This window comes from Nonomuraea thailandensis (assembly GCF_024172165.1).
Classification (GTDB): Bacteria; Actinomycetota; Actinomycetes; order Streptosporangiales; family Streptosporangiaceae; genus Nonomuraea; species Nonomuraea thailandensis.
Genome location: NZ_JAMZEB010000002.1, coordinates 1,309,358 through 1,367,028, shown reverse-complemented (window position 1 = coordinate 1,367,028; position 57,671 = coordinate 1,309,358). Strand labels below are relative to the sequence as shown.

The 57,671-nt window shown below is 71.2% G+C and carries 52 protein-coding genes (2 of these 52 running past the window's edge); 11 read left to right on the top strand and 41 right to left on the bottom strand.

Going from position 1 to position 57,671, the window contains the following annotated elements:
• From mltG (HD597_RS10400) to HD597_RS10355, 11 genes are all read right to left on the bottom strand, one after another.
• Positions 1-972 carry the 5' portion of an endolytic transglycosylase MltG gene (gene mltG, locus HD597_RS10400; RefSeq protein WP_253741798.1) on the bottom strand. It extends 180 nt beyond the left edge of the window, so only the first 972 of its 1,152 coding nucleotides appear in the window; the start codon lies at positions 970-972; its stop codon lies beyond the left edge, outside the window.
• Between the two features lie 211 nt (positions 973-1,183).
• The gene (gene mltG, locus HD597_RS10395) at positions 1,184-2,566 is read right to left on the bottom strand and encodes an endolytic transglycosylase MltG (protein ID WP_253741797.1); all 1,383 of its coding nucleotides are present in this window, start codon (positions 2,564-2,566) and stop codon (positions 1,184-1,186) included.
• A gap of 85 nt (positions 2,567-2,651) precedes the next feature.
• Positions 2,652-3,131, bottom strand: a complete 480-nt coding sequence (gene ruvX, locus HD597_RS10390; RefSeq protein WP_253741796.1) for a Holliday junction resolvase RuvX — start codon at positions 3,129-3,131, stop codon at positions 2,652-2,654.
• Between the two features lies 1 nt (position 3,132).
• On the bottom strand, positions 3,133-5,805 hold the full coding sequence (alaS, locus tag HD597_RS10385) for an alanine--tRNA ligase (RefSeq protein ID WP_253741795.1): 2,673 nt from the start codon (positions 5,803-5,805) through the stop codon (positions 3,133-3,135).
• Positions 5,806-5,967: 162 nt separating this feature from the next.
• Positions 5,968-6,201 carry a hypothetical protein gene (locus HD597_RS10380; protein WP_253741794.1) on the bottom strand — a complete coding sequence of 78 codons (234 nt, stop codon included), beginning with the start codon at positions 6,199-6,201 and terminating at the stop codon, positions 5,968-5,970.
• A complete protein-coding gene (locus HD597_RS10375; RefSeq protein ID WP_253741793.1) occupies positions 6,198-6,599 on the bottom strand; it encodes a DUF948 domain-containing protein in 402 nt (133 codons plus the stop codon). Before HD597_RS10375 ends, HD597_RS10380 begins: the two co-directional genes overlap by 4 nt.
• A gap of 85 nt (positions 6,600-6,684) precedes the next feature.
• A complete protein-coding gene (locus HD597_RS10370; RefSeq protein ID WP_253741792.1) occupies positions 6,685-7,488 on the bottom strand; it encodes an oxygenase MpaB family protein in 804 nt (267 codons plus the stop codon).
• A gap of 214 nt (positions 7,489-7,702) precedes the next feature.
• Positions 7,703-8,458, bottom strand: a complete 756-nt coding sequence (locus HD597_RS10365) for a cyclase family protein (protein WP_253741791.1) — start codon at positions 8,456-8,458, stop codon at positions 7,703-7,705.
• A gap of 51 nt (positions 8,459-8,509) precedes the next feature.
• A complete protein-coding gene (locus HD597_RS10360; protein WP_276083579.1) occupies positions 8,510-9,754 on the bottom strand; it encodes a replication-associated recombination protein A in 1,245 nt (414 codons plus the stop codon).
• A 69-nt stretch (positions 9,755-9,823) separates the two neighbouring features.
• Positions 9,824-9,952: a hypothetical protein gene (locus tag HD597_RS64360; RefSeq protein ID WP_276082875.1), complete on the bottom strand. Its 129-nt coding sequence runs from the start codon at positions 9,950-9,952 to the stop codon at positions 9,824-9,826.
• Positions 9,949-10,428 carry a DUF2231 domain-containing protein gene (locus HD597_RS10355; RefSeq protein WP_253741789.1) on the bottom strand — a complete coding sequence of 160 codons (480 nt, stop codon included), beginning with the start codon at positions 10,426-10,428 and terminating at the stop codon, positions 9,949-9,951. Before HD597_RS10355 ends, HD597_RS64360 begins: the two co-directional genes overlap by 4 nt.
• 169 nt (positions 10,429-10,597) lie before the next feature.
• Here HD597_RS10355 and HD597_RS10350 point away from each other — a divergent pair, with 169 nt between their 5' ends.
• Positions 10,598-11,518 (top strand): peptidylprolyl isomerase, encoded by a 921-nt coding sequence (locus tag HD597_RS10350; RefSeq protein ID WP_253741788.1) that lies wholly within the window; start codon positions 10,598-10,600, stop codon positions 11,516-11,518.
• A 56-nt stretch (positions 11,519-11,574) separates the two neighbouring features.
• On the opposite strand, the gene aspS is transcribed toward HD597_RS10350, so the two are convergent.
• From aspS to HD597_RS10335, 3 genes are read right to left on the bottom strand one after another with little or no spacing between them, the layout of a single operon-like run.
• Positions 11,575-13,311, bottom strand: a complete 1,737-nt coding sequence (gene aspS, locus HD597_RS10345) for an aspartate--tRNA ligase (RefSeq protein ID WP_253741787.1) — start codon at positions 13,309-13,311, stop codon at positions 11,575-11,577.
• Between the two features lie 43 nt (positions 13,312-13,354).
• On the bottom strand, positions 13,355-14,611 hold the full coding sequence (gene hisS, locus HD597_RS10340) for a histidine--tRNA ligase (protein ID WP_253741786.1): 1,257 nt from the start codon (positions 14,609-14,611) through the stop codon (positions 13,355-13,357).
• Positions 14,611-15,291 (bottom strand): MBL fold metallo-hydrolase, encoded by a 681-nt coding sequence (locus HD597_RS10335; RefSeq protein WP_253741785.1) that lies wholly within the window; start codon positions 15,289-15,291, stop codon positions 14,611-14,613. The genes hisS and HD597_RS10335 overlap by 1 nt, the downstream gene beginning before the upstream one ends.
• A gap of 138 nt (positions 15,292-15,429) precedes the next feature.
• On the opposite strand from HD597_RS10335, the gene HD597_RS10330 reads away from it, so the two are divergent.
• From HD597_RS10330 to HD597_RS10320, 3 genes are all read left to right on the top strand, one after another.
• The gene (locus HD597_RS10330; protein WP_308210586.1) at positions 15,430-16,311 is read left to right on the top strand and encodes a peptidylprolyl isomerase; all 882 of its coding nucleotides are present in this window, start codon (positions 15,430-15,432) and stop codon (positions 16,309-16,311) included.
• A 62-nt stretch (positions 16,312-16,373) separates the two neighbouring features.
• Positions 16,374-17,603: a DUF349 domain-containing protein gene (locus HD597_RS10325; RefSeq protein ID WP_253741783.1), complete on the top strand. Its 1,230-nt coding sequence runs from the start codon at positions 16,374-16,376 to the stop codon at positions 17,601-17,603.
• Positions 17,604-17,672: 69 nt separating this feature from the next.
• Positions 17,673-18,764 carry a cupin domain-containing protein gene (locus HD597_RS10320; protein WP_253741782.1) on the top strand — a complete coding sequence of 364 codons (1,092 nt, stop codon included), beginning with the start codon at positions 17,673-17,675 and terminating at the stop codon, positions 18,762-18,764.
• Here HD597_RS10320 and HD597_RS10315 read toward each other — a convergent pair.
• The 22 genes from HD597_RS10315 to pgsA all read right to left on the bottom strand — a co-directional run bounded on the left by HD597_RS10315 (position 18,761) and on the right by pgsA (position 43,404).
• Entirely contained in the window at positions 18,761-20,953 is a 2,193-nt protein-coding gene (locus HD597_RS10315) for a RelA/SpoT family protein (RefSeq protein WP_253741781.1), read from the bottom strand. The genes HD597_RS10320 and HD597_RS10315 overlap by 4 nt on opposite strands.
• 203 nt (positions 20,954-21,156) lie before the next feature.
• The gene (locus tag HD597_RS10310; protein ID WP_253741780.1) at positions 21,157-21,675 is read right to left on the bottom strand and encodes an adenine phosphoribosyltransferase; all 519 of its coding nucleotides are present in this window, start codon (positions 21,673-21,675) and stop codon (positions 21,157-21,159) included.
• 159 nt (positions 21,676-21,834) lie between these two features.
• Positions 21,835-22,833: a protein translocase subunit SecF gene (gene secF / locus HD597_RS10305; RefSeq protein WP_253741779.1), complete on the bottom strand. Its 999-nt coding sequence runs from the start codon at positions 22,831-22,833 to the stop codon at positions 21,835-21,837.
• 1 nt (position 22,834) lies between these two features.
• On the bottom strand, positions 22,835-24,703 hold the full coding sequence (gene secD / locus HD597_RS10300; RefSeq protein WP_253741778.1) for a protein translocase subunit SecD: 1,869 nt from the start codon (positions 24,701-24,703) through the stop codon (positions 22,835-22,837).
• A 91-nt stretch (positions 24,704-24,794) separates the two neighbouring features.
• Positions 24,795-25,181, bottom strand: a complete 387-nt coding sequence (gene yajC / locus HD597_RS10295; RefSeq protein ID WP_253741777.1) for a preprotein translocase subunit YajC — start codon at positions 25,179-25,181, stop codon at positions 24,795-24,797.
• Positions 25,182-25,398: 217 nt separating this feature from the next.
• On the bottom strand, positions 25,399-26,517 hold the full coding sequence (gene ruvB / locus HD597_RS10290) for a Holliday junction branch migration DNA helicase RuvB (RefSeq protein WP_372513364.1): 1,119 nt from the start codon (positions 26,515-26,517) through the stop codon (positions 25,399-25,401).
• A gap of 498 nt (positions 26,518-27,015) precedes the next feature.
• The gene (ruvA, locus tag HD597_RS10285; protein WP_253741775.1) at positions 27,016-27,633 is read right to left on the bottom strand and encodes a Holliday junction branch migration protein RuvA; all 618 of its coding nucleotides are present in this window, start codon (positions 27,631-27,633) and stop codon (positions 27,016-27,018) included.
• A 507-nt stretch (positions 27,634-28,140) separates the two neighbouring features.
• Positions 28,141-28,671, bottom strand: coding sequence for a crossover junction endodeoxyribonuclease RuvC (gene ruvC, locus HD597_RS10280; RefSeq protein WP_253741774.1), 531 nt, complete (start codon positions 28,669-28,671; stop codon positions 28,141-28,143).
• A gap of 82 nt (positions 28,672-28,753) precedes the next feature.
• Positions 28,754-29,896, bottom strand: a complete 1,143-nt coding sequence (locus tag HD597_RS10275) for a GNAT family N-acetyltransferase (protein ID WP_253741773.1) — start codon at positions 29,894-29,896, stop codon at positions 28,754-28,756.
• A gap of 11 nt (positions 29,897-29,907) precedes the next feature.
• Positions 29,908-31,611, bottom strand: a complete 1,704-nt coding sequence (locus HD597_RS10270) for a carbohydrate ABC transporter permease (protein ID WP_253741772.1) — start codon at positions 31,609-31,611, stop codon at positions 29,908-29,910.
• Between the two features lie 261 nt (positions 31,612-31,872).
• The gene (locus HD597_RS10265; protein WP_185103236.1) at positions 31,873-32,625 is read right to left on the bottom strand and encodes a YebC/PmpR family DNA-binding transcriptional regulator; all 753 of its coding nucleotides are present in this window, start codon (positions 32,623-32,625) and stop codon (positions 31,873-31,875) included.
• Between the two features lie 3 nt (positions 32,626-32,628).
• Positions 32,629-33,207 (bottom strand): pyridoxal 5'-phosphate synthase glutaminase subunit PdxT, encoded by a 579-nt coding sequence (gene pdxT, locus HD597_RS10260; RefSeq protein WP_253741771.1) that lies wholly within the window; start codon positions 33,205-33,207, stop codon positions 32,629-32,631.
• A gap of 65 nt (positions 33,208-33,272) precedes the next feature.
• The gene (locus tag HD597_RS10255) at positions 33,273-34,115 is read right to left on the bottom strand and encodes an endonuclease/exonuclease/phosphatase family protein (protein ID WP_253741770.1); all 843 of its coding nucleotides are present in this window, start codon (positions 34,113-34,115) and stop codon (positions 33,273-33,275) included.
• Between the two features lie 14 nt (positions 34,116-34,129).
• Entirely contained in the window at positions 34,130-35,308 is a 1,179-nt protein-coding gene (locus HD597_RS10250) for an MFS transporter (protein WP_253741769.1), read from the bottom strand.
• 58 nt (positions 35,309-35,366) lie between these two features.
• On the bottom strand, positions 35,367-35,789 hold the full coding sequence (locus tag HD597_RS10245) for a MarR family winged helix-turn-helix transcriptional regulator (RefSeq protein WP_253741768.1): 423 nt from the start codon (positions 35,787-35,789) through the stop codon (positions 35,367-35,369).
• A 344-nt stretch (positions 35,790-36,133) separates the two neighbouring features.
• On the bottom strand, positions 36,134-37,825 hold the full coding sequence (locus HD597_RS10240; RefSeq protein WP_253741767.1) for an alkaline phosphatase D family protein: 1,692 nt from the start codon (positions 37,823-37,825) through the stop codon (positions 36,134-36,136).
• Positions 37,826-38,054: 229 nt separating this feature from the next.
• Complete coding sequence (gene pdxS / locus HD597_RS10235; protein ID WP_253759299.1) at positions 38,055-38,969, bottom strand: pyridoxal 5'-phosphate synthase lyase subunit PdxS; 915 nt, start codon at positions 38,967-38,969, stop codon at positions 38,055-38,057.
• A 123-nt stretch (positions 38,970-39,092) separates the two neighbouring features.
• Complete coding sequence (locus HD597_RS10230; RefSeq protein ID WP_253741766.1) at positions 39,093-40,109, bottom strand: DUF3048 domain-containing protein; 1,017 nt, start codon at positions 40,107-40,109, stop codon at positions 39,093-39,095.
• A gap of 62 nt (positions 40,110-40,171) precedes the next feature.
• The gene (locus HD597_RS10225) at positions 40,172-40,714 is read right to left on the bottom strand and encodes a hypothetical protein (protein ID WP_253741764.1); all 543 of its coding nucleotides are present in this window, start codon (positions 40,712-40,714) and stop codon (positions 40,172-40,174) included.
• 31 nt (positions 40,715-40,745) lie between these two features.
• Positions 40,746-41,876, bottom strand: a complete 1,131-nt coding sequence (locus HD597_RS10220) for a glycosyltransferase family 4 protein (RefSeq protein WP_253741762.1) — start codon at positions 41,874-41,876, stop codon at positions 40,746-40,748.
• Positions 41,873-42,784, bottom strand: a complete 912-nt coding sequence (locus HD597_RS10215) for a phosphatidylinositol mannoside acyltransferase (protein ID WP_253741760.1) — start codon at positions 42,782-42,784, stop codon at positions 41,873-41,875. The genes HD597_RS10220 and HD597_RS10215 overlap by 4 nt, the downstream gene beginning before the upstream one ends.
• The gene (gene pgsA, locus HD597_RS10210) at positions 42,781-43,404 is read right to left on the bottom strand and encodes a phosphatidylinositol phosphate synthase (RefSeq protein ID WP_253741758.1); all 624 of its coding nucleotides are present in this window, start codon (positions 43,402-43,404) and stop codon (positions 42,781-42,783) included. Before pgsA ends, HD597_RS10215 begins: the two co-directional genes overlap by 4 nt.
• Before the next feature lie 144 nt (positions 43,405-43,548).
• Here pgsA and HD597_RS10205 point away from each other — a divergent pair, with 144 nt between their 5' ends.
• Both HD597_RS10205 and HD597_RS10200 read left to right on the top strand, forming a co-directional pair.
• Positions 43,549-45,687, top strand: coding sequence for an elongation factor G-like protein EF-G2 (locus HD597_RS10205; RefSeq protein ID WP_253741756.1), 2,139 nt, complete (start codon positions 43,549-43,551; stop codon positions 45,685-45,687).
• Positions 45,688-45,839: 152 nt separating this feature from the next.
• Entirely contained in the window at positions 45,840-47,396 is a 1,557-nt protein-coding gene (locus tag HD597_RS10200) for a glycoside hydrolase family 10-like protein (RefSeq protein ID WP_253741754.1), read from the top strand.
• An 81-nt stretch (positions 47,397-47,477) separates the two neighbouring features.
• Here HD597_RS10200 and HD597_RS10195 read toward each other — a convergent pair whose 3' ends face one another.
• A complete protein-coding gene (locus tag HD597_RS10195; protein WP_253741752.1) occupies positions 47,478-48,806 on the bottom strand; it encodes an aminotransferase-like domain-containing protein in 1,329 nt (442 codons plus the stop codon).
• An 89-nt stretch (positions 48,807-48,895) separates the two neighbouring features.
• Here HD597_RS10195 and HD597_RS10190 point away from each other — a divergent pair, with 89 nt between their 5' ends.
• Both HD597_RS10190 and HD597_RS10185 read left to right on the top strand, forming a co-directional pair.
• Positions 48,896-49,798 carry a branched-chain amino acid transaminase gene (locus HD597_RS10190; RefSeq protein ID WP_253741750.1) on the top strand — a complete coding sequence of 301 codons (903 nt, stop codon included), beginning with the start codon at positions 48,896-48,898 and terminating at the stop codon, positions 49,796-49,798.
• Positions 49,799-49,962: 164 nt separating this feature from the next.
• Positions 49,963-52,047, top strand: a complete 2,085-nt coding sequence (locus HD597_RS10185) for a hypothetical protein (protein WP_253741749.1) — start codon at positions 49,963-49,965, stop codon at positions 52,045-52,047.
• Here HD597_RS10185 and HD597_RS10180 read toward each other — a convergent pair.
• Positions 52,003-52,533 carry an HIT family protein gene (locus HD597_RS10180; RefSeq protein ID WP_253741748.1) on the bottom strand — a complete coding sequence of 177 codons (531 nt, stop codon included), beginning with the start codon at positions 52,531-52,533 and terminating at the stop codon, positions 52,003-52,005. The genes HD597_RS10185 and HD597_RS10180 overlap by 45 nt on opposite strands.
• Positions 52,534-52,610: 77 nt before the next feature.
• On the opposite strand from HD597_RS10180, the gene HD597_RS10175 reads away from it, so the two are divergent.
• Entirely contained in the window at positions 52,611-53,108 is a 498-nt protein-coding gene (locus tag HD597_RS10175) for an Asp23/Gls24 family envelope stress response protein (RefSeq protein ID WP_253741747.1), read from the top strand.
• A gap of 3 nt (positions 53,109-53,111) precedes the next feature.
• Here HD597_RS10175 and HD597_RS10170 read toward each other — a convergent pair whose 3' ends face one another.
• Both HD597_RS10170 and HD597_RS10165 read right to left on the bottom strand, forming a co-directional pair.
• Positions 53,112-53,537, bottom strand: a complete 426-nt coding sequence (locus HD597_RS10170) for a hypothetical protein (RefSeq protein ID WP_253741746.1) — start codon at positions 53,535-53,537, stop codon at positions 53,112-53,114.
• Between the two features lie 88 nt (positions 53,538-53,625).
• Positions 53,626-54,633, bottom strand: a complete 1,008-nt coding sequence (locus HD597_RS10165) for an RNA polymerase subunit sigma-70 (protein WP_253741745.1) — start codon at positions 54,631-54,633, stop codon at positions 53,626-53,628.
• Between the two features lie 375 nt (positions 54,634-55,008).
• On the opposite strand from HD597_RS10165, the gene HD597_RS10160 reads away from it, so the two are divergent.
• Together HD597_RS10160 and HD597_RS10155 are read left to right on the top strand one after the other, a co-directional pair.
• The gene (locus HD597_RS10160) at positions 55,009-55,731 is read left to right on the top strand and encodes a PIG-L deacetylase family protein (RefSeq protein WP_253741744.1); all 723 of its coding nucleotides are present in this window, start codon (positions 55,009-55,011) and stop codon (positions 55,729-55,731) included.
• Between the two features lie 192 nt (positions 55,732-55,923).
• On the top strand, positions 55,924-56,127 hold the full coding sequence (locus HD597_RS10155) for a TM2 domain-containing protein (RefSeq protein WP_253741743.1): 204 nt from the start codon (positions 55,924-55,926) through the stop codon (positions 56,125-56,127).
• 122 nt (positions 56,128-56,249) lie between these two features.
• Here HD597_RS10155 and thrS read toward each other — a convergent pair whose 3' ends face one another.
• Positions 56,250-57,671, bottom strand: the 3' portion of a protein-coding gene (gene thrS / locus HD597_RS10150; protein WP_253741741.1) for a threonine--tRNA ligase. Its footprint extends 543 nt past the window's final position; only the last 1,422 of its 1,965 coding nucleotides appear in the window; its start codon lies beyond the right edge, outside the window; it ends in the stop codon at positions 56,250-56,252.

The following is a 57,671-nucleotide window of genomic DNA, read 5'->3' as shown; positions in this document are numbered from 1 at the left end:
GCCGTCGACGTAGTAGGTGTTGTACGGGTGCTTGGTCTCGGTCTCCGCGTGGGTGGCGGCGGTGCCGAACTTGTTGAGCGCGTACATCGTCGTGCTGTCCATCTGCAGCTTCATCGGCAGCTTGAGCCGGTTGTAGATGACCCGGGCGATCTTCGACATGTCCTCCTGCCGGCCCGCCTCGGCCTGCACGATGCTCGCGATCACGATGATCTCGTGCGGGGTGTACCCGAGGGACTTCGCGCCGGCTTCGAGCTCCGCCTGGTCGGCCGCCTGCTTGAACCGGTCTACCATCGCCGCCAGCATCTCCTTGGGCGTGGTCTTGGGCTGGAACTCGTAGGTGGCCGGGAAGACGTACCCCTCGAGCTTGCCCTTGGCGTACGACGGCAGGTCGAGAGCGTCGACGTCCTTGGCAGCGGCGGCGAAGTCCTTGGCCGGCTTGCCGGTCTGCTTGGCCAGCTCGTTGTAGGTCTGGCTGAGGCGCAGCCCCTCGGGGAGGCGCACCTTGGCCAGCAGCTTGTTGCCCGGGACGAGCAGCGCGGCCGCGCTGGCGGCCGACATCTGCTTGCGCATCTTGTACTCGCCGGGCTGCAGCGAGGCGCTCATGTTGGCGTTGGAGATGGCGTTGGTGAACGCCCTGGCGCTCTTGACCACGCCCTGCTTCTCCAGCTCCTGCGCCACCTCCGACGCGCTCTGGCCCGCCTTGATCTCGATGACGACCTCGCCGGTGCCCTGACCGGTGTAGTCGTCGGGCACGAGGGCGTCACTGAGCCAGAGGTAACCGTAGTAGCCGCCGCCTCCGATGATGCCCGCCAGGACGACGAACGCGAGCAGCGGTGCGATGAATCCGCCCCGGTTGCGGCGGCGGCGCCGCCGGCGGCCGCCGCCGCGCTTGCTGGAATTCCGGGAGCGGCGCCGGGGCGAGCCTTCGTCGTCCTCGGCACCGAGCAGGGTGTTCAGATCGAGATCGTTCATAGGTGCGCTGGCCAATCTCCCGGTACCGCCGGTCGGACGTCAAGCGGAACTGCCCAACCGGACGGTGTCACCGAGCGGAACTGGGGGAGCCGCCGTACGCTCTGCGCCGCGCGGCGGGGGTCACTCTGGGTAGCCATGCTAGGGGACGGAAAGAGGACACACGCCCCACTTTGGGACCTTTGTGCGGGAAGGAAGGGGGTCCCGTCGAACATCAGCTCGCCCCGAGGTTCTTGTTCAACTCTTCCCGGTATCTCACGAACTCGCTCTCTTTGCTGGTGAATTTGGTGATTCTATGCGCTGGATCCGTCGTCACAAACCACCGCCAATCACCTTCGGCAGGGTTCAGGGCCGCCATCAGCGCCTTCTCGCCAGGATTGGCGATGGGTCCGGGAGGCAGGCCTTTGTGGCGATAGGTGTTGTATGGGGAGTTCACCTTGGTGTCACGCTCCGTGACCTTCAGTGTCCTTCTGTTCTGCGCGTACAGGACCGTGCTGTCGATCTCCAGCGGCATGTCCTTCGCCAGGCGGTTGTAGATCACCCGCGAGATCTTCGGATAGTCCGCGTCCGTGCCGCCCTCGGCCTGGATCAGGCTGGCCAGCGTGACGATCTGCAGCGGCGTCAGGTTCACCCGCGGCGCCTGCTCCTCCAGGCCCACGTGCCGCGCCGCGGCGGCGAAGCGCTCGGCCATGGCGGCCAGCACGTCCACGGCCGTGTCGCCGGGCTCGATCTCGTACGTGGCGGGGAACAGGAACCCCTCCAGGCCGTCGGCGTACTCCGGCAGGCCGACCAGGGCCTTGTCCACGCCCTTGAGCGCCTGCAGTGACAGCCCGGCCTGCTTGGACAGGCGGTCCAGCACCTCCGTCAGCCGCATGCCCTCCGGCACGGTCACCCGCCGCACGATCCTGGCGGCCGGGCTGAGCAGCAGGTCTAGCGCCGCCCCGGCCGCCATGCCCTTGCGCAGCCGGTAGTGGCCGGGCCGCAGCCGGTCGCTGACCGCGCGGTCCTCCGTCACGTTCACGAACGAGCGCGCGCTGGCCACCACGCCGGCGTCGGCCAGCGCCGAGCCGATCGCGTGCGCGCTGGAGCCGGGCGCGATCCGCACGGTCACCGCGCCGCTGCCCGGCCCGTCGAAGTCGTCAGGGCTCAGGTACGGCTTGAGCACCGCGATGGCCCCTCCGCCCAGGGCCAGCACCCCCGCCAGCAGGCCCGCGGAGAGCAGGCCCACCTTGCGCACGGCCCGCCTGCGGGACCCCGGCAGCGGGATCACCTCCGCGTCGGCGGCGGCCTGGCCGGGCTCGGGCTGCCCCGGCTCCCCCGCCTGCCCCGGCGCGGGCGGGCGGGCTTCTTCGCCGGCGCCGGCCCTTGACCCGCTCTCCGGCCACCAGCCGTCCGGCGACCGGCCGTCCGAGGAGCGGCCGTCCGAGGAGCGGACCTCTCCAGGCCGGCTCTCCCCCGCCTCTCCCGGCTGATCTTCTCCCGGCCGGCCCTCTCCCGGACTGCTCTCCGAAGCGCGGCCCTCAGAGGAGCGGCCCTCAGAGGAGCGGAACGGGATCACGTCGCCGAGGTCGTCCTCGTCTCCAGGCGTCCCGTTCACGAGATCACCTCGCCGGCGGCGAGCGCACGGCCCGCCTCGCCCGTCCGGTTCGTCCCAGCGGGACGGACCCCCGTCGTCCGCCCGCTCATGAGGCAGGTCCGTCGGCCGCTGTGGGCGGTTCGACGGGCCTGCCTGGTGGTCTTTCCGTGGCGCGCTCGGAGTCGAGCGCGTCCTGCAACAGCACGACGGCCGCCGCCTGGTCGACGACGCCCCGCTGCTTCTTGGCCCGCACGCCGCTGGCCCGCAGCCCCTGCTGCGCCGTGACCGTCGTCAGCCGCTCGTCGAACAGGCGCACGGGCGTGGGCGCCAGCTTCGCCGCCAGCTTGGCGGCGAACTCGCGCGCCAGCCCCGCGGCCTGCCCCTCGCGCCCCGACAGGGAGGTGGGCAGCCCCACCACGACCTCGATCGCCTCGTGCTCCGCGACGATCGCGGCGATGCGGTCGAGGTCGCCCTTGCCCCGCCTGACGGTCTCGACCGGCGTGGCCAGCAGCCCGCTGGGGTCGCTGCGGGCCACGCCGACCCGTACGGAGCCGACGTCCACGCCGATCCGTGAACCGAATCTCATGTCAGCCGAGCTGCCCAGAAATCGCCTCTTCGACCAGGCGCAGCGCGTCGCCGATCGCCTCCGGTCGCGTGCCGCCGCCCTGTGCGACATCGTCCTTGCCGCCACCGCCACCCCCAAGAGCCTTGGCGGCGACGCCGACCAGCTGTCCGGCCTTGAGCCCCCGCTCGCGCCCCGCCTCATTGACCGCGGCAACCACCACCGGCCGGTCGGAGGGGGCACCGGCGATCACGACGACCGCCGGCCTGTCGGCCGGGAACCTGCCACGCACATCAAGCGCGAGCTTACGCAGGTCATCGGCGCCGGTTCCATCAGGCGCGCGGTGTGTCACCACGGAGACACCCTGCGTGTCCCGCGCCTGGGACGCCAGCTCGCCCGCCACCTGGAGCACCTGGGCCGAGCGGAGCTTCTCCAGCTCCTTCTCCGCCGTGCGCAGCCGGGTGACGATGCCGTCGATGCGCTCGGGCAGCTCCTCGCGGCGCGCCTTGAGCTGCTCGGTGAGCTGCGCGACCAGCACGCTCTCGCGCGCCAGGAAGCGGAAGGCGTCGAGGCCGACGAGCGCCTCGACGCGGCGCACGCCCGCGCCGACCGACTGCTCGCCGAGCACCTTGACCAGGCCGAGCTGGCCGGAGCTGTGGACGTGGGTGCCGCCGCACAGCTCGCGCGAGTAGTCGCCGATCTCGACCACGCGGACCTCGTCGCCGTACTTCTCGCCGAACATCGCCAGCGCGCCCATCGCCCTGGCCTCCGCCTGCGAGGTGTAGAACGCGTTGACCTTGAGGTCGTTGACGAGCACGGCGTTGACCTCGTCCTCGACGTCACGCAGGACGCTCGGCGGCACCGCGCCCGCGGAGGTGAAGTCGAAGCGGAAGCGGCCGGGAGAGTTCTCCGAGCCGGCCTGCGCAGCCGTCTCGCCGAGCGCGTTCTTGAAGCCGCGGTGGACGAGGTGGGTGGCGCTGTGGCTGCGCGAGATCGCGCGGCGGCGCTCGATGTCGATCTCCGCCTGCGCCTCGTCGCCGACCTTGAGCTCGCCGCTGCGGATCTTGCCGCGGTGCACGACGAGGCCCGCGAGCGGCGTCTGCACGTCGACCACCTCGACCTCGGCGCCGCTGGTGCGGATCACGCCCTGGTCGGCGAGCTGGCCGCCGCCCTCGGCGTAGAACGGGGTGCGCTGCAGCACGACCTCGACCGTGGTGCCCGCGCCCGCCGCGGGGACGGGCAGGCCGTCCACGAGGATGCCGACCACGCTGGTGTCGGCCTCGGTCTGGTCGTAGCCGAGGAACTCGACCCGGCCCGCCGTCTCCAGGAGCTGACCGAACACCGAGATGTCGGCGTTGCCGGTCTTCTTCGCCGCGGCGTCGGCCTTGGCCATCTGCCGCTGCTCCTTCATGAGGCGGCGGAAGCCCTCCTCGTCGACCTGGAGCCCCTGCTCGGCCGCCATCTCCAGCGTCAGGTCGATCGGGAAGCCGTAGGTGTCGTGCAGCTTGAACGCCTGGTCACCGGAGATCGTGGTGCCGGACTTGCGCTTGGTCTCCTCGACCGCCACGTCGAAGATCGCCGTGCCGGTGCGCAGCGTGCCCAGGAACGACGACTCCTCGGCGTCGATGACCGAGTGGATCTGCGGCGCGTCCGTCACGAGCTCCGGGTACTGCTCGCCCATGACGTTGATCGCGACGTCGGTCAGCTCGTGCATGTAGCGCTCGTCGCCCGAGCCGAGCAGCCGCAGGTTGCGGATCGAGCGGCGCAGGATGCGGCGCAGCACGTAGCCGCGGCCCTCGTTGCTCGGCAGCACGCCGTCGGCCACCAGCATGGTGCCGGTGCGGACGTGGTCGGCGATCACGCGCAGGCTGACGTCGGCGCGGTGGTCGCGGCCGTAGCGGGTCTTGGTGAGCTCGGCCGCCCGGTCGAGGATCTTGTAGGTGGTGTCGATCTCGTAGATGTTGTCGACGCCCTGCAGGATCGCCGCCATGCGCTCCAGGCCCATGCCGGTGTCGATGTTCCGGCTCGGCAGCTCGCCCGCGATGTCGAAGTCGACCTTGGAGCGGACCTGGCTGAGCTGGTACTGCATGAACACGAGGTTCCACACCTCGAGGTAGCGGTCCTCGTCGGCGACGGGGCCGCCCTCCTTGCCGTACTCGGGGCCGCGGTCGTAGTAGATCTCCGAGCAGGGGCCGCCGGGGCCGGGCACGCCCATGTGCCAGTAGTTGTCCTCCAGGCCGCGGCGCTGGATGCGGTGCTCGGGCAGGCCGACCTTGTCACGCCAGATCTCGAACGCCTCGTCGTCCTCGTGGTAGACCGTCGCCCACAGCTTGTCCTCGGGGAAGCCGAAGCCGCCGTCGGACTCGGACTTGGTCAGCAGGTCCCACGCGAACGGGATCACTTCCGCCTTGAAGTAGTCGCCGATCGAGAAGTTGCCCAGCATCTGGAAGAACGTCGCGTGCCTGGTCGTCTTGCCGACCTCGTCGATGTCGGGGGTGCGCACGCACTTCTGCGCGGTGGCCAGCCGTGGCGCCGGAGGCTTTCGCTGCCCCAGGAAGTACGGCTTGAACGGTGCCATACCCGCGTTGACCAGGAGAAGCGTCGGGTCCTCAGCGATCAGGCTGGCCGAGGGCACTACCTTGTGCCCACGCTCCTCGAAGAAGCGCAGGAAGCGGCGCGCGATCTCTGCCGACTCCATGGTGGCCATCCTTTGCTGTAGTCAGTTGTTTTCTAGCGTTGGCGGTCGCCGTCTTCGGCGACGCTGTCGCAGCACTCGCCGGCACCGGCGCCGGCCTCGCGGCAGGCGCCGTCACCTACGGCCGCCGTCAGCGGCGATCACCGGTGCCGGTGGCCGCCGCCTTCAGCGGGTGCTGTCCTCAGCGTTGTCGAGCCCGAAGCGTGCTCGCAACTCCGTTTCGCGCTCCGCGGCCTCGCCGAACGCGTCGGAAGTAAAGTCTCTCACCCTCCGGAGCATCCCCGCCGCACCGTCGGCGGTCCTGCGCGCGACGTGATCGGGGTGCAGCGCCTGCAGCCTGCGCATCACCCAGAAGGCGAGGAACGCGCCGAGCGACAGGTAGAACAGCCTTCTTATCATCGCACTCGCCCCTGCTCGGGCTGTCTCCCGCGGGGCCGGGGCCGGTTGACGCGGCGGGCCTCGATGGCGCGGCGCACGCCGTAGCCGAGCGAGGACACCTTGATCAGCGGACCGGTGAAGATGGTCTGCGTGACCGCGCTCAGCTTGGCCGCGTGGCCGCTGACCTGCTTGACGTCCTTGGCGATGGCCTCCACGGCGACGAGCTGCCTGTTGGTCTCGTTGACCGTGACGCTCATGTCGTCGAGCAGCGGCGCGAGGCGGTTGTTCAGGTCGGAGACCGCCTTGGTGGTCTCGGTGAGCAGCCTCGCGAGCTTGACGAGCACCATGGCCATGACGCAGACCAGGACCACCCAGCCCGTGGCCGCGATCAGCCCGGCTACCTCTCCAGCGGTAAGCATCCGCTCATCTCCCTCGTACGCTGGGCCGGAACGGCAAGACCCTATCGCGTTCGAGTGACAACGTTAGTGGCGAGCGCGACCCTGATCAGGCCGCCACGTCGGCCCCTGGCACTTCCGTGACCGCGCGCATGAGCCCTCGTGCCGCCCTGATCTCCGGCGCCACCAGCCCTTCCGGCAGCGCCATGGCCGCCGAGCGCAGCCCCTTCAGAGCCACGTCCGCCGCGTACCCGGCCGCCCGGTGGCCGCCGCAGCCGTACATCTGCCTGGCCCACGCGGGCAGCGTCGCGAACGCCAGCGCGCCCACGGCGGGCAGCGAGCCGAGCGCCAGCGGCGGCGCGACGAACGCCAGCCTGAGGGAGAGCTGCGGGCTGAGGCTCCGGCGCAGCGCGTCGCGCGCCTCGTCGGTCGCCGACAGGTACGGGCGCATGCCGGCGAGGTAGTCGTCCAGCTCCCCCGTGTCGCGCGGGACGTCGCCGAGGCCGATGAGGCGGGCGCTGCGGCCCTGCTCGGCCACGTACGCGTCGCGCTCGGCCGCGGTGAGCCGCACGCCGGAGCGCCTGGCCACGTCCAGGTGCGAGGAGACCTCCACGCAGTGCACCCAGCGCAGGTTCTCCTCCTCGTCCACCCTGAACAGGGTGCCGGTGTCGGTGTCGAGGCCGATCAGGCGGGCGTGCACCCGGCGCGCCCGCTCGGCCGCGTGCTCGGCCTGCTCGCGGGTGCCGAACGTGCGCACGGCGAGGTAGTCGAGCTGCCGCCGCAGCCGGGCCCGGGCCACCTCGGGGTCGTCGAGCAGGCAGTTCTGGGCGATGCCGCGGATGGTGCGGGGGTGCAGGGACTGGAGCTGGAAGGCGCGTACGGTGGCCGGCCAGCCCGGCGTCTCGGTGTGCACTCGCCAGGTGATCGACCGTGGGCCGAAAAGGCCGCCGCCGGGGGTAACCGTTGCCTTCACATGGTGGTGATTCCCGGTGATCGCCTGTTTAGTACGACTTTGCACGATTCGACGGCGAAGCGTTACGAGGCCGGGACGCATACCGGCCGCGATAGGCGCGCACACTCATGGCCACGCGAGCGGAAGGCAGGCCCGGACGCGGACGGTCGCTCGGCTACGCCAGTGGGAGGCGGGCGTAGGCGCGGACCGGGACGCGGCCGACGCCCAGGAGGCGCGGGGGCGCGGCCGTGAACAGGGCGCCGGTCGGCGGGAGCCGCTCCAGCCCCGTCAGCCGCTCGACGACGGGGACGCCCCCGCCGAGCAGCGACTCGCGGGCGGGGCGGGCCTCGTGGGCGCAGTCGTCGAGCCCGTCGGCGTCGGTGCCGACCAGCACCGCGCCGTTCGCCACCAGCCAGGCGGCCGCGTCGGAGGCCAGGCAGTGGCCCTCGCGCACGCCGGTGTGCAGGAGCACGGCGTGGCCGCGTACGTCGAAGGGGGCCAGCGAGCCGACCCCGATGGGGCTGCGCCGCGCGCCCGTCACCCGCACCACCACGGCGGGCAGGTCCACCGACTTGACCAGCTCGACGGCGCCCAGGTCGCCGCCCGGGGCCTCCAGATACGTGCCGCCCTCCTGCGGGAGGTGGCTGAGCTCGACCAGCCTGCCCCGCCCGTCGCCCGGCTCCGGCTCGCGGTTGTGGCGCGGGTCGGACGGGCCGCCCCTGGTGCCTTTGTGCGGCTCGGGGAAGATCTGTACGTTGGCGAGCTCGACGGTGTCGGTCATCAGCAGGCCCAGCGACGCCACGAACAGCGCCGCGATGTCGGGCTCTGCGGTGTCCGGGCCGGGCAGGTCGACCCGGAAGCCGTGGACGGTGAGGTCTCCGCCGTTGCTGAAGGCGATCGCGGCGTCGAAGGAGGCGCGGTACTCGGTCATGTTCCGATCAACCTACCGCGCCCCTCACCACCGCCCGGAGCGGGTGGTCGGTCAGGGCGTTTTGCGGAGGAAGTCGCGGATCTTCGCCCACCGCTCGGCCACCGGACCCTCGGCCCCGTGCCGGGTCGGCTCGTAGTAGCGCCGCTCCCGCACCTGCTCAGGCGCGTACTCCTGCCGCACCAGCCCGTGCTCGAAGTCGTGCGGATACTTGTACCCGTCCCCGTGCCCGAGCTTGGCCGCCCCCGGGTAGTGGGCGTCGCGCAGATGCCCGGGCACCTGCCCGATGAGCCCCTTGCGCACGTCGCCGATCGCCGCCCCGATGGCCTTGACGACGGCGTTGGACTTGGGCGCCATCGCGCAGTGGATGACGGCGTGCGCGAGGTTGATCTGCCCCTCGGGCAGCCCGATGAGCTGCACCGCCTGTGCCGCGGCGACCGCCGTCTGCAGGCAGGTCGGGTCGGCCATGCCGACGTCCTCGGAGGCGAAGATGACGATGCGGCGGGCGATGAACCGCGGGTCCTCGCCGGCCTCGATCATGCGGGCCAGGTAGTGGAGGGCGGCGTCGGCGTCGGAGCCGCGCATCGACTTGATGAACGCGCTGATCACGTCGTAGTGCTGGTCGCCCTGCCGGTCGTAGCGGACGGCGGCCTTGTCGACGGCCTTCTCCACCACCTCGACCGTGATGTCGTCGGCCAGCAGCGCCGCCGCCTCCAGGTACGTCAGGGAGCGGCGCGCGTCGCCGCCCGCGAGGCGTACGAGATGGTCGAGGGCCTCGGGGGCGAGGGTGGCGCGACCGGCGAGGCCGCGCGGGTCGGTCACGGCGCGCTGGAGGACGGCGCGCACGTCGTCGTCCGACAGGGACTCCAGCGTGAGCAGCAGCGAGCGCGACAGCAGCGGCGAGATGACCGAGAAGAACGGGTTTTCCGTGGTGGCGCCGATGAAGGTGACCCAGCGGTTCTCCACCGCGGGCAGCAGGGCGTCCTGCTGGGCCTTGTTGAAGCGGTGCACCTCGTCCACGAACAGCACCGTCTGCCGCCCCGTCATGCCGAGCTCGCGGCGCGCGTTGTCGATGGCGGCGCGTACGTCCTTGACACCCGCCGACACGGCGGAGATCTCGACGAAGCGGCGCTTGGTGACGTTGGAGACGACGTAGGCGAGCGTGGTCTTGCCGGTGCCCGGCGGCCCCCAGAGGAACAGCGACATGGGAGCCTCGCTCTCGACCAGGCGCCGCAGCGGGGTGCCCGAGCCGAGCAGGTGCCGCTGACCGATCACCTCGTCGAGCGTGCGCGGGCGCATGCGCACCGCGAGAGGCTGCGGGGTGGCCTCCTCAGCCGCCGAGTCGAACAGGCTATCCACAACGCGAGATTACACGCTGCGGCGTACCCGCCGGTCCTCCTCGCGCCCGCACACCGCAGGCGAGCGGGCCGCGTCGCGGTCGCGCGGCCCGCCGCCGGGCGTCACGTCCGCACCCCGCAGGCGAACGATCCGCGTCACGACCACACCGCTCTGGCGCCGGAGTCGCCGGCCTGGAAGACGAAGTAGCCGGAGACCGCCGCCAGCGCCACCGTCAGCACCGAGAGGATCACCGTGACCGCGCGGCCGAAGCGGTCGCGGCCGACGGAGTCGCGGGCGGGGCGGGTGGCGTACACGAGCAGCAGAGCGGCGACGCTCAGCCCCAGCACCGACATCAGCAGCGGGGTGGCGAAGCTCTGGTGGGTGGAGATGCGGGCGGCCATCTCACCCTCCGCCGTGCTGAAGCGGGCCGCCTTGAGGCTCTCGCCGCTCTGCCTGGCCGCGAAGACCGCCGCCGGCACGGCCAGCGCGAGCAGGACCACCGCCCACGCGACGTTCGCCCGCCAGCGCGGCAGCAGCGCGTACGCCACCGCGACCGCGGCGAGCAGCGGGGTCAGCACCACGGCGAAGTGAATGATCAGGGCGTGCGCCGGCAGGCCCAGGATCTGGTCGAACATGGGGCGCCTCCTTAGTGCTCATTTCAACTACGTTTGCGGACACCATAAGGTTCGCGATCACAACCGTCGCAGGTGCGGCTTTCGCCACTTACGTCCGTCACATATCGGAGGCCGGTAGCATTCGCGGAGTTGTTTGGTCATGCGTTGGCAAAGACGAGAGGACATAGCGGTGAGCGGCGACGACCGCCAGAACGAAGAGGACCGCCAGAAAGAGCTGGCGCGGGAGCACAAGGAACGGCAGGCGAAGCGCGCGGCCGAGCAGAGCGCCAAGGCACGGCGGAACACCTTCATCGGCGCGGCCGTGGCCGTCGTCGTGGTCGCGGGCGGCATCTTCGCCGCGACCACCCTGGTGGGCGGCGACGACACGAGCAACGCGGCGGCCGAGAGCACGCCCTCGGCCTCGGCCTCGGCGTCGCCATCGGGATCACCCGTGCTGCCGACGGCGCTCCCGAGCAGCACGCCGAAGGCGGCGAAGGACGTCACGTGCACCTACAAGCGTGACAAATCGGTCCCGCACAAGTACGTCGGGCTTCCTCCGAAGAAGCCCAACCTGAAGCTCTCGACGATGACGGTGAAGACCAACCACGGCGACATCGTCATCGACGTGGACGCGAACGCCACCCCGTGCTCGGTCAACTCGATGGCCTTCCTCGCCAAGAAGGGCTTCTACGAGGGCAACAAGTGCCACCGCCTGGCCAAGCCGGAGACCTCCGGCCTCTTCCTGCTGCAGTGCGGCGACCCCCAGGCCAAGGCCGACGGCAAGAACAAGACCGACGGCCAGGGCAACGCCGGGTACGTCTTCATGGACGAGGCCGTGGACGTCATGCCGTACAGCAAGGGCGTGGTCTTCCTGACCCAGCCGCTGGACGCGGCGGGGCAGAACAGCAGCCAGTTCGCCATCTCGCTGTCGGACGAGAACACCCAGCTGGAGCAGGTGTACTCGGTCCTGGGCGTGGTGAAGTCCGGCCTTGAGATCATCGAGAAGGTCGCCGAGGGCGGCGTCATCGTCAACCCGGACGACATCACGGGCGACGGCGGCTCCACCGCGCCGAAGATCCCGATCGTCATCGAGAAGGTCACCCTGAAGTAGGGGATCTCACGCGAAAGGGCCGGGGCGCTGCCGCCCCGGCCCTTTCCGCGTGAGCGCTACGCCTCGGTCTTGGGCTGGGCGTCCACGCCCGCCTCCTTGCGCTGGTCGGCCGTGATCGGCGTCGGCGCGCCCGTGAGCGGGTCGAAGCCGGAGGCCGTCTTCGGGAACGCGATCACGTCGCGGATCGAGTCACCGCCGGACAGCAGCATGCAGATCCGGTCCCAGCCGTAGGCGATGCCGCCGTGCGGGGGCGGGCCGTACTTGAACGCCTCCAGCAGGAAGCCGAACTTGCTCTCCGCCTCCTCCTTGGAGATGCCGAGCACGTCGAACACGCGCTGCTGCATCTCGGCCCGGTGGATACGGATGGAGCCGCCGCCGATCTCCATGCCGTTGCAGACCATGTCGTAGGCGTAGGCCAGCGCCTCGCCCGGGTGGTCCTGGAAGTTGTCGGCCCACTCCGGCTTCGGGCCGGTGAACGGGTGGTGCACGGCCGTCCAGCCGCCCTCGCCGTCCTCCTCGAACATGGGGGCGTCGACGACCCACAGGAACGACCACAGCGACTCGTCGATGAGGTCGCAGCGGCGGCCGATCTCCAGGCGGGCCGCGCCGAGCAGGTCGCGGGCGGCGTTCCTGGCGCCGGCGGCGAAGAAGATCGCGTCACCCGGCTCGGCGCCCACCTTGGCGGCCAGGCCGGACAGCTCCTCCTCCGACAGGTTCTTGGCGACCGGGCCGCCGAGCGTGCCGTCCTCCTGGACGAGCACGTACGCCAGGCCCTTGGCGCCGCGCGAGCGAGCCCAGTCCTGCCAGCCGTCGAGCTCCTTGCGGGTCTGCGAGGCCCCGCGCGGCATGACGACGGCGCCCACGTAGTCGGCCTGGAACACGCGGAACGAGGTGTTCGCGAAGTACTCGGTCATCTCGACCAGCTCCTGGCCGAAGCGCAGGTCGGGCTTGTCGGAGCCGTAGCGGGCCATGGCGTCGGCGTACGTCATGCGCGGCAGCGGGGTCGGCAGCTCGTAGCCGGCGATCTCCTTCCACAGCCGGCCGACCAGCTTCTCGCCGACCTCGATGACGTCCTCCTGGTCCACGAAGGACATCTCGACGTCGATCTGGGTGAACTCCGGCTGCCTGTCGGCCCGCAGGTCCTCGTCGCGGTAGCACTTGGCGAGCTGGTAGTAGCGCTCGAGCCCGGCCACCTGGAGGAGCTGCTTGAACAGCTGCGGCGACTGCGGCAGCGCGTACCAGTTGCCGGGCTGCAGGCGCACCGGCACCAGGAAGTCGCGCGCGCCCTCGGGCGTGGAGCGGGTCAGCGTGGGCGTCTCGACGTAGACGAAGCCGAGCTCGTGCATCACCTCGTTGGCCAGGTAGGTGGCCTTGGAGCGGGTGCGCATCGCGGCGGCGACCTGCTGGCGGCGGATGTCGAGGTAGCGGTACTTCAGCCGCGCCTCCTCCGACACCCCGACGTTGCCCTCGATCGGGAACGGCAGCGGCGCGGACTCGCTCAGCACCTCGACCCGCTCGGCCACCACCTCGATCGCGCCCGTCGGCAGCTCGGGGTTCTCGTTGCCCTCGGGGCGCACCCTGACCTGGCCGATGACCTGCACGCAGTATTCGGCGCGCAGGTCGTGGGCGTGGTCCTCCTCGCGGAAGACCACCTGCGCCGAGCCGGAGGCGTCGCGCAGGTCGATGAAGACGACGCCGCCGTGGTCACGGCGGCGGGCCACCCATCCTGCGAGCGTCACCTGCTGCCCGGCGTGCTCCTCACGGAGCGACCCGGCGGTATGCGTGCGGATCACTGCACTTTCCCTTCATGCGGATAGGGGGAGGAAGGCGAGCCGATCACTGCACCTTCTCCTTCAAGACGTCGACGACCTGGCCCAGCGGCACCTCGCTCTGCTCGGCGGTGGCCAGGTCCTTCACCTGCACGGCCCCGGCCGCGAGGTCGCGCTCGCCCAGGATCAGCGCGAAGCGGGCGCCGGAACGGTCGGCCCCCTTCATCGCCCCCTTGAGCCCCTTGCCGCCGAAAGCCATGTCGGCGGCGACACCGGCCGCGCGCAGCTCGCTCAGGAGCTTGAACATCGCCCGCGCCGCCTCGTCGCCCAGCGCCACACCGTACACCTCGCAGCGGGCGGGGACGTCGAGACTCACGCCTTCGCGCTCCAGGGCGATGACGGTGCGGTCGAGGCCGAGGCCGAAGCCGATGCCGGGCAGGCGCGGCCCGCCGATGGCCTCCGACAGCCCGTCGTAACGGCCGCCGCCGCCGATGCCCGACTGGGCGCCCAGCAGCGGGTGGTCGAACTCGAACGTGGTGCGGGTGTAGTAGTCGAGGCCGCGTACGAGCCTGGGCTGGTCCTCCCACGGGATGCCGAGGTCGGCCAGGAGCTGCTTGACGCGGTCGTGGTAGGCGTCGCAGCCGGGGCACAGGTGGTCGCCGATGAGGGGCGCGTCCTCGAGCTGCTTGCGCACCTCGGGGCGCCGGTCGTCGAGCACCCGCAGCGGGTTGATCTCGATGCGGGCGCGGGTGGCCTCGTCGAGGTCGAGCCCGCGCAGGAACTCCTGCAGCCTGGCCCGGTAGACCGGGCGGCACTCGGCGCAGCCCAGGGAGTTGAGCAGCAGCCGGACCTGGGTGAGGCCGAGCGAGGTGTACCAGCTCCAGGCCAGGGCGATGGTCTCGGCGTCGACCGCAGGGTCCTCGCTGCCGATCGCCTCCAGGTCGAGCTGGTAGAACTGCCGGTAGCGGCCCTCCTGCGGCGCCTCGGCGCGGAAGACCGGCCCGTCGGTCCACACTTTGACCGGGAGCTGGCCGCGGTGCAGGCCGTACTCCAGGACCGCGCGCAGCACGCCCGCGGTGAACTCCGGGCGCAGCGTCAGCGACCTGCCGCCGCGGTCGGTGAAGGTGTACATCTCCTTGCTGACGACGTCGGTCGACTCGCCTACGCCGCGGGCGAACAGCTGGGTGTCCTCGAAGACCGCGGTCTCCAGGTAGGAGTAGCCGGCACGCCTGGCCGTCTCCGCGAACGCCCCGCGGATCGCGGAGAACGTCGACGCCTGCGGTGGGACGTACTCCTTGACGCCCTTGGGTGCTTGGAAAGTCATTAGATCCCTCGTGTGGGACCGGCGTGCGGCGCTGCTTCCTTGAGGTACGGATTGGTCGCGCGCTCGCGGCCGATCGTGGTCTGTGGTCCGTGGCCCGGCAGCACGACCGTATCGTCAGGCAGCGGCAGACACTTGGTAGCCAGGCTGCGCAGAATCGTCGGATAGTCGCCGCCGGGAAGATCGGAGCGGCCGATGGAGCCAGCGAACAGCAGGTCGCCCGAGAACATGATCTCGTCGCCGGGCAGCCGGAAGCTCACCGACCCCCTGGTATGGCCGGGCGTGTGGTCGACCACGAGCTCGAGGCCCGCGAGCTGGAGCACGGCGCCGTCGGACAGCTCCCGCACGTCGTCGGGCTCGCTCAGCGTGATGCCGCCGAACAGCGAGGCACTGGTGTCGGACCAGCCCGCGGCGGGGTCGCTCAGCAGGTGGCGGTCGTCGGGGTGGATCCACGCGGGCACGTCGCGCGCGCCGCACACGGGGGCCACCGACCAGACGTGGTCGAGGTGACCGTGGGTGAGCAGGACCGCGACGGGCTTGAGTCGGTGCTCGCGCAGCAGCTCGTCGACACCCTCGGTCGCGTCCTGACCTGGATCGACGATCACGCACTCCTCGCCGGCCGCGGGCGCGACGACGTAACAATTGGTCTGGAAGGCCCCTGCGGGGAAGCCTGCGATGAGCATCTGCCTCAGGTGATCTCGTCGAAAAGCCAATGGGAATGTAACCGAAGGGTACCGGTGCGGGTCGCCGGGCTGCGAATCATTACCCGTTGGCCGATACGATTCGCCCACCTCAGTTGATTGACTATGGGAGGCAAAGCGGTGGCCACGGGGAAGGACCGGCAGAAGCAGCTGGCGCGCGAGCACTACGAGCGGCAGATGCAGCGCCGCATCGAGCGCGAGCAGAAGGCCAAGCGCACGGCGATCATCGGCTCCACCGTGGGCGTAGTGATCGTGGTCGGAGGCATCGTGGCCGCGGTCGCGCTGCTGGGCGGCAATGACACGGGCACAGAGGCGGCCACCTCGCCGTCGGCCTCGGCCGCGCCCGCCGAGACCGCTCAGGCGTCGGCGAGCACGGGGCCCAAGCCGTACGACGCCAAGACGGGCACGTGCGACTACGTCAAGGACACCGGCGGCGGCACGGTCAAGGACGTCGGCATGCCGCCGGCGAAGGTCAAGACCGAGCCGGCCACGAAGACGATGACGTTCAAGACGAACCAGGGCGACATCGTGGTCGAGCTCGACAACGCCAAGGCGCCGTGCACGACGAACTCGCTGGAGTTCCTGGCGAAGAAGAACTACTACGACGGCAGCAAGTGCCACCGGCTCGGCGGCGACCAGTTCCCGATGCTCCAGTGCGGCGACCCGACGGCCAAGGCCGACGGCAAGAACGAGACCGACGGCCAGGGCGGCCCCGGCTACGTCATGGCCGAGGAGAACCTGCAGGGCGCCCAGTACAAGCGCGGCGTGATGGCCATGGCCAAGACGCAGGCCCCGGGCAGCACGGGCAGCCAGTTCTTCCTGGTTTACGGGGACATCGGGCTCACCCCGGATTACACGCCGGTGGGTACGATCACCAAGGGGCTCGACATCCTGGACAAGGTGAACAAAGCAGGCAACATCCCTAGCGCCATGGGAGATGGGACTGGAGCACCAAAGCAAACCGTCGAAATCAAAGACGTGACAATCGCCGGCAAGAGCTGACGTAATACAAACTAGGGACGAAGTAGTCCCGAAGGGTCTGATGGATAGTGCGGGAGGACACGGTGAGCACCGACCCGTGGGGCCGGGTAGACGACGACGGCACCGTCTACGTGCGTACGGCTGAGGGAGAGCGGGCCGTCGGCTCCTGGCAGGCCGGTGAACCCGAAGAGGCACTGGCCTACTTCCATCGTAAGTACGACGAGCTGGCCGGTCAGGTGCAGCTGCTCGAGCAGCGTGTCAGGGGCACCGATCTGGCTCCGGCACAGGCCGAGGCGAGCATCGGCAAGCTGCGCGAGGCCGTCTCCGAAGCGCACGCCATCGGCGACCTGGACGCGCTGACCCGGCGGCTGGACGGCCTGACCGAGCTCGTCGCACAGCGCCGCGAGGAGGTCAAGGCCGCGCGCGAGCACGCGCGGGCCGAGGCCAGGGCGGTCAAGGAGCGGATCGTCGGCGAGGCCGAGCGCATCGCCGACGAGACCACCCACTGGAAGTCGGGTGGTGAGCGGCTGCGCCAGCTCGTCGAGGAGTGGAAGGCCGCCGACCGGATCGACCGGGTCACCGAGGCCGCGCTGTGGAAGCGGCTGTCGGCCGCGCGCACGGCGTTCGCCAAGCGGCGCAAGCAGTACTTCGCGGGGCTGGACGAGCAGCGCGAGGGCGTCCGCGCGGCCAAGGAGCGCATCGTCGCCGAGGCCGAGGCGATCGCCGACTCGACCGACTGGGGCCAGACGGCGGCGATCTACCGCGAGCTGATGCAGCAGTGGAAGACCGCGGGCCGGGCCTCCCGCGAGGTCGAGGACGAGCTGTGGGCGCGCTTCAAGGCCGCCCAGGACCAGTTCTTCCAGGCCCGTTCCGCGGTGTTCGCCGAGCGTGACGCCTCGCTGGCCGCCAACGCGGAGGTCAAGGAGGAGCTGCTGGCCGAGGCCGAGAAGCTCCTGCCGATCACCGACGTGCGCACGGCCAGGGCGACGCTGCGGCACCTGCTGGAGCGCTGGGAGGCCGCCGGGCCGGTGCCGCGCGAGCAGCGCGACCGGCTGGAGGGCGGGCTGCGCAAGGTCGACGAGGCCGTGCGCAAGGCCGAGGACGCCGAGTGGAAGCGCTCCAACCCCGAGGCCAGGGCCCGCGCCCAGAGCACGGTCGACCAGCTGCGCACCTCGATCGAGCAGCTCGAGAAGCGGCTGTCCAAGGCGCAGGCGGCCGGTCGCGCGAAGGACGTCAAGGAGGCCGAGGAGGCCCTGATCGCCCGCCGTTCGTGGCTGGCGGAGGCCGAGCGCACGCTCACCGAGTTCAGCTAGGCCTCTCCCCCGGGTCGCCGTCGCCGATCGGGCGGCGCGCGACGGGGCCCGGGATCTAGGCTGACGGGCATGGACCCCGTCGCGGCCGCGCGTGCCTTCGTCGAAGAGCTGTTCCCCGGCGCCCTGTACGCCTTCGTCGGCGGCGCCGTGCTCACGAGGCTGCGCACCGGCACCTCCGACCTCGACGTGGTGGTGGTGCTCGACGGCCTGCCCGCGCCCTACCGCGAGTCGCTGCGCTGGCGCGAGTGGCCGGTGGAGCTGTTCGTGCACAGCGAGACCAGCCTGGCCGCCTACATCGACGACGGTTTCGGGCAGCGGCGGCCGGTCCTGGCCCGCATCTGCGCCGAGGGCGCGGTGGTGAGCGACAGGACGGGCGGCAGGGCCAGCGACCTTCAGGGCGAGCTGGCCGACCGCCTCGCCGACGGCCCCTCCGTGCTGACGGACGGCCAGGCCGACCGTTTCAGGTACGTGCTGTCGGACCTGCTGGACGACCTGTCGGGCGCGACCGATCCGGGTGAGCGCGCGTTCATCGGCTGGGAGGTCGTCCAGGCCACCGCCAGGACGGCGCTGGGCGTGGGACGGGCGTGGCAGGGCGACGGCAAGTGGCTGCTGCGCGAGCTGCGCGCCCATGACGCGAAGCTGGCCGACGAGCTCCTCGCCGCCCGCGACGACCCCGCCAGGCTGGCCGCGGTGGCCACGGGCGTCCTTGAGCGGGCCGGAGGGCGCCTCTGGGAGGGTTACCGGGCCCAGGGTGACCCTTTCCATCAGCCGCTGCGTCACGTGCCCTCACAGGCGCTCTCCGGCGAAACGGCGCAGAGCGGCGGCATGCGGCGCCTGGCCGCCATCAGCGGCGCCACGGCCGGCTCCTCGCGGCTGTGGATGGGGCAGACCCACGTCGCCCCCGCCACCCGCTCCTCGGACCACCACCACGGCGCCTCCGAGACGGCCATCTACGTGGTCAGCGGCACGCCGTCGTTCGTGTTCCTGGAGGACGGGCGGGAGCGGCGCATCGAGGCCGGGCCCGGCGACTACGTGTTCGTGCCCCCGTACGTGCCGCACCGCGAGGAGAACCCCGACCCGTCACAGGAGGCGGTCGTGGTGATCGCGCGCAGCACGCAGGAGGCCGTCGTGGTCAACCTGCCCGACCTCAGGCAGCACTAGCCGCCCGCGCCGCTCACCCGGTAGACGTCGAAGACGCCCTGGATGTTGCGCACCGCCTTGAGCACGTGGCCCAGGTGCTTGGGGTCGCCCATCTCGAAGGTGAACTTGCTGACGGCCACCCGGTCGCGCGAGGTGGTCACCGAGGCGCTGAGGATGTTGACGTGCTGGTCCGACAGCGTACGGGTGACGTCCGACAGCAGCCGGGGCCGGTCGAGCGCCTCCACCTGGATGGCCACCAGGAACACGCTGTCGTCGCTCGGCGACCAGCTCACCTCCACCAGGCGGTCGGGCTGCGTCTTGAGCTGCTGCACGTTGGTGCAGTCGGCCCGGTGCACCGACACGCCGTGGCCCCGGGTGACGAAACCGACGATCTCGTCGCCGGGCACGGGGGTGCAGCACTTCGACAGGCGCACCCAGACGTCGGCGTCGCCCGCCACCACCACGCCCGCGCCGCCACCGCCGCGGGGGCGGCCGCGCAGCCGCGTCGGCAGCGAGGTCTCGGCGATGTCCTCCTCGGCGCTGTCGACGCCGCCGATCGAGGCCACCAGCTTCTGCACGACCGCCTGGGCCGCGATGTGCCCCTCGCCGACGGCCGCGTACAGGGCGGACACGTCGGGGTAGCGCAGGTCGCGGGCCAGCGCCAGGAGCGCCTCGCCGGACATCAGGCGCTGCAGCGGCAGGCCCTGCTTGCGCATGGCCCGGCCGATGGCCTCCTTGCCCGCCTCGATCGCGGTCTCGCGGCGCTCCTTGGAGAACCACTGCCGGATCTTGTTGCGGGCCCGGCCCGACTTGACGAACTTCAGCCAGTCGCGCGACGGCCCGGCGTCCGGCGACTTGGAGGTGAAGATCTCCACCGTGTCGCCGTTGCCGAGCCTCGACTCCAGGGGCACCAGCCGCCCGTTGACCCGGGCGCCGATACAGCGGTGGCCCACCTCGGTGTGCACCGCGTACGCGAAGTCGACCGGCGTGGCCCCCTCGGGCAGGGCGATGACCTGGCCCTTCGGCGTGAACACGTAGACCTCGGAGACCGACAGGTCGAAGCGCAGCGACTCCAGGAACTCGCCCGGGTCGGAGGTCTCCTTCTGCCAGTCGAGGAGCTGGCGCAGCCAGGCCATGTCGCTGCCCGGCTTGACCTTGCCCGTGGGGCCGGGGGCTCCGACCTCCTCCTTGTACTTCCAGTGCGCGGCCACGCCGTACTCGGCCCTGTGGTGCATCGCGTGGGTGCGGATCTGCAGCTCCACCGGCTTGCCCTCGGGACCGATCACCGTGGTGTGCAGCGACTGGTACATGTTGAACTTGGGCATCGCGATGTAGTCCTTGAAGCGCCCCGGCACAGGGTTCCACCTGGCGTGGATGGTGCCGAGCGCGGCGTAGCAGTCGCGCACGCTGTCGACGAGGACGCGGATGCCCACCAGGTCGTAGATGTCGTCGAACGCGACGTCCCTGGCGATCATCTTCTGGTAGACCGAGTAGTAGTGCTTCGGCCGGCCCTTCACCACCGCGCGGATCTTCGCCTCGCGCAGGTCGCCGTGGACCTTCTCGATGACCTCCTGCAGGAACAGGTCGCGGCGCGGCGCCCGCTCCGACACCATGCGGGCGATCTCGTCGTACCGCTTGGGGTAGAGCATGGCGAACGCGAGGTCCTCCAGCTCCCACTTGATCGTGTTCATGCCCAGGCGGTGGGCCAGCGGGGCGAAGATCTCCAGCGTCTCGCGCGACTTCTGGTGCCGCTTGTGCTCCGGCAGGTAACGCATGGTGCGCATGTTGTGCAGGCGGTCGGCCAGCTTGATGATCAGTACGCGGATGTCGCGCGACATGGCCACGACCATCTTGCGCACGGTCTCGGCCTGCGCGGCGTCGCCGAACTTGACCTTGTCGAGCTTGGTGACGCCGTCGACCAGCGAGCCGATCGTGTCGCCGAAGTCGCCGCGCAGCTCGTCGAGCCCGTAGGCGGTGTCCTCGACCGTGTCGTGCAGCAGCGCCGCGCACAACGTCTCGTCGTCGGTGCCCAGCTCGGCCAGGATCGTCGCCACGGCCAGCGGATGCGTGATGTACGGATCGCCCGACTTCCGCTTCTGGTCACGGTGGTGGTAGGCGGCCACGTCGTAGGCGCGCTCGATCAGCCGCAGATCGGCCTTGGGATGGGTGGCCCTGACCGTGCGGAACAGCGGCTCCAGCACCGGATTCATGGCCCCACCCCCAAACCGCCGTCGACGCACCGCGGGCACGCCGGGCGTCTCGGCACTGCCAGGGTCGGTTACGTCGGGCACGACCACATCACGGGGCACTCAGACTCCTCCCGCACTGACTCCCCACGCAAAACTCCTCACGTTTCGAGTCCAGATCCCCCCAGTGTATCCAGGTGGCGAACCTGGACCGTCGCGGGCCGGACTCAGACGATCACGAGGGAGTGCAAGTCCACCCCCGGCAGGCGCTCACGCCCCTTGAGGAAGGCCAGCTCCATCAGCACGGCGATGCCGACGACCTCGGCTCCGGCCCTCTCCACCAGCTCCACGGCCGCCTTCGCGGTGCCTCCCGTGGCGAGCACGTCGTCGACGATGAGCACCCGGTCACCGGGCGCGAACGCGTCACGGTGCACCTCGATGGTCGCGGAGCCGTACTCCAGATCGTAGGACTCTTCCAGCGTCTCGGCGGGCAGTTTCCCCTTCTTGCGCACCGGGACGAACCCCGCCGCCGCCCGGTAGGCCACCGGCGCGGCCAGGATGAAGCCCCGCGCCTCGATTCCCACGATCTTGTCCACCTGGTGGAGCCCGGCCAGCTCGTCCACCACGGCCGCCATCGCGACCGGGTCGGCCAGCAGCGGGGTGATGTCCTTGAACACGACCCCGGGCTTGGGATAGTCGGGCACATCCCTGATCCGGTCCAGGATCAGCGTGCTCAGCTCGGTCATCGGCGTCTTCCTCGCATTTCTCCACCGGCCCTCTGCCGGGGTCCATGATGGTGCATTCCGGCCCTCGCGCGTACCGGGCCCTGTTCCGGCCCCGGGGCGCACACGAACGGCGCCCCCGCCCCGTTGCGGGGCGAGGGCGCCGTACGGAACGTGCTGCGGCTAACCCTTGGCTACCGCCGCGCTTTTGGAGCCCTTCGACCCCTTGCCGCCACCTCCCGTGGAGGCCAGGCGCCTGGCGATGGCCTGGTACTTCGGCTCGCGCTCCTTCAGCGTCACCAGCAGCGGCGTGGCGACGCACAGCGACGAGTACGTACCGACGATCATGCCGACGAACAGCGACAGCGACAGGTCCTTCAGCGTGCCCGCGCCGAGCACCGTGGTGCCGATGAACAGGATCGCCGCCACCGGCAGGATCGCGACCAGCGAGGTGTTCAGCGACCGGATCAGCGTGTGGTTGAGCGCGTTGTTGGCGGCCATCGAGTACGTCTGCTTGGACGTGTGCCCCAGCTTGGCCGTGACCTCCTTGATCATGTCGAACACCACGACCGCGTCGTAGAGCGAGTAACCGAGGATGGTCAGGAAGCCCAGCAGCGTCGCGGGCGTGACCTCGAAGCCCGACCAGGCGTAGATGCCGGCCGTGATGACGAGGTCGTGGATGAGCGCGACGATGGCGGCCAGCGCCATCTTCGGCTCGAACGCCATCGACAGGTACAGGATGATCGCCAGCATGAAGACGCCCAGGCCGATCCAGGCCTTCTGCGACACCTCACCGCCCCAGGACGGGCCGATGGCCTGGATGCTGACCTGATCGACCGGGACGTTGAAGTCCTTGGCGATCGCGCTCTGCACCTGGGCCCGGGTGTCCTCCGACAGGCTCTCCGTGGTCGCCCGCCAGCCGTCCGTGCCGGCCTGCTGGACGATCACCTGGTGCACGCCCTCGTCGAGCACGGCCTCACGGACCTCCTGCACGGAGGTCTGGGTGGCCTTGAACGAGAAGATCGTGCCGCCCTTGAACTCGACACCGAGGTTGAGCCCGTTGACCAGCAGCCCGGCCAGCGAGATGGCCAGCAGCAGACCGGACAGGCTGTACCACAACCGCCACTTGCCGACGAAGTCGACGTCGATCTCGCCGCGATAGAGGCGACGCGCAAGTCCCATCTCAGGCCTCCTGCGGAGTGGTCGTGCGGCCGGTGGACGTCGTGTCGCTCATGCGCTCGGCGTCGAGACCCGACAGCGGGTGCCCCTTGGCGAAGAACTTCATCCGCGCCAGCAGGGCGATGAACGGCTTGGTGAACAGGAACACCACCACGATGTCGATCAGCGTGGTCAGGCCCATCGCGAACGCGAACCCGGCCACACCGCCCACCGCCAGGAAGTACAGCACGATCGCGGCGATGAACATGACGGCGTCGGCGATCAGGATCGTGCGCCGGGCACGAACCCAGGCCACCTCGACGGCCGCGCGAAGCGTCCGCCGGCCCTCCTTCATCTCATCACGGATACGTTCGAAGTACACGATGAAGGAGTCGGCGGTGATGCCGATCGAGACCACCAGGCCGATGATGTGCGGCAGCGAGAGCCGGAAACCGGCGTTGTGGCCGAGCACGACCACCGAGGTGTACGTGATGACCGTGGCCACCACGAGGCTCAGCACCGCCACGATGCCCAGGCCCCGGTAGTAGAGCAGGCAGTAGAGCACCACGAGCCCGAGGCCGATGATGCCGGCGATCAGGCCGCCCTCCAGCTGGTCCTGGCCCAGGGTCGAGGAGACCGTGTCGACCGAGCTGCGGTTGAACTTCAGCGGCAGCGCGCCGTACTTGAGCTGGTCGGCCAGGTTGGTGGCGCTGATCTGGTCGAAGCCGCCGGTGATCTCGGCCCGGCCGCCGGGGATCGGGCTCTGGATGACCGGGGCGGTGATGACGACGCCGTCGAGCACGACCGCGACCATGTTGCGCGGCTCGGGCGAGTTGTAGGCGGTGGTGGTGAGCTTGCCCCACTCACCGGCGCCCTTGCTCTTGAAGTCGAGCTGGACGACCCACTCGGTGGTGCCCTGGCGGACGCCCGCCGAGGCCGTGTCGATGTCGGTGCCGACGACCTTGGCGACGTCGAGGACGTACTTGTAGCTGCCGTCGGTCTCACAGCCCGCGTACTGCTTGGCCGGGTCGTCCTGGACGCCCTGGCCGCGGTTGGCGGGGTTGGAGCAGTCGAGCTTGTTGAACTGGGCGAGCACCGCCGGGTCGATGCCCGTGGTGTCGATGCCGGCGTTGGGGTCCTGCGCGGGAGGCGTGCTCGGCTGGGCGCTCGGGGTGGCGTTGGCCGTCGGAGAGCTCTTGGCCTCCTGCCCCTTCTTGCCGCCCTGCTCCTGGTTCTTGCCGTCCTGGCCGGTCTGGGTCTTGCTGTCCTGACCCGTCTGGGTCTTGCCGTCCTGGCCGGTCTTCTGCGTCGCGGTCGGCTTGGCCGACGGGTCCGCGTTGCCCTGGGCCGGCGCCGAGGCGGCCGGCGTCGGGGCGGTCAGCGCCGACGACAGCGCCTTGCCCGTCGGGGAGGCGCTCGGCGTGGTGATCGACTGCGAGGTGGACGGCTGCGCGGACGGCTGGGCCGTCGGGGACGTGGAGGTGTTGGCCGACGGGCTCGCCGACCCGGAGGGCGTGCCGCCCGGCGTCGGCGCGTTCGTGGCCAGATCCTGCGGGACCTGCGTGGCCGCCACGGCGAGCACCTGGCGGAAACGCAGCTCCGCAGTCGTAGCGACCAGCTTGATGGCCTCGTTCTGACCGACGCCCGGGATGGAGATGATGATGTTGTCGCCGGACTTGGCGACCTCGGCGTCGGAGATTCCGGTGCCGTTGACCCGGTCGCGGATGATGTTGACCGCGCGGTCGAGGATCTCCTCAGGCGGCGACGCGTTGTTCTGGGTCACGGGAGTCAGAGTCACCGTGGTGCCGCCCGCGAGGTCGAGTCCCAGCTTCGGCGTGTACGCCTGCTGCAGGAACATCGTCCCGCCCAGGGCGAGAATGAGCGCCAGAAGCACGAGGAGCGTACGCCCCGGTCGGCTGTGGCGGCTGGTCGGTCGGGCCACTGGTCGTCAGTTCTTTCGGATAGAGGTTTGTCGCAGAGCTTAGTCAGGACTGCTTGGTACTGGAGCCCTGGTCGCCGTCGCGCTCTACGGTGGCCTCGGACTCCTTCTTGCCCTCTTCATCGAGTTCGACCTGGTCAGCGGCCGACTCGTCGTCACTCAGCGGGGCGTCGCCGGGAGCGACGACTCGGCCGATCGCGGCCTTCACCCAGCGGGTCTCGATCCCCGGCGCGACCTCGAGGACGACGTCCTCGTTGTCGACCGCCACGACGGTGGCGAACAGGCCCGTCGTGGTCATGACCCGGGTGCCGGGCGTCAGGGAGTTCTGCATCTGGATCGCCTCTTGCTGGCGCTTGCGCTGGGGGCGGATCAGCAGGAAGTAGAACACCACCACCAGAAGGATCAGCGGCAGGATGCTTCCGAGTTGTCCCATGTCCATAAGGGGCGACCTTCCATTGTCGTACAAGAAGTTGACACCGGCCTCGCGCCGGAAATTCCGTGCGTTGCGTCGGGCCGCGCCGCTCAGCCCGTCAGCCTACACAGCCAGCCAAGCCACGGAGTGTAGGCGCTTGTTGCGAAACGCGGCAACGAGGCAGCGTTCCGGCGCGCGGGGAAGTTCCCATTTTGAAACGGTTGCAACCGATCTGTGATCACTCGAAAAGTGACGCTCCGAACGCATCTGGTGGTGGTGTCATCCCCAGGTGCACCCATGCCGCCGCCGTGGCGACCCGGCCGCGCGGGGTCCTGGCCAGCAGACCTTGCCGTACGAGGAACGGCTCGGCCACCACCTCCACCGTCTCCGGCTCCTCCCCCACGGCCACCGCGAGCGTGGACAGGCCGACCGGGCCGCCGCCGAACTTCTTCAGCAGCACGCCGAGCACCGCACGGTCGAGCCGGTCGAGCCCTTCGCCGTCGACCTCGTACAGGTTGAGCGCCGCCGCGGCGATGTCGCGGTTGATCACACCGTCGGCCCGCACGTCGGCGAAGTCGCGCACCCGCCTCAGCAGCCGGTTCGCGATGCGCGGCGTGCCCCGGGACCGCCGGGCGATCTCGTGCGCGCCGTCGTCCGGCAGGCCCACCCCGAGCAGCTTGGCCGAGCGCCGCAGCACCTGCTCCAGCTCGCCGGTCTCGTAGAAGTCCATGTGGGCGGTGAACCCGAACCGGTCACGCAGCGGCGCCGGCAGCAGCCCGGCCCGCGTGGTGGCGCCGACCAGCGTGAACGGCGCGATGTCGAGCGGGATGGCGGTGGCGCCCGGGCCCTTGCCGACGACGATGTCGACCCGGAAGTCCTCCATCGCCAGATACAGCATCTCCTCGGCCGGCCTGGCCATCCGGTGGATCTCGTCGATGAACAGCACCTCGCCCTCGGCCAGCGTCGACAGGATCGCCGCCAGATCGCCGGCGCGCTCCAGCGCCGGGCCCGACGTGATCCGCAGCGGGGCGTTCAGCTCGGCCGCGACGATCATGGCCAGGGTCGTCTTGCCGAGGCCCGGGGAGCCGCTCATGAGCACGTGGTCGGGCGGGCTCTGCCTGCGCAGGGCGCTCTCCAGCACCAGCGACAACTGCTCGCGCACGCGGCCCTGGCCGATGAACTCGCTGAGGCGCTTGGGCCGGAGCGCGGCCTCGATCTGCAGCTCGTCGCCTCCGGCCGTGGACGAAAGGATCTCCTCCCGCTCAAGTCCCACGCCCGCACCTCCTCTCCGTGCGCTTGCCGGTCCGCTTTCGGACGTCGGTGGCTGATCGGCGCCCGTGGACGACGGGGGCCGCATGGTGCATGGCTACCGGCACCTCGCCACGCGGGGCGTAGGTCGGCGCTTCACCCGGCGGGGCGAACGTGGCCGCCTCGCGAGACGAGGCAGACGTCGGCGCCCCGCGAGACGAGGCAGACGTCGGCGCCCCGCGAGACGAGGCAGACGTCGGCGCCCCGCGAGACGAGGCAGACGTCGGCGCCTCGCGGCGTGAGGCAATCGCCGGTGCTTCACGAGGCGGGATGATCGCCCCTCCGGCGGCAGCGACTGCGGGCACTGGCGCCGTGCGGAGCGGGAAGGCAGAGCCGTCATGGCGGGGCTGTCCCGCCTCAGGGTCCGAAGATGTCACCCTGCGGCCCGCAGCCCTCACTCCATCGCCGCACCGACGCGGTGCAACCGCACCGGACGGTGCGCCTGCACGGCGGGGTGCGGCGGTGCGGCCCAGCACGGTGGCGAGACACGGCGGCGTGGCGGCGCCGGTGGCCGTCGCGGGTGGGGCGGCCGTGGGGAGGGCGGGGGTCATCGGATGCTCAGGGAGCGGAGGGCGGCCTTCAGGAGGGCGGCCACCTGGGGCTGGCGACCGGCGGCGAGGTCGGCGTCGGCGTCCGGCTCCACGGCGGCGACCGCCTCGTCGGCGTCCTTGCTGGAGTAGCCCAGCCCCACCAGACCCGAGTGGACCTGGTCCCGCCACGCCGCCACCCGCTCCCCGTTGAGGGCGGCGTTGACGGCCTCCTCCGGCGTGCCGAGCCGGTCCTTCAGCTCCAGGATGATGCGCTGTGCCCCCTTCTGCCCGATCCCCGGCACCTGGGTCAGCGCCTTGACGTCGGCACTGGCCACCGCGACCCGGAGCGTGTTGGGCGTGTGCACGGCGAGCATCGCCAGGGCCAGCTTGGGGCCGACGCCGCTGGCGGTCTGCAGGAGCTCGAACACGGCGCGCTCGTCGTCGGTGGCGAAGCCGTACAGGGTGAGTGATTCCTCGCGCACCACCAGCGAGGTGGCCAGGCGCGCCTCCTCGCCCATTCTGAGGGTCGCCAGGGTGCCAGGGGTGCAGTGGGTGAGGATGCCGACGCCGCCGACCTCGATCACGGCCCCGTCCGGCGCTATCGCGGCCACCCTGCCCGCCACCGACGCAATCACACCCGTCCTCCTGTCATCGGCCCCGCCACGGTTCGGCTTGCATCACCGGCTCCTGTCATAGCGCACTTCGCGCCCAGGAGCCCACTCACGCCGCGCTCCACGCCCCAGAGCGCGTCCCGGCCCCACGGCCCTGGACGCATCCTGCGTGCCCGATTCGCACGTGCCACCTGGCGATCCCGGCCGAGGTGGCCGCGGCTCGCCGCGCCGCACGGGAGGCGACGCCTGCCGCCCCTGACCGCCTCGCCGCACCGGGCGCCGGTGGCCCGGCTGGCACCGCCCGGCCTGCACCGCCCCGATGGCACGCTCTGGATGGCAGGGGCTGGATGGCAGGGGGCTGGACGGCAGGGGCTGGACGGTGGAGGGCTGGGTTGCGAGGTGCGGAGAGGCCGCCATGCCGAGCCGCGCGCTGTGCGTCCGCGCCGGCCCGAGCCACACCAGGCGCCGCCCAGCCCGAGCCCGGACCAGGAGGTTGCGCGGGTGTGCGCCTCACGGGCGGGTGGAAGGCGGTCATCGAGCGGGGTTTCTGCGGGGAGCGCGGGCCAGGGCCTCGGCGAGGCGGCTCTGGGCGCCGCCGCGCCAGATGTGGCAGATGGCCAGGGCGAGGGCGTCGGCGGCGTCCGCCGGTTTGGGCATCTCGGCCAGGCGCAGCAGGCGGGTGACCATGGCGCCGATCTGCTTCTTGTCGGCCGTGCCGCTGCCCGTGATCGCCGCCTTGACCTCCGACGGGGTGTGCAGGGCCACCGGAAGGCCGCGTCTGGCCGCGCAGAGGACCGCGATGCCCGCCGCCTGGGCCGTGCCCATGACCGTGCGCACGTTGTGCTGGCTGAAGACGCGCTCCACCGCCACCGCGTCGGGCCGCACCTCGTCGAGCCAGCGCTCGATGCCCGCCTCGATGCCGACGAGCCGGGCGCCGAGCTCCTCGTCGGCTCCGGTGCGCACCACCCCGACGGCCACCAGGCTCAGCGGCGCGCCCGGGCGCCCCTCGACAGCACCGAGGCCGCACCGGGTCAGCCCCGGATCGACGCCCATCACCCGCACCGGCCCGCCCTCCCGTCGCCGAACATCTGTTCGGCATGAGACTTTACTCCGGCTGGGGTGGGCGTGCAGCGGGATGCGGAGGTCAGAAGTAGTCGAGCATGTACGGCTTGGCGGCGAAGGCGGCGTCGAGTGCCTGGTCGTAGCCGTCATGTCCGGACATGAGACCGGCGAGGCGGAGGGTCTGGGTCGGGATTCCGGCGTACAGGGCGGAGAAGCCGTTCACCGAGAGCGTGACGCCGGGCTCCTCGACCGGGGTGGCCATGCCCGATCCGCCCGAGACGTCCAGCCGCCAGGTGCCGCCGCCCCTGATCGGGTCGTCGACGGTGACGACGGCCTCGCAGGTCACGTTCGCCGGGTAGCCCCTGCGCTCGACGGCCGCGGCCACGTCCAGCACCCTGAACATCCACCGCACCTGCTGGACCGGCTCCTTCGTGCGCTCGCGCAGCAGCCACAACACCGGGTCGTCCGGCGCCACGGAGGCGACGACCTCGCGGGCGATCGTGGACGCGCTGCCGACCATCGACCACAGGGCCCGCAGGGTCTCGGAGGAGGCGGCGACGAGGTTCTCGACCTGGACGTCGTCGCCCTTCCACCGGTAGACGGCGTAGCCGTCGTCGGCCAGGTAGAGGAAGTCGTCCTCGTCGGCGAGCCACAGGTTCCACGTGTCCTCGTCCCAGGACATCGGCCCGCTCGAACGGGCCGCGCCGTGCACGCGGTGCAGCACCGACATCAGCTCGGCGGCGTCGCCCGGGCCCATCCTGCGCAGCTTGACCTGCCCCGACGGCCGGATCCCGCGCAGCGACTCGGCCTGCAGGCGCACGTTGTGCTGGGCTCCGGCGTGCTCGAAGCCGACCCCGCGGTAGATGGCCGTGGTGGCCGGGTAGAGCGCGGAGACGGCGTCGCCGAGCTCGCCAGCGCGGCCGATGACGGCGCGCATGATCCGGGTGCCGAGGCCGCGCCCGCGGTCCTCCGGGTTGACGGTGACGCCCGCGACGCCCGCCATCGGCTGCGGCCTGCCGTGCCACCACTGCGTGAACCGGCGCAGCCGGGCCGCCGCCGCCAGCCGGCTGCCGTCGAACACTCCCAGGTAGCGGCCCTCCCCCAGCGCCGGGAGCACCGCCTTGCGCCACTTCTCCCTGTCGTCGGCCGACAGCGGGCCGAACGAGCGCTTACGCAGGTCGAGAACGTCGTCGAGGTCTTCGGGAGTCAGGTCGCGTATGTCCACAAGCGGCCACCCTACGCAGGCGGTGTGCGAACGTGCGAGCCGTTTGTCCGGATGGCGAGCCTGTCCAGGTACAGGAGCTGCGCGGCCACGAGGGCTGCCAGCACGACGGCGACCACGGCCAGCGGCGTGGCGGCGCCCACGTCGGGCGTGGTCGCGTTGAAGGAGGCGAGCTGGTGCACCTGCGCGACGGGGGTGGTGAACAGGTCCGGCTTCTGGACGACCAGCATCGGCCAGAGCAGGTCGTGGGCGTTCATGAGGGCGACGGCGCCGGCCAGGACGCCCGCCATGGGGAGCGAGGGCAGCAGCACGCCGCCGAAGAAGTCGCCGCCCGCCCGCTCGGCCAGGCCCCTGCACAGCAGCGTGAGCACGAGCAGCGCCGGGACGCTGATCAGGAGGGGCGGGATGAGCGCGGGGAAGGAGTCGATGAGGCCGAGGTTGTGGACGTTCTGCCAGTTGGCGACGGCGAGCGGGCCGGGGCCGACGAACAGCCAGGGGGCGAAGAGCAGCAGCAGCCACTCACTGGCCCGGCCGAGCGGGCGCAGGCCGCCGATGCCGAGCGCCGCCAGGTAGGCGACGCCGACCGAGACGACGGCGCCCGCGACGGCGGGGACCCAGGTGTTGAGCTGGGCGACGACGGTTCCGGCCGGGGTGGCGGGCGAGGCCAGCACGCCGTCCATCCAGGGCCAGGTGAGGACGAGGCCGATCACGACGACGAGCACGAGCGCGGTGACGCCCGCCACGGTCATCCCGACGCCCGGGCCGGGAGCGCCCGTCTTGACCGGGACCGGAGCGGGGGTCTCAGGCGAAGCCGGCGCCCCGTACGGGAGCGGGGTGCTGGTTGCGGGCGCGTACGGGGTGACGGATTCGTCCTGGGACGCGGTGCGCGGCGTCAGCGTGATGCGGAGCCGGGCCGCCACCGCGACGACCGTGGCGACGATCCCCAGCACGCCGAGGATCACCCCCGTGAGGGCCGCCACGGACGCCCCAGGCCCGAACTCGGCCAGCCGGAAGGCGTAGTCGTACTGCAGGCCCGCGAGCGTCTCTGTGGCCCGCTGAGGGCCTCCTCTCGTGAGCACCAGCCCGAACGAGAACGTCTGGAGCCCGACGGCGACGACGGCGAGCCCGACGAGCACGGCGACGACGATCGTCGCGGGACCGGGGGTGCCGCCGCGCAGGGCGGGCAGGAACGCGATCACCGCCAGCGCGCACACGACGCCGAACGTGGCCGCCGCGACGATCAGGCGGAACGTTCCCGGCGCCGTCGCGGGCTCACGCAGCCCTTCGGCCAGCGTCACCAGACCGGACGCGTGCGGCATCGCCCCTCGCACCCAGGCGCCCGCGACCGCCACCGGCGAGAAGGCGACGACGGCCAGCGAGAGCACGATCCGCCCGGCCCGCCGGGGCCAGGTGCCGGCCCGGTCGAGCGCCAGTGCCAGCAGCGGCCCCACCACCACGGCCACCAGCAGCGGGATCACGGTCAGCGAGAGCGTGAACCCCAGGGCCCGCCAGAAGTCGCCGCCGCCGAGCAGCTCGCTGTAGTTCTCCATCCCCACGTAGGCGCTCTCCCGCAGGACGCCGCCGCTCTGGAAGCTGAGCCAGAGCGTCTGGGCGGTCGGCAGCACCAGGGTGATGAGCGCGCCGAGCAGCGCAGGCACGGCGAGCAGCCAGCCGAGGGCGGATGAGACGTAGGCCTGAGGAGGGGTGGGGGAAGTCACGTCGCCAGACCCTACGCTGCCACGGGCCCTCGCGCACGCGAAGAAACGCGTTGCGCGGGCACCGTCATGATGCGACCCGGTATGCGCCGATACGGGCGCAGGCGCCGGTCAAGGCGGGCACAAGCGCAGGCCGGCGTGGCACAGGGATCGGCCAAGGCGCGTCGGCGCACAGACCGGTACGGGCGCACGCGCGGGCCGGGAGCCGGGCACGGAAACGGACAGGCCCGGCGCAGGCCGGGCCCTTGCGATCGCGTCCGTACGCTAGTCGAGCGCCGCCAGCACCTCGTCCGAGACGTCGAAGTTGGCGAAGACGTTCTGCACGTCGTCGCTGTCCTCCAGCGCGTCGATGAGGCGGAACACCTTCTTGGCGCCCTCCTCGTCGAGCGGCACGCTCATCGTCGGCAGGAAGCTCGACTCGGCCGAGTCGTAGTCGATGCCGGAGTCCTGCAGCGCCTTGCGCACCGGCACCAGGTCGCCGGCCTCGGAGACGACCTCGAAGGTGTCGCCCAGGTCGTTGACCTCCTCGGCGCCCGCGTCGAGCACGGCCATCAGCACGGTGTCCTCGTCGAGCCCGTCGGCCTTGGGGACGATCACGACGCCCTTGCGGTTGAACATGTACGAAACGGACCCGGGGTCGGCCAGCGAGCCGCCGTTGCGGGTGAGCGCGACGCGCACCTCGGAGGCGGCGCGGTTGCGGTTGTCGGTGAGGCACTCGATGAGCACCGCGACGCCGCCGGGCGCGTAACCCTCGTACATGATCGTCTGCCAGTCGGCGCCGCCCGCCTCCAGGCCACCGCCCCGCTTGCGCGCCCGCTCGATGTTGTCGTTGGGCACGGAGTTCTTCTTCGCCTTGAAGATGGCGTCGAAGAGGGTGGGGTTGGCGTCCGGGTCAGGGCCACCGGTCCGTGCCGCCACTTCGATGTTCTTGATGAGCTTGGCGAACAGCTTGCCGCGCTTGGCGTCGAGCGCGGCCTTCTTGTGCTTCGTCGTCGCCCATTTGGAGTGGCCGGACATTACCTAGAGCTCCCTCACCATGTCTACGAAGTAACGGTGCACGCGTACGTCCCCGGTGAGCTCGGGATGGAACGACGTAGCGAGCAACGGCCCTTGACGGACCGCGACGATCCTATCCCCAGGCTCGCACCTGCCCAGCACTTCGACGTCCGCGCCGAGGGATTCGACCCAGGGGGCCCGGATGAAGACCGCGTGCACCCGATCCCCGGCGAAGTCGAGGTCGGACTCGAAGGAGTCGACCTGGCGGCCGAACGCGTTGCGCCTGACCACCATGTCGATGCCGCCGATGGTCTGCTGGCCGGCGATGCCGTCCTCGATCCGGTCGGCCAGCATGATCATGCCGGCGCAGGAGCCGTAGGCGGGCATGCCCTCCTTGACGCGCATGCGCAGCGGCTGCAGCATGTCGAAGGTCTCGGCGAGCTTCCACATCGTGGTCGACTCGCCGCCGGGGATGACCAGGGCGTCGACAGCGTCCAGCTCGGCGGGACGGCGCACGGCGGTCGCCGTGGCGCCTGCCTCCTGGAGCATGCGCACATGCTCGCGCACGTCTCCCTGGAGGGCGAGCACACCGATCGTGGGCACAGTCGATCCTTTCGTCCGGGTGTACGGGTTCCGAACATTCAACACCAGGATGGCCTGGCATCTTCCTAAAGGGTCACCTCGATGTGTGCGGGCTTGTGGTCCGAGAGCGTGACGCCGCGCTCGACGTGGCAGCGCCGCACGCTGCCCTTGGGGGCGAAGAGGTAGTCGAGCTTCTTGCCCTGTCTGGTCCAGCCTCCGGTACGCCGCCCGCCCCGCTGGTCGCACTCCTGGTAGAGGCGGTAGAAGGGGGCGACGGCCCGGCGTCCGGCGGCGCCGCCGTAGCCGCTGTCGGGCGGCGAGACGTTCAGGTCGCCGCCGACGACGCTGCGGTACCCGGGCTTGACGGAGATCTCCAGGAGGCGTTCGAGCTGCTTGGTACGGTACGGGGCGCCCGCCTGGCGGTCGTCGTAGGCCGAGCCGGAGGACAGGTGGGTGCCGCAGGCGCGCACCTTCCTGGCGGGCAGGTCGGCGCAGATGGCGGCCCGCTTGACGTACCAGGGCGGGGCGGGCAGCGGGTGGATCTCGAACGTGGCCGCGTCGCCCGCCACCGCGACCGCGATGCTCTGCGCGCCGCGCGGGCGGCCGAGCAGGTCGGGGTGGCAGGCGTACGGCGTTCCGTCCTGGCCGGTCAGGCCCCAGGAGCCGATCGTCCAGCGCTGCCCGGTGCGCCGTTCGAGCCAGAGCTCGAGCGTGCCCGTCGCGCCCGTGCAGAACTCCTGCAGGAAGATCACGCCGGCGCGGCGGGAGAGCGCCTGCCTGCCGATGTGCTCGGCCAGCTCGACGGCGCTCGCGCGGTAGAGGCGGCAGTCGGAGTTGGTCCCCGTGCAGACGTTCCAGGTCATCACCGACAGGTTCGCCTGCGGCGCGGGAAGCATGCTCGCCAGGAGCAGCAGGACATGTCCCACCATGGTGAGACATGTAATCACATGGTGGCCGCGGCCTCAGCGGTGTCGCGCATCGTGTGGCCGGCGTCCACGCGGGACAGCGCGCGCAGATGGTGGCGCCGGGTGTGGAGCACGGCCATGCCGGCGACGCAGCAGAGCGCGCCCAGCACGTACGGCACCGCCACCCCGACCTCCTCGCCCAGCTTCGTGGCGATGAACGGAGCCAGCGCGCCGCCCATCCAGCGCACGAAGTTGTAGCCCGCCGAGGCGACCGGCCGGGGAGCGTCGGAGACCTCCATGGCCGACTCGGTGAACACGGTGTTGTTGAGCCCGATGGGGATGCCCGACAGGATCGTGAACACGATGATGCCCGCGTGCCCCGACAGCGCGATGCCGATCTGGAAGACGGCCAGCAGGGCCAGCGCCAGGTGCAGCACGTTCACCGAGCCGATCCTGCGCTGCAGCGGCGGCGCGGCGAACACCGACGACAGCGCCACGCAGACGCCCCAGCCGAAGAAGACGGCGCCGATGCCGTAGGCCGACATCCCGAGGATGAACGGCGTGAAGGCCAGCACCGTGAAGAACGCGAAGTTGTAGAACAGCGCGGTGAACGCGGTCGTGGACAGGCCGCCGTGCGCCAGCGCCCTGATGGGGGCGCTCAGGCGGGTCTTCTGCGCCGGCCTGGGGGTGGCTCTGAGCATCGTGGCGATCAGCACGAAGCCGGCCGCCATGAGCGTGGCGGTGCCGAAGAACGGGGCCCGCCAGTTCCAGTCGCCGAGCAGGGCGCCGACGAGAGGGCCCAGGGAGATGCCCAGGCCGAGCGCGGCTTCGTACAGGATGATGGCCGACTCCGCGCCGCCGCTGGCGGCGCCGACGATCACGGCCAGCGCGGTGGCCACGAACAGCGCGTTGCCCAGACCCCAGCCGGCGCGGAAGCCGACGAGCTCGGCGACGCTGGTGGAGGTGCCGGCCAGCGCGGCGAACCCGACGACCAGCACCAGCCCGGCCAGCAGCGTGCGCTTGCCGCCGATGCGGCTGGAGACCCAGCCGGTGATCAGCATGGCCACGGCCGTGACCAGGAAGTAGCTGGTGAACAGCAGGGAGACCTGGCTGGGGGTGGCCTTCAGACCTTGGGCGATGGAAGGGAGGATCGGGTCGACCAGCCCGATGCCCATGAAGGCCACGACCGCGGCGAACGCGGTGGCCCAGACGGACATGGGCTGGCGGAGGATTCCGCCGCCGGTTTGCATGTTGCTCCTTCTCCTACGGGCTTTCCTACGAACGGCCCAGCTTCGCCAGCACGGGCAGGGCGGCCGCGAGGGTGGCACGCTCGTCCTCGGTGAGCGCCTCCAGCTCGCGGGTGAGGTGGGCGATCCTGGCCCGGCGCACGGCTCCCAGCCGGTCGCGGCCCTCGGCCGTGAGCTCGACCGTCCTGACGCGGGCGTCGGCGGGGTCGGAGCCGCGCGCCACCAGGCCCGCGTCCTCCAGGCGGTTGATCTGGACGGTCATGGTGGGGAGCTGGACGGCGTGCTCCTCGGCCAGCTCGGTCATCCGGCGGGGGGCGCGTTCCAGGGAGCCCAGGACGCCGTACTGCTGGCTGGTGACGGGCTGGCCGGCGACTGTGCGCCTGAGCAGGAGGACCAGGTGCCGCAGCACCGTCGAGACCTGCTCGGCCAGGCGGGTGGGGTCGTCCCTCATGGTTAGCACAACTAAGTTAGCCTGGCTAATATTCCAGCCTCGACCAACCGGTCTCGCGACAGGAGCCGGCGCCCTCGGACGGCATGGCACGCCGCGAACGACGCAAGGCGCGAGTCAGCGCGGGGCGCGAGTCAGCACGGGGCGCAGGCGCAGGCGCGGGCGCGAGGCGCGGGGGCGGGGGCGGGCGCGGGCGCGACGGTGCCCAGCCCGCGCTCCTGGCGCCGGGTCGGCGAGGCGTGGTGCGGCGAAGTGCGGCGCAACGTGGACGGCGGCCGGCGCACTCACAACGTGCGTGGGCACGCCGAGGAGGTCGGCGTGCCCACGCTGGTCCGGGCGGAGGAACGTTACGGCCGCTCGGTCTCCAGCCGCACCGTCTCCTCCACCGTCATCCCCGCGCGGCTGCGAAGCGTCGGGTCCAGCGGCCGCAGGTACGTCTGCTGCACCCCGGGCACCCGGTCCTCGATGACGTACGTGGCCCGGGTGTACACCTCGGACCCCGGCGTCTGCACCTGCGGCACCACCTTGAAGTCGGCCGACATCTGGTCGCGCTCGATCTTCGTCAGCACGTATCCGCGCTGGTTGTTGTAGAACTTCAGATGCGGGTTGATGGCCAGGAACGGATGCGCGGCCGGGTCGGAGTCGGCCCCGTTCCCGCCGGTCGAGATGGACGTGGCCACCAGCTCGGACCCGACGGTGGGCCCGGTCGGGTCGTCGTAGTCGAGCTTGAGGTCGCTGGCCCAGTGGGCGTGCACGTCGCCGGTCAGGACGACGGGGTTGCGCACCTGGGCGTCGATCCAGCCCTGGGTGATCCGCCGGCGGGAGGCGACGTACCCGTCCCAGGCGTCCTGGGAGGTGACCTTGACGGGCCCGGCGTTGTTGTCGCGCTGGGCGAAGAAGACCTGCTGGCCGAGGATGTCCCACTGCGCGCGCGAGTGGCGGAAGCCGTTCAGCAGCCATTCCTCCTGCGCGGCGCCGGTGATCGAGCGGGCCGGGTCGACGGCGGCGGGGCAGTCGCGGTAGCCGTCTCCGCAGCCCTGGTCGTCGCGGTACTGGCGGGTGTCGAGCATGTGGAAGGTGGCCATCCGGCCCCAGCGGATGCGGCGGTAGAGCTGCATGTCGATGCCGCGCGGGATGGAGGTGCGGCGCAGCGGCATGTTCTCGTAGTAGGCGCGGAAGGCGGCCTCGCGCCTGGTGAGGAAGTTCGGCTGGGGGATCTCGGGCCGCTCGGGCACCTCGTCGGCCCAGTTGTTGTCCAGCTCGTGGTCGTCCCAGACGACCAGCCACGGCGCGGCGGCGTGGGCGGCCTGGAGGTCGGGGTCGGCCTTGTACTGGGCGTGCCGCTGGCGGTAGCCGGCCAGGGTCTCGGTCTCGGGGCCCTCGTGGTGGCGGACGTTGCCGCCGGGGATGGTGTAGGTGTTCCTGGTGTACTCGTACTGGTAGTCGCCGAGGTGCAGGACCAGGTCCGGGTGCTCCTCGGCCAGGCGGCGGTAGGAGGTGAAGTAGCCGTGCTCGTACTGGGCGCACGAGACGAAGGCCATGGCCAGGCCGCCGCCGTACGACAGGGGGTGCGGGGCGGTGCGGGCGCGGCCGAGCTGCGAGACGTACGGGCCGACGCGGAAGCGGTACCAGTACTCGCGGTCGGAGCTCAGCCCCTGCACCTCGACGTGGACGCTGTGGCCCCACTCGGGGGCGGCGACGGAGACGCCGGTGCGCACGACGCGGCGGGCGCGCTCGTCGGCGTAGATCTGCCACTGCACGGGGAAGGGCCGCTGCGGCATGCCGCCGAGCCCGTCCTCGGCCATCGGCTGCTGGGCGAGCCTGGTCCAGATCACGAAGCCTTCGCTGTCGGGGTCGCCGCAGGCGACGCCGAGCGTGAACGGGTCGGTGGTCAGCCCGCGCGAGGCGAGGCTCTGCGCGCTCTCGGCCGCGGGGTCGGGCCCAGAGGGGTCGGCGTGCGCGGCACCCGCGGGGATCGCCGCGGCGGCGCCTGCGGCTAACCCTGTGACGAGGAAGTGCCTGCGGTTCAGCTTGGACACGTGTGGCTCCCGGGACGATCAAGGGACGAGGGTTGACCCGTAGCCTGACTGAGGATCATGACTACGTGGTGAACACCACACAACACCAAAAAGGCGACATCCTTCGCGGATGCCGCCTTATTTGGCAATTTCCACCGTCACTGCGTGGTGCCCCCGCCAGGCCGTCAGCGGCCTGCCGGACGTGATCGTCTCACGCACCCAGCGCGGTGACCTGCAACGACGCGCCGGATTACCAGCCGCGCTCGGCCAGGCGGTGCGGCTGCGGGATCTCGTCGACGTTGATGCCGACCATGGCCTCGCCCAGGCCGCGCGAGACCTTGGCGATGACGTCGGGGTCGTCGTAGAAGGTCGTGGCCTTGACGATGGCGGCGGCGCGCTTGGCCGGGTCGCCCGACTTGAAGATGCCCGAGCCCACGAACACGCCCTCGGCGCCGAGCTGCATCATCATCGCCGCGTCGGCGGGGGTGGCGATGCCGCCCGCGGTGAACAGCACGACCGGCAGCTTGCCGGTCTTGGCGACCTCGGCGACCAGCTCGTACGGCGCCTGCAGCTCCTTGGCCGCGACGTACAGCTCGTCCTCGGGCAGCGAGGTGAGCCGCTTGATCTCGGCGCGGATCGTGCGCATGTGGGTGACGGCGTTGGAGACGTCGCCGGTGCCGGCCTCGCCCTTGGAGCGGATCATGGCCGCGCCCTCGGTGATGCGGCGCAAGGCCTCGCCCAGGTTGGTGGCGCCACAGACGAAGGGCACCGTGAACTGCCACTTGTCGATGTGGTTGGCGTAGTCGGCCGGGGTGAGCACCTCGGACTCGTCGACGTAGTCGACGCCGAGCGCCTGCAGCACCCTGGCCTCGACGAAGTGGCCGATACGGGCCTTGGCCATGACGGGGATCGAGACGGCGGCGATGATGCCGTCGATCATGTCGGGGTCGCTCATCCGGGAGACGCCGCCCTGGGCGCGGATGTCGGCGGGCACGCGCTCGAGGGCCATGACGGCCACCGCGCCGGCGTCCTCAGCGATCTTGGCCTGCTCGGGGGTGACGACGTCCATGATGACGCCGCCCTTGAGCATCTCGGCCATGCCGCGCTTGACGCGCGCGGTTCCGGTGACGGGGGTGCTTTCTGGCGTGCTGGTCGACACGGTCATCCTCACGGGCTCTCACGGCGATTCGGTAAGTTTTTCAAGCCCATCGTAGGTCCTGGAGGACCCCTCCCCCGACATGCCAAGATGTCAGGATTCGGTCGCTGACTCCTACGGAATGACAGGCTTCTACGGAATGACGGGCTTGCGGCTGGCGAGGGCGACCCAGACCTGGCCGGGGGCGAAGTTCATCGGCTCGCCGCTCTCAGTGGTGAACGTCGTGCCGCTCTCCTCCGATTCCCGTTCCCAGCGCGCCTTGAAAGCTTTACCGTCACGCAGCACGATCGCGGAACCCTTGCCCGTGGTGTGCACGAGCGGCGTGTAGCTGTCGTTCTTGTCGTGGAACTCCGAGCGCTCGGTCTTGGTGTACTGGACGACGATCGTCGGCGCGCTGAGCTGGCCGCCCTCCGCGGCCATGTCCTTCTTGCCGTCCTGCCAGATCATCCACTGCTTCTTCGCCTCCGACCAGGCGAAGGTGAAGCGGGCGGCGGGCCACTTGACCGTGTACGACTTCTTGTCCACCCCGCCCTCGGCCGGCGCGTCGCCGAAGGTGAAGCCGATGTCCTTGGCCTTGCTCGCCTTGGGCGCCTTGGCCAGGAGCTGCTTGGTGTTGGCGAACAGGTTGTAGGGGGCGAAGCGGCCGGGCTGGCGGAAGTAGGCGCCGGGGTTGCGGGTGTCGCCCACGTCGAACAGGGACGCCTCGGCGATGAACGGCAACATCTTGGTCTGCGCGCCCGAGTACGAGAAGGCGGGCTTGCCGAACTGCGGCGCGATGTGCAGGTCGGAGATGCGCGCGCTGCGCACGGGGCCCACCTTGGCCGGCAGCCTGGAGGAGAAGACGGCCATGAGCCGGGTCAGCCCGGCCTCGACCTGCTCCACGTAGACGATGTCCGCGCTCTTGAGCCCGAGCTGGGGCTTGCCGGCCGCGGTGTTCTCGATCTTCACCGCGAGCACGGGCTTGAGGCTCTCGTACGGCTTGCCGGTGAACGGATGGGCCTTGACCTCTTCGGGCTCCTCGCTGGGCGCCGCCGTCGCCGACGGCGCGGGCGCCTGACCGGCGGCCGGGTCGTCCGACGAACAGGCCGCCACGGGCAGCAGCACGGCCGCTCCGGCCAGGTAGACCGTGATCATCCGGGGTAGCCGCACCTGTAACACTCCTCGCTTCAGCCCGAAAACGGGATGAAGCTTACTGGCTTCCCCAAATCAGGTCATTCAGTTGCCATAGCTGCGGGCGGATTGTCATCAATCTCGAAGAATTGCGGGTACTCGGTGTGCCCGGCCAGGCGCAACGTCCTGGCGAGCCAGCGGTCCTGCGCCGCCCGCGTGACCCCGACCGCGTTGTTGAGGAAGCGGCGCGAGTAGACCACCTTGGCCACGGCGGCGTCGAGCTCCTCCAGCAGCTCGCGCCCGCCGGGCGACTCCGACAGCTTCTCCCTGAACCGGTCCTGGTCCACCACCGCCCGCAGCGTCCGCGACAGGTCGCTCTCGGCGTGCTCGCGCTCCTCCGGCCCGGCCGACCTGGCCTCGTGCGCCGCGGCGGCCAGCACCAGGGACGTGGCGGGGTCGAGCAGGCGCGAGCCGGCCAGCTCCAGCACGACCGCGCGGCGCCGCATCAGCGCGGCGTCCAGCGACTCCTGGGCCAGCTCCAGCCGGATGTGCAGGCGGTCCAGCCGCCCGGCCCGCCAGGAGATGTAGACGGCCGTGAGCACGACCACGATGCCCACGATCAGCACGATCATGGTGGATGTCACAGGTCTTCCTCCACACGGCCGCCGCCGCTCGTCACAGGTCTTCCTCCACGCGGCCCGCGCCGCTCGTGGTGACGGTCTCGTAGACGCGCACGACGTCGCGCGCCACCGTGGACCAGTCGTACTTCCTGACCGCGACCAGCGCCTCGGCCGCCAGCTTGGCCCGCCGCTCAGGCGCGTCGAGCAGCGCGGCGGCCTCGCGCGCCAGCGAGGCGGGGTCGCGGTTGGCGAACAGCGCGCCCGCCTGCCCGTCGCCCAGCACCCTGCGGAAGGCGGGGATGTCGCTGGCCAGCACCGTCGCCCCGGACGCCATCGCCTCGGCCAGCACGATGCCGAAGCTCTCGCCCCGCGTGTTGGGCGCCACGAACACGTCGACCGAGTGGTAGGCGCGGATCTTGTCGGCCTCGCTCACCATGCCGAGCACGGTCACCCGGTCGCGGAGCTCCTTCGGCACCTTGTCGAAGACGTCCTTCTCGTCGCCGGGGCCGGCGAGAAGGAGCTTCACGTCCGGCCGCTCGGCCGCCAGTGTCCTGAACGCGTCGAGCAGGATCGGCAGCCCCTTGCGCTCCTCGTCCATGCGGCCGAGGAAGCCCAGCGTGGCCCCGTCGGGGCCCCAGCCGTCGAGCGGCTCGGCCTCGGTGTAGCGGGAGACGGTGACGCCGTTCGGGATGAGCACGGTGTCGCCGCCGAACTGCTCGACCAGGCTCTTGCGGGCCGCGTCGGAGACCGCGATGCGGCCGCTGAGCTTCTCCAGCGCGCTGCGCAGCAGCGGCTCGGCCACGGCGATCGCGCGCGAGCGGGTGAACGAGGCGTGGAAGGTGGCCACGATCGGCCCCTTGGCCGCCCAGCACGCCAGCACGCCCAGGCTGGGGATCAGCGGCTCGTGGATGTGCAGCACGTCGAAGTCGCCCGTACGCACCCAGCGCCGCACCCGCGCGGCCGACAGGAACCCGAACGACATCCTGGCCACCGACCCGTTGTACGGCACCGGGATCGCCCGCCCGGCCCCCGTCACGTACGGGGGCAGCTCCTCGTCGTCGGCCGCGGGCGCGATCACCGACACGTCGTGCCCCTGCGCCATCAGGGCCTGGGCCAGGTCGTCGATGTGCTGCTTGACGCCGCCCGGCACGTCCCACGAGTACGGGCAGACGATGCCGACCCTCATCGCGGTTCCAGGTCGTCGAGCCAGAGCCGCTGCAGCATGTGCCAGTCCTCCGGGTGCTCGGAGATGCCCTTCTCGAACACGTCGGCCAGGCCCTGCGCCACGGCCGCGACCTTCTCCTGCCGGGTGCCCTCGGCGGGGACCGGCAGCTCGGGGTGGATGTGGATGCCCCAGTCGTCGCCGTCGAAGTAGACGATGGCGGGCAGCAGCGCCGCGCCCGTCTGCACGGCCAGCAGCGGCGGCCCCGCCGGATACTTGGTGGTGGCGCCGAAGAAGCTCACCTCGATGCCGCTCTTGGTCAGGTCGCGCTCGGCCGGCAGGCAGACCACGCCGCCCTTGCGCACCCGCGTCGCCAGGGTGCCGAAGTTGTGCCCGTCGCCGCCGGTGAGCGGCAGCACCTCCATGCCGAGCCCCTCGCGGAAGGCCACGTAGCGGTTGAACAGCGACTCGGGCCTGAGCCGCTCGGCCACGGTCGTGAACGGGTGGCCCACGCCCACCAGCCAGGCCCCCGCCTGGTCCCAGTTGCCCATGTGCGGCAGCGCCAGCACCACGCCGCGGCCGGCGGCCACGGTGCTGTGGACGTGCTCGGCCCCGATCACGTGCGTGCGGCGCACGATCTCGGCGCGGTCCATGGACGGCAGCCGGAAGATCTCGTGGAAGTAGCGGAAGTAGGAGCGCATCCCGGCCCTGGTCAGCTCGCGCAGCTCGGGGCTGCCGACCCGCAGGCCGGTCACCCTGGCCAGGTTGGACTCCAGCCTGCGCACGGACTTGCCGCGCCTGCTCCAGACCCGGTCGGCCAGGAAGCGGAAGACCGCGGCCGTCGGGCGCTGCGGCAGCAGCGGCACCAGTTTCCAGCCCGCCGCGAACCCGGCCGCCACGACCCGGTCGCCCATCGAGACCTGCTCGCTCATCTCTCCCTCGTCTGCTGGTAGACGGCCACCACTCGCTGGCCCACGGTGATCAGGCTGGCCACCGCGAGCAGCCACATGCCCGCGGGCAGGACGTACGGAACGCCGAGCCCCGCCAGAAACGCGGCCACCAGCGCCACCACCAGCCGCTCCGGCCGCTCGGCCAGCCCGACGTCGGCCGTGAGCCCGAGCCCCTCGGCCCTGGCCTTGGCGTAGGAGACCACGGCGCCCGCGATCAGGCACAGCAGTGTCACCGCCGCCATGAGAGCGTCGCCGACGGAGATGAAGTACATGATCAGGCCGGCGAAGATGGCGGCGTCGGCGACCCGGTCGAGCGTGGAGTCGAGGAAGGCCCCCCAGGTGCTGCCCCCCTTCCCGCCGAGCCGGGCCACCACGCCGTCGAGCAGGTCGAACAGCACGAAGACGGTGATCACGAGTGCCCCCCAGGTGAGGTGCCCCAGGGGGAAGAAGAGCAGGGCGGACACGACGGTGCCGAGGGTGCCGACCGCCGTGACGGCGTTCGGGCCGATCCCGCGGCCGACGAGGGCCCTGCCCAGCGGGGTGAGTATCCGGGTCATGGCCGGGCGCAGGAGTTTGAGCATCGCCGTCCGATCGTAGGCCATGGCGCGCCTGACAACTTTCTTTGCCCCGCCCCCCTTGTGATATCCGCCACACGGGTATTTGGTGAACACACCGCGTCCATGCGGTTTCCATTCCCTCCGCGCGGGCGCGGCGTTGGCACACAACCGACGACGCGGGAGGCCGATGTGGCGGAAAGAAACTCTGGTGGCGCCGTAGGAGCCGCGGGCAGGGCACCCGCGGCCGACAGGGCGGATGCGATACGCAATGTCGTGCTGGTCGGCCACTCAGGAGCGGGTAAGACGACCCTCGTCGAGCAGCTGCTGGCCGCGACGGGCACCATTCAGCGCCCGGGCCGGGTGGAGGACGGCAACACGGTCAGCGACTTCGACGAGGTGGAGGTCCGGCAGCAACGGTCGGTCAACCTCGCCGTGGCGCCGCTGGTGCACAACGGCATCAAGATCAACCTTCTCGACACCCCGGGTTACGCCGACTTCGTGGGCGACCTGCGCGCGGGGCTGCGCGCGGCCGACGCGGCGCTGTTCGTGGTGTCGGCCTCCGACGGGGTGGACGGTCTCACGCAGATGCTCTGGGAGGAGTGCTCGCAGGTCGGGATGCCGCGGGCGGTCGTGATCACCAAGATCGACCACCAGCGGGCCGACTTCGACGAGGTGCTCGCGACCTGCCAGGACGTCTTCGGCGACGGCGTCGCGCCGCTCTACCTCCCGGTGATCACGAACGGTCACGTCAACGGGCTGATCGGGCTGCTGACGCAGAAGTTCTACAACTACGCCACGGGCGAGCGCACGGAGAAGGAGCCGGGCGCGGAGTACGAGGCGCAGATCGAGGAGCACCGCGGCACGCTGATCGAGGGCATCATCCAGGAGAGCGAGGACGAGTCGCTCATGGAGAGGTACCTCGAGGGCGATCCCATCGACACCAAGGTGCTCATCGACGACCTGGAGAAGGCCGTCGCCCGCGGCAGCTTCTACCCGGTGCTGTGCAGCGGGATCGGCGTGGGCGCGCAGGAGCTGCTGGAGCTGATGACGCAGGGCTTCCCGTCGCCGCTCGAACATCCCATGCCCGAGATCACCGATCTGTCCGGCAAGCCGATCAAGGGCATCACGTGCGACCCCGACGGGCCGCTCGTGGCCGAGGTCGTCAAGACCACCAGCGACCCGTACGTGGGCCGCATCAGCCTCGTCCGCGTCTTCTCCGGCACCCTGCGCCCCGACATGACCGTGCACGTCTCCGGGCACGGCCTGGCCGACCGCGGACACGAGGACCACGACGTGGACGAGCGCATCGGCACCCTGACCTGCCCGCTGGGCAAGCAGCAGCGCAACATCGCCAAGGGCGCGGCCGGCGACATCGTGGCCGTGGCCAAGCTGTCGCGCGCCGAGACCGGCGACACGCTGTCGGAGGTGGAGCACCCGCTGCTGATGACGTCCTGGGTCATGCCCGACCCGCTGCTGCCCGTGGCGATCAGGGCCAGGTCCAAGGCCGACGAGGACAAGCTGTCGCAGGCGCTCGGCCGGCTGGTGGCCGAGGACCCGACGCTGCGCCTGGAGAACAACGCCGAGACCCGCCAGCTCGTCCTGTGGTGCATGGGCGAGGCGCACACCGACGTGCTCCTCGACCGCCTGGCCAAGCGGCACGGCGTGGAGGTCGAGCGGATCGATCTGCGGGTGCCGCTGCGCGAGACGTTCGGCGGCAAGTGCCAGGCGATGGGGCGCAACGTCAAGCAGACCGGCGGTCACGGTCAGTACGCCATCTGCCATCTGGAGGTGGAGCCGCTGCCGTCCGGCGGGGGCTTCGAGTTCGTGGACAAGATCGTGGGCGGCGTGGTGCCGCGGCAGTTCATCCCGTCGGTGGAGAAGGGCGTGCGGGCCCAGATGGAGCGCGGTGTCGTCGCCGGCTACCCGATGGTGGACGTGCGGGTCACCCTGTACGACGGCAAGGCGCACTCGGTCGACTCCTCCGACATGGCCTTCCAGATCGCGGGCCAGCTCGCGCTCAAGGAGGCGGCATCGAAGGTCTCGACCCTGCTGCTGGAGCCCGTGGACGAGCTGGCGGTGCTGGTGGCCGACGACTACGTCGGGTCCGTGATGTCCGACCTGTCGTCGCGGCGCGGGCGCGTGCTCGGCACCGAACCGGTCGGCACGGGCCGCACACTGGTCAAGGCCGAGGTGCCGGAGCTGGAGATCACTCGGTACGCGATCGATCTGAGATCCATGTCACACGGCACGGGCACGTTCACGCGCACGTTCCTGCGCTACGAACCGCTGCCCCCGAACCTCGCAACCAAGGTGACGGCCGCGGATTGAGCGCGGATTGAGCGCGGTTCGGGCGCCGTGGAGAGCCGGGAGGGATTTGTCCCTCCCGGCCCAGCCGTTGCCTTTTGTCACAAATGTGTCACGACTTGATTTCGGTTTTTCGTACCGAGCATGCAGGAGCAGCTGTCACACTGGGTGGCACTATGCGAACTGGACGCCCACTCCTAGCCGCTGCCGCTCTGGCCGTCGCCACGACGACCGCCGCCTACGTCTTCGGACCGGCGGAGAGCCCCGCAGCGAGCGAGAAGAAGACGACCGTCGCCGCACCCCCCGCTGCGGCCTGCAAGGCCGATGCCCGCTTCCCGAAGCGTGAGCTGCGCGGAGTGTGGATCGCCACGACCCAGAACATCGACTGGCCCTCCAAGGCGGGGCAGAGCGTCGACAGGCAGAAGGCCGACTACGTCAAGATCCTGGACAACGCCGCCAAGCGCAACCTCAACGCGGTCTTCGTGCAGGTCAGGCCCGCCTCCGACGCCCTCTACAAGAGCTCCCTGGAGCCCTGGTCGCAGTACCTGACCGGCACCGCGGGCAAGGACCCCGGCTGGGACCCGCTGCCGTTCCTCGTCGACGAGGCGCACAAGCGCGGCATGGAGTTCCACGCCTGGTTCAACCCGTACCGCGCCTCCTACGGCGACAGCACCGCCGCGCTGCCCGCGAACCACCCCGCGCGCCAGCACCCCGACTGGACCGTCAAGTACGGCGGCCGCCTCTACTACAACCCCGGCCTGCCGGCCGTCCGCGAGCACGTGACCAAGGTCATCACCGACGTGGTGGACCGTTACGACGTCGACGGCGTGCACTTCGACGACTACTTCTACCCCTACCCCGTGGCGGGGGCGAAGTTCGACGACACCGCCGCCTTCCGCAAGTACGGCAAGGGCGCCGAGCTCGCCGACTGGCGACGCGGCAACGTCAACAAGCTCGTCGCGCAGGTCGACGAGGCCGTGCACGCGTCCAAGCAGCACGTGAAGTTCGGCATCAGCCCGTTCGGCATCTGGCGCAACAAGGCCCAGGACCCGACCGGGTCGAGCACGTCCGGCATGTCCGCCTACGACTCGATCTACGCCGACGCGCGCGCCTGGATCAAGGCCGGCACCGTCGACTACGTGCTGCCGCAGCTCTACTGGCCGCGCGGCCACAAGCTGGCCGACTACACCACGCTGACGCGCTGGTGGTCCAACGAGGTCAAGGGCAGCGACGTGCAGCTCTACATCGGCCAGGGGGCCTACCGGGTCGGCGCCAAGGACGACAGGGCCTGGCTCAAGCCCGGCGAGCTCGCCGGGCAGGTGGGCGTCAACCGCGCCAGCAAGCAGGTCGACGGCGCCGTCTACTTCAGCGCCAAGAACCTGATGGCCAACCCGCTCGGCGCGGTGGACCGCCTGGCCAAGGCCCACTACAGCCGCCCGGCGCTGCTGCCGCTGCAGGACTCGCTCGGCGGCTCGGCCCCGGCCGCCCCTGCCGACGCCAAGGCCGCGGGCACGCGGTTGTCCTGGAAGCCCTCGCAGGGGGCCCGGGCGTACGCCGTGTACCAGCTGCCCAAGTCCGGCAAGGACTGCCACACCACCGACGCGCGGAACCTGGTGGCCGTGGTGAGCGACCCGTCCTACGCCGCGAAGTCGGCGGGAACGTACCTGGTCACCTCGCTGGACCGCCTGCACCACGAGAGCAAGGCGGTGAAGGTCAAGGTGGACGAGGTCTGAGCCTCGCGTGACGCCGAAAGGCCGGTCGATCTCGACCGGCCTTTCGCCGTTTTCTCCCGCGTTCACGGGCCGGGCCGGGGCTCAGGCGACCGGGTCCTGCCGCCAAGCCCGGGCGAGCCCCGCGACCGCCTGGTCCAGCAGGTCCGGCGGCAGGGCGAAGCTGAGGCGCAGCCGGTCGCGATGGCGGCCGTCCGGGGAGAACAGGGAGCCGGGCGCGACCGCCACCCCGTGCTCGCGCGCCACGACCGCGAACCGGTCGGTGTCCGTGCCCGGCAGCCGCACCCACACCGACAGCCCGCCCGCCGGCCGCGTCCACGTCCACTCGGGCAGGTACGCCGACAGCGCCGCCAGGCAGTGCTCCCTGCGCCGGTCCAGCTCGGCCAGCCAGGGCTCGACGGGGTTGCGCTCGATCAGGTCGGTGGCCATCCGCTGGGCGACCGCGCTGGTCGCCAGGTCGGCGTCCAGCTTGGCCTCGGTCAGGCGGGCCAGCAGCGGCTCCGGGGCCGTCAGCCAGCCCACCCGCAGCCCGCCCCACAACACCTTCGACAGGGACCCGACCGTGACCGTCCCGTACGGATGCACCCGGGCCAGCGGCTCGGGCGGCGGCGTGCCGTCGTACACGAGGGCCGCGAGCGCCCGGTCCTCCACCACCGTCACGCCGGCGTCCCTGGCCAGCTCGGCGACGTGCCGCAGCGGCGGGACCGCGCCGGTCGGGTTGTCCACGCCGACCACGTACACGGCGGCGGGGCGATGGCGGGCCAGCGCCTCCGCCACGGCGGCCGGCGCGCCGAGATCGACGGCCACCACGTGCGCCCCCGCCCGCCGGAACACGCTGAGCGCGCCCCCGTAGGCCGGATCCCCCACCAGGACGCGGTCGCCGGGCCGCAGCAGCACCCGGGCGGCCAGGTCGATGCCCTGCTGGGCGCCCGCCGTGACGAGGACGTCCTTCGGGCCGGCGCCCTCGCCGGCCGCCAGCACGGTCCTGAGCCGGGGGTCGCCCATCGCGTCGTAGCCGTGCCCGCTGGGCGCCCTCAGCAGGTCCGCCGGGTCGAGCGCGGGCAGGACGAGGTGCGAGGGGTCGGGGACCACGGAGGTGGACAGGTCCGCGCGCACGGCCCCCGCCTGGAGGAGACCGCCGAACGAGGGCGTGCCGAGCACGTACGTGCCGCTCCCGTGCCGGCGCTCGCACAGCCCCTCCTCGCACAGCGTGTTGAACGCCGCCGCCACCGTCCCCCTGCTGACCCCGACCGCCTGGGCCAGGTCGCGTTCCGAGGGCAGGCGGGTGCCGGGGCTGATGAGGCCGGTCTGGGCGAGGTCCGCGAGCGCGCCGGCGAGCCGCCGGCTGGGCGGGCCCTGGTGCAGCCGGAGCCGGTCGCGGACAAGTGTGACGAGGGTGTCTTCCCTTCCCATGGCCACCATTATCCCGCTACTGTGCCACTCATCGTGAAATTGGACTATTTAGTGGTGCCAAGCCGGGCCACTGGAGGAAGGAGTGGCGGGTGGACGAGGCCAAGTTCATCTGGATGGACGGGGAGCTCGTGCCGTGGGGCGAGGCCCGGGTGCACGTGCTGTCGCACGCCCTGCACTACGGCACGGCCGTCCTGGAGGGCACCAGGGCGTACGAGACGCAGGAGGGGCCCGCCGTGTTCCGGCTGGACGACCACCTGCGGCGGCTGGCCGCCAGCGCGCGGATCATCGGGCTGGCGATGCCGTACACGACGGACGAGCTGCGCGAGGCCACGCTGCGGACGGTGGCCGCGAACGGCCGCCCGTCCTGCTACATCCGCCACCTCGCGCACCGCGGCTACGGCGAGATGGGCATCGCGGCACGCGGCTGCCCGACCACCGTGTCCATCGCCACCTGGGAGTGGGGCGCGCTGCTCGGCTCCGGTGTCCGCCTGATGACCAGCTCCTGGCGGCGCAACGACCACACGATCGTGCCCACGGCCGCCAAGGCCACCGGCCCCTACCTGAACTCCGTCCTGGCCAAGCAGGAGGCGCTCGACGCCGGCTACGACGAGGCCGTGCTGCTGAACTCCGCCGGACACGTCAGCGAGTGCACCGGGGCGAACCTCTTCGTCGTGCGCGAAGGGGTGCTCGCCACGCCGCCCGACAGCGCGGGCGCGCTGGCGGGGCTCACGCAGGACACCGTGGAGCGGCTGGCCGCCGGCCTCGGCCTGCCGGCGGTCAGGCGCGAGCTGATGCGCTCCGACCTCTACACCGCCGACGAGGTCTTCCTGTGCGGCACGGCCGCCGGCGTCGTGCACGTCTCCTCGGTCGACCGCCGGGAGCTCGGCGCCGATCCGGGCCCGGTGACGGCCAGGCTGGCCGACGCCTACGACGCCGTCGTGCACGGCAGGGACGAGCGCTACCGGCACTGGCTCACCCCGGTGGCCCCCTGAAGCGCGGCGATCGGCCCGTACGATCGCCGTCCGGCGGGCGGAAGACGGCCTCCGGCACTCCCGGCGCATGAGAGGGTAGTCGCGTCTGGTGGCGCCGGAACATGACCTAGCACTACCTAGCTCGGCCGTGCCACAGAGCTCTGCGATCGCGGGAGGTCATCGGGGTGAGGCGCGCGCTGGTCGTGCTGGCCGTGCTGGTCGGTCAGGTGATTGTCGGTCATGCTCTGTTCGCCGGCCCCGCCAGAGCGGGGTCCGAGGCGGGGCGGGTGGCGCTCATCGGCGTGCCCGGCCTGCACTGGAACGACCTGACCCCGTCCGACACCCCCAACCTGTGGGCCCTGGCCGAATCCAGCGCGATCGGCTCCCTGTCCGTCCGCACGGTGGGCAACGTGACCTGCCCCTACGACGGCTGGCTCACCGTCTCGGCGGGCACCAGGTCGGCCGTCGGCTACGGGTGCGGCGCGCCGCCCAGGCCCGAGCCCCGTGGCGAGGGCGCCGTCATCCCCGACTACCGCTACCTCATCGACGTGGCCGGCCAGCGCACGGCGGGCACGCTGGGCGAGACACTGAAGGCGGCCGGGCAGTGCTCGATCGCGATCGGGCCAGGCGCGGCGCTGGCGCTGGCCGACCAGCAGGGCGCGGTGGCTCACTACCTCGCCTCGCCGCTCCAGGCCGGCACCGCCGGCCTGGGCAAGTGCCGGATGGTCGCGATGGACGTGGACGACCTCGTCCAGCCCTACCTCGCGGGCGAGCCCGGCCGGCTGCCCCGGGTGCCCGACAAGCTCGGCCCCGCCGAGCGGCGCCAGGCGCTGCGGCTGGCCGACGCCAAGGCGGGCGCGCTGCTGTCGGTGCTGCCGGCCGGCACGACGGTGCTGCTGGCGGGCCTGTCCGACCACGGCTCCGTGCCGCACCTGCGGGTGGCCGCGCTGCGCGAGCCCGGCGCCGAGGGCCGGCTGCTGGGCGCGGCCTCCACCCGCAGGGACGACATCTCGATCCTGACCGACCTGACCGCCACCGTGCTCGGCAAGCTGGGCGTGGCCGTGCCGAGCACGGTCGTGGGCGTGCCGCTGCGGGTGGGCGAGCCGGGCGCGACGATCGAACGGCTGCGCAGCGCCGACGCCACCGCCCAGACCATGCGCTCGGCGAAGGCCGCCTACTTCACGGCCCTGGCGGTCCTCCAGGTCCTGTTCTACGTGCTGGCCTTCCTGCTGCTGCGCCGCCGCAGGAGCCTGCCCTGGGTACGCCGCGCCGCCGTGGCGCTCGCGGCCCTGCCCGTCACCTCGTTCCTGGTCAACCTCCTGCCGTGGGACTCCCACCTGGAGCTGTTCGGCGGCATGGCGGCCTGGTGGGCGGCGATCACGCTGCTGGCGCTGGCGGGGCCGTGGCGGCGCAGGCCGCTCGGCCCGCTGGCCGTGGTCGCCACGATCACGGCGCTCACGCTCGTCGGCGACCTGCTCACCGGCACCACCCTCCAGCTCAACAGCTTCATGGGCTACAGCGCCGAGCAGGGAGCCCGCTACTTCGGCCTGGGCAACATCCCGTTCGCGCTGCTGGCCACCGGCACGCTGCTGGCCACCACGGTGATCGCGCACCGGTGGCCGGGCAAGGTGGGCGTGGGCGCGATCGTGGCGCTGGGAGCGTTCGCGATGGTGCTGGGCGGGTCCGGGATGGGCAGCGACTTCGGCGGCGTGATCGCGTTCGTGCCGGGCATCGCGGTGACGGCGCTGATCCTGTCGGGCAAGCGGGTCTCGCTGGTGAAGCTGGGCGCGTTCTGCGTGGCCGGCGGCGTGATCGTGATGGGCTTCGCGTGGCTCAACTACCTGCGGCCCCCTGAGGAGCAGTCGCACCTGGGCAGGTTCGTGGGGCAGGTGCTGACCGGTGAGGCCGTGGACGTCATCTGGCGCAAGTTCCTGGCCATGGTCTCCACGCTGGCCAACCCCAACCTGATGCCGATCGTGATCGCCGCCGTGGCGTTCCTCGTGTACGCGATCCTGCGCCCCGAGCAGGCGTCGGCGGGGGTCGTGCCCGCGGCGTTCGAGCACTCCCCCGCGCTGCGTGCCGGGCTGATCGGCACGCTCGTCAGCGGCGTGGTCGGGATGCTGGTCAACGACTCGGGCGCGGCCGTGCTGTCGATGGCCCTGGCGCTGGCCGTGCCGCTGCTGCTGGCCACCGGCATCGGCGCGCTGCGCCGCGAAGGCGAGGCGTCAGTCCCAGGCGTCGGCGAGCAGCTGGCGGGTGTCGTGAAGTAGCTGCGGCAGCACCTTGGTCTGGGCGACGACCGGCATGAAGTTGGTGTCGCCGCCCCACCGGGGCACCACGTGCTGGTGCAGGTGGGCGGCGATGCCCGCGCCCGCGACGTGGCCGAGGTTCATGCCGACGTTGAAGCCCTGCGCGCCGCTGGCCTTGCGCAGCGCCCGCAGCGACTTCTGCGTGAACTCGCCCAGCTCGGTCACCTCCGCCGCGTCGAGCTCGTCGTAGTCGGACACGTGGCGATAGGGCACGACCATCAGATGGCCCGAGTTGTACGGGTACAGGTTGAGCACGGCGTAGACCGTCTCCCCCCGCTTGACGATCAGGCCGTCCTCGTCGCTCATCTTGGGGATGGCGTCGAACGGGCAGCCGTCGCCGGGGCCCGTGCCGGTCGGCTTGTTCTCGCCCTTGATGTAGGCCATGCGATGCGGGGTCCACAGACGCTGGAAGTTGTCGGGGGCCCCGGCCCCTGCCTGATCGTGCATAACTAGCAGCATAGGACCCCGGACAAACGGGGTGCTCTTCCGGCACAATCCTGAGCACCCGCCTACAGGAGGCCGCGATGAGTGAAGCCTTAGCCACCGAGCAGCCCGCACCGTCCACCGAGCCGCCCGCCCCCTCCTACATCGAGGGGCCCACCGCCGGGGCGGTGGTCAAGGGCCGGATCAAGGTCGCCGACGAGGTGGTCGAGAAGGTCGCCGCGCTGGCCGCGCTGGAGGTGGCCGGGGTCGCCGACATGGGCGGCGACCTGGCGCGCGCCTTCGAGTCCGTACGCGATCGCATCGGCATCGGCTCGCGCCGCGGCACCCAGGGCGTCAGCGCGCAGATCCAGGACCGCCAGGTGGCGGTGAGCCTGACGATCGTGGTCGAGTACGGCCACGTCGTCATGGACGTCGCCTCCGAGGTCAAGACGAACGTGGCCAGGAGCGTCAGCCGGATGCTCGGCATGCGCGTCATGGAGGTGAACGTCACCGTCGACGACGTCCGGCTCCCCGGCGAGGGCCGGGCCGCGGCCCGGGGCCCCGCCGAGGACCTCGACGAGGACGGGGAGCCGGGCTGAGCCTCAGCCCACCCGCGTCATGTTCGACTCGTAGCCGCCGCCCCCGGGGTACACCCAGGCGCCGGTGACGCTCGCGCCGTCGGCGCTGAACGTGCCGCGGTAGTAGGCCCCCGAGTCCTTCTTGTGCGCCCAGATCGTCAGCGTGTCGCCCTCGACCTCGTACACGTAGGCCAGGGTGCTGCCGTCGCTGTCGAAGTACCAGGAGTGCACGTCCTGGCTGGGCTCCTCCGCCCCGTACGGCCGCTTCCTGCCGATGAACTCCGTGCCCTTGACCGTGCCGCCCTCCTGCGTGAGGTCCACGTCCTGAATCAGGAAGTGGCCGCCCTCCATCCAGCGGTAGGTGACGGTGCCCGCGGCGGCGCCGGAGACCTTCCAGGTGCCGACGAGGCGGTCGAGGGCCTTGAGCTTGGGGTCGTTGTGCTCGGTCATGGCGGAATTCCTCTCTAGTGAGTGGTCGTACGGCCATATGACGGCGGGGCGGCGGGAAAGGAATCGGTCGGGGCCGGGAAATCTCCTCTCAGAGCTCGTGGGGCAGGCCGAAGGCGGTGTGCAGCTCGGCGCCGAACGTGGTGATCTCGGCGATCAGGCCGTCCTCGACGCGGAGCACGTCGATGTTGACCGCGGTGAAGCGGACCTGCCCGGGGCGGCGTACGTAGTTGGCGACGGCGGGCTGCCGGTTGGCGCGGGTGGCCAGCGCCCGCCACTCGCCCCACGCCTGCGGCCCGGTCATGACGGGCCGCCACATGTCGAGGATGGCCGCCCGCCCGTCGAACACCTGTGAGTCCGGCGGCATCGTCTGCCGCGCGTCCTCGCGCAGCAGGCCGGCCAGGGCCGACAGGTCGCCCTCCACGGACGCCTCCATGTAGCGGCGCAGCACGGCCCGCTCCTGCTCGCTCGGCGCCGTGGCCGGGCCCCATTGCGAGCGCCGGGCGGGCAGGTGCATGCGCAGCGTTGCGCGGGCCCGCTGCAGCGCGCTCTTCACCGCCGCCACGCTCAGCTCCAGCGCCTGCGAGGTCTCCTCGGCGGACCAGCCGGCCACGTCCCGCAGGATCAGCACCGCGCGCTGGCGGGGCGGCAGGTGCTGGATCGCGGCCAGATAGGCCAGCTCGATCGTCTCCCGCTCCACCGCCACCGCGTCCGGCGTGCCCTCCCCCGGCGCGGCCAGGTCGAGCAGGCGGTCCGGGTACGGCTGCAACCACGGCACCTCCGCGAACGGCGAGCGGGACTCGCCGCCCACGCCCACCGTGATCTCGCGGGCGCGCGCGGGCCCCGACAGCAGGTCGAGGCAGGCGTTGGTGGCGATGCGGTAGAGCCAGGCCCGCAGCGTGGAGCGCCCCTCGAACGTCTCCCGCCGCCGCCAGGCCCGCATCATGGTCTCCTGCACCATGTCCTCGGCGTCGGTGTACGAGCCGAGCATCCGGTAGCAGTGCACCCGCAGCTCGTGCCGATGCCCCTCGACCAGCTCCCCGAACGCGGCCCGCCCGCCTCCCCTGACGACCGCAACGGCCTCGCTCTCGTCGCCCACGCCGCCTCCCTGGCCCACGTGCCGCCCCTGAACCGCCCTGCCATCCCGGACCTCCGGCCCGAACATCGCGCCCCCGCCGCGCCGTGCGCCGTGCGCCGTGCGCCGTGCGCCGTGCGCCGTGCGCCGTGCGCCGTGCGCCGTGCGAGCATCGCACGGTCTTGCTCCCCCGCCGCAAGCGTCGCACGAGCACCCGCCCGCCGTGAAGTCCGCGCGCGAAGCCGCGCACCGCCGCCACGCGAAACCGCGTACGGCCTGCGCGAACCGACGTACCGCCCGCGCGCGAACCGACGTACCGCCCGCGCGTGGAGCCGCGTGCCGTCGGTGCGGGAAGCCGCGTACTGTCGGCGCGTCGCCGGGGCTGTCAGGATGTCAGGCATGACCGATCAGCTAGAGCCCATGCCGGACGACTGGCAGCGCGCACTGGCCATCGTGGCCCACCCCGACGACCTCGAGTACGGCTGTGCCTCCGCCGTGGCCGTCTGGACCGACGCCGGACGCCACGTCTCCTACCTGCTCGTCACCAGGGGTGAGGCGGGCATCGACACGCTGGAGCCCGCCAAGGCGGGCCCGGTGCGCGAGCGCGAGCAGCGCGCCAGCGCGGCCGTGGCCGGGGTGACGGACGTGGAGTTCCTCGACCACACCGACGGGGTGATCGAGTACGGCCTCCGGCTGCGCGAGGAGCTGGCCGCCGCCATCCGCAGGCACCGCCCCGAGCTCGTGATCACGCTGAACTACGAGGACACCTGGGGAGGCTCGTACTGGAACACCCCCGACCACCGGGCCGTGGGGCGGGCCGTGATGGACGCGGTCGGCGACGCCGGAAATCGCTGGATATTTCCGGATACGGAGGCCGAGCCCTGGAACGGCGTGCGGTGGATCGCCGTGGCCGGATCCGACACCCCCACCCACGCCGTGGACGTCACCGACGGCCTGGAGCGGGGAGTGCGCTCGCTCCTGGAGCACCGCGCCTACATCGAGGCCCTCACCGACGAGGCCCCGGAGGCGTACGCCCGCACCCTGATCGAGGGCTTCGCCCAGCAGCAGGCGGAACGCTTCGGCGGACGTCCCGCAGTGACATTCCGCCTCTTCGGCCGCTAAATTCCCACAAAAGCGGATACAGCAGAAGTATCCACTTATTGATGGAAATTAAGCACATTAAGAAAAAGCGTCTGCGCCGAGCCAGGGGAGCTTGCTAGGGTTTCGTCCCCTGCGGTTGATCCTTCCCGCAGGAGCCGGTCGGGCGCGCCAGGTCAGGCGCCCGGCCCACCCCCCACGCGAAAGGCATTTCCCATGCAGAAGTCCTGGATCGTCGCCGTCTTACTGTGCTTCTTCCTCGGCGCCATCGGCGTGCACCGTTTCTACGTAGGGAAGATCGGGACGGGCATCCTCATGATCGTCACCCTGGGCGGCCTCGGCGTCTGGGTGCTGATCGACTTCATCATGATCCTCATCGGCAAGTTCAGCGACAAGCAGGGCCGGCCGCTGGCCAAGTAGGGACGGCCCAGCGAAAGGACCGGACGGACGGCGCCCGGAAACGCAAGCCGCCGAAACGGAAGGCGGCCGAAACGGAAAGCGGGCCGTGCCACCGGCACGGCCCGCTCCCACGTGATCGATGCTCAGACCTGGACGCGGCGCTCCACGGCACTGACGATCTCACCGATCGCCTCGTCCACGGACACACCGTTCTTCTGCTCGCCGCTGCGGTAGCGGAAGGACACCGCGCCGTTGGCGATGTCGTCGTCGCCGGCCAGCAGCATGAAGGGCACCTTGGCCTTCTGCGCGTTGCGGATCTTCTTCTGCATCCGGTCGTCGGCCGTGTCGACCTCGACGCGGATCCCGGCGGCCCTCAGCTTCTTGGCGACGTCCTGCAGGTAGGGCGCGTGGGCCTCGGCGATCGGGATGCCCACCACCTGCACCGGGGCCAGCCAGGGCGGGAAGGCGCCGGCGTAGTGCTCGGTGAGCACGCCCAGGAAGCGCTCGACGGAGCCGAACAGCGCCCGGTGGATCATGACCGGGGTCTGCCGCGACCCGTCGGCCGCCTGGTATTCCAGGCCGAACCGCCTGGGCTGGTTGAGGTCGAGCTGGATGGTGGAGAGCTGCCAGGTGCGCCCGATGGCGTCCTTGGCCTGCACCGAGATCTTGGGGCCGTAGAAGGCCGCGCCGCCCGGGTCGTCCTTGAGCGTCAGGCCCGACTCGGTGGCGACCTGGCGCAGCGCGTCGGTCGCCTCCTCCCACTCGGCGGGGTCGCCGATGAACTTCTTGGAGTCGTCGCGGGTGGACAGCTCCAGGTAGAAGTCCTCCAGGCCGAAGTCGCGCAGCACGCTCAGCACGAACCGCAGCAGCGACTTGATCTCGTCGGCCATCTGCTCGCGGGTGGTGTAGATGTGCGCGTCGTCCTGCGTCATGCCGCGCACCCGGGTGAGCCCGTGGACCACGCCGGACTTCTCGTAGCGGTAGACCGAGCCGAACTCGCACAGCCGCAGCGGCAGCTCGCGGTAGGAACGCCCGCGCGCCCGGTAGATCAGGTTGTGCATCGGGCAGTTCATCGGCTTGACGCGGTACTCGATGCCCTCCAGCTCGAAGGCGGGGAACATGTCCTCGGCGTACCACGGCAGGTGGCCGGAGGTCTCGAAGAGCGAGCTCTTGGTGAGGTGCGGCGTGTTGACGAACTCGTAGCCCGCCTCGGCCTGCCGCCTGCGCATGTAGTCTTCCATCTCCTTGCGGATGATCCCGCCCTTGGGATGGAAGATCGGCAGGCCGCTGCCCAGCTCCGGCGGGAAGCTGAACAGGTCGAGCTCGGCGCCCAGCTTGCGGTGGTCGCGCTTCTCGGCCTCTTCGAGCAGCTTGAGGTATTCGTCCTGCTTGTCGCGGGACTCCCACGCGGTGCCGTAGATGCGCTGGAGCTGCGGGTTCTTCTCGCTGCCCCGCCAGTAGGCGCCGCCGGAGCGCATGAGCTTGAACGCCGGGATGGAGCGGGTGGAGGGCACGTGCGGGCCCCGGCACAGGTCCTTCCAGCACAGCTCGCCGCTCTTGGCGTC

Coding starts and splice junctions, on each gene's coding strand:
- HD597_RS10265 (WP_185103236.1), bottom strand. CDS start 32,625: ATGTCCGGCCACTCCAAATGGGCGACGACGAAGCACAAGAAGGCCGCG.
- HD597_RS10380 (WP_253741794.1), bottom strand. CDS start 6,201: ATGATAAGAAGGCTGTTCTACCTGTCGCTCGGCGCGTTCCTCGCCTTC.
- HD597_RS10310 (WP_253741780.1), bottom strand. CDS start 21,675: ATGACCGAGCTGAGCACGCTGATCCTGGACCGGATCAGGGATGTGCCC.
- HD597_RS10255 (WP_253741770.1), bottom strand. CDS start 34,115: ATGGTGGGACATGTCCTGCTGCTCCTGGCGAGCATGCTTCCCGCGCCG.
- HD597_RS10180 (WP_253741748.1), bottom strand. CDS start 52,533: ATGCACGATCAGGCAGGGGCCGGGGCCCCCGACAACTTCCAGCGTCTG.
- ruvX (WP_253741796.1), bottom strand. CDS start 3,131: ATGAGATTCGGTTCACGGATCGGCGTGGACGTCGGCTCCGTACGGGTC.
- HD597_RS10245 (WP_253741768.1), bottom strand. CDS start 35,789: ATGAGGGACGACCCCACCCGCCTGGCCGAGCAGGTCTCGACGGTGCTG.
- HD597_RS10335 (WP_253741785.1), bottom strand. CDS start 15,291: ATGCTCATCGCAGGCTTCCCCGCAGGGGCCTTCCAGACCAATTGTTAC.
- secF (WP_253741779.1), bottom strand. CDS start 22,833: ATGGGACTTGCGCGTCGCCTCTATCGCGGCGAGATCGACGTCGACTTC.
- HD597_RS10175 (WP_253741747.1), top strand. CDS start 52,611: ATGAGTGAAGCCTTAGCCACCGAGCAGCCCGCACCGTCCACCGAGCCG.
- HD597_RS10250 (WP_253741769.1), bottom strand. CDS start 35,308: ATGTCCGTCTGGGCCACCGCGTTCGCCGCGGTCGTGGCCTTCATGGGC.
- HD597_RS10155 (WP_253741743.1), top strand. CDS start 55,924: ATGCAGAAGTCCTGGATCGTCGCCGTCTTACTGTGCTTCTTCCTCGGC.
- HD597_RS10200 (WP_253741754.1), top strand. CDS start 45,840: ATGCGAACTGGACGCCCACTCCTAGCCGCTGCCGCTCTGGCCGTCGCC.
- HD597_RS10360 (WP_276083579.1), bottom strand. CDS start 9,754: ATGCGCCCGCGCACGCTCGACGAGGTGATCGGTCAGCGGCACCTGCTC.
- HD597_RS10195 (WP_253741752.1), bottom strand. CDS start 48,806: ATGGGAAGGGAAGACACCCTCGTCACACTTGTCCGCGACCGGCTCCGG.
- HD597_RS10315 (WP_253741781.1), bottom strand. CDS start 20,953: ATGAATCCGGTGCTGGAGCCGCTGTTCCGCACGGTCAGGGCCACCCAT.
- pgsA (WP_253741758.1), bottom strand. CDS start 43,404: ATGGCCTACGATCGGACGGCGATGCTCAAACTCCTGCGCCCGGCCATG.
- HD597_RS10220 (WP_253741762.1), bottom strand. CDS start 41,876: ATGAGGGTCGGCATCGTCTGCCCGTACTCGTGGGACGTGCCGGGCGGC.
- pdxS (WP_253759299.1), bottom strand. CDS start 38,969: ATGACCGTGTCGACCAGCACGCCAGAAAGCACCCCCGTCACCGGAACC.
- ruvB (WP_372513364.1), bottom strand. CDS start 26,517: ATGCGGCCCCCGTCGTCCACGGGCGCCGATCAGCCACCGACGTCCGAA.
- HD597_RS10365 (WP_253741791.1), bottom strand. CDS start 8,458: ATGACCGAGTACCGCGCCTCCTTCGACGCCGCGATCGCCTTCAGCAAC.
- HD597_RS10160 (WP_253741744.1), top strand. CDS start 55,009: ATGACCGATCAGCTAGAGCCCATGCCGGACGACTGGCAGCGCGCACTG.
- yajC (WP_253741777.1), bottom strand. CDS start 25,181: ATGGGACAACTCGGAAGCATCCTGCCGCTGATCCTTCTGGTGGTGGTG.
- HD597_RS10170 (WP_253741746.1), bottom strand. CDS start 53,537: ATGACCGAGCACAACGACCCCAAGCTCAAGGCCCTCGACCGCCTCGTC.
- alaS (WP_253741795.1), bottom strand. CDS start 5,805: ATGGAGTCGGCAGAGATCGCGCGCCGCTTCCTGCGCTTCTTCGAGGAG.
- hisS (WP_253741786.1), bottom strand. CDS start 14,611: ATGACTTTCCAAGCACCCAAGGGCGTCAAGGAGTACGTCCCACCGCAG.
- HD597_RS10215 (WP_253741760.1), bottom strand. CDS start 42,784: ATGAGCGAGCAGGTCTCGATGGGCGACCGGGTCGTGGCGGCCGGGTTC.
- HD597_RS10375 (WP_253741793.1), bottom strand. CDS start 6,599: ATGCTTACCGCTGGAGAGGTAGCCGGGCTGATCGCGGCCACGGGCTGG.
- HD597_RS10320 (WP_253741782.1), top strand. CDS start 17,673: ATGGACCCCGTCGCGGCCGCGCGTGCCTTCGTCGAAGAGCTGTTCCCC.
- HD597_RS10355 (WP_253741789.1), bottom strand. CDS start 10,428: ATGTTCGACCAGATCCTGGGCCTGCCGGCGCACGCCCTGATCATTCAC.